76 protein-coding genes and 2 pseudogenes (1 of these 78 running past the window's edge) are annotated in these 53,021 nt (G+C 39.8%); 19 read left to right on the plus strand and 59 right to left on the minus strand.

Translation table 11 applies throughout. From position 1 onward, the window contains the following. The 46 genes and pseudogenes from KNQ97_RS02490 to KNQ97_RS02715 form a co-directional block, all read right to left on the minus strand. Positions 1–684 (minus strand): annotated as a pseudogene (locus KNQ97_RS02490) (phage tail protein); the annotation flags it as partial. A gap of 56 nt (positions 685–740) precedes the next feature. Next, entirely contained in the window at positions 741–1,406 is a 666-nt protein-coding gene (locus tag KNQ97_RS02495) for a tail assembly protein (protein WP_253611766.1), read from the minus strand. Continuing rightward, complete coding sequence (locus tag KNQ97_RS02500) at positions 1,390–2,145, minus strand: C40 family peptidase (protein ID WP_253611767.1); 756 nt, start codon at positions 2,143–2,145, stop codon at positions 1,390–1,392. Before KNQ97_RS02500 ends, KNQ97_RS02495 begins: the two co-directional genes overlap by 17 nt. Before the next feature lie 6 nt (positions 2,146–2,151). Further along, entirely contained in the window at positions 2,152–2,958 is an 807-nt protein-coding gene (locus KNQ97_RS02505) for a phage minor tail protein L (protein ID WP_253611768.1), read from the minus strand. Further along, positions 2,945–3,769 (minus strand): hypothetical protein, encoded by an 825-nt coding sequence (locus KNQ97_RS02510; protein ID WP_253611769.1) that lies wholly within the window; start codon positions 3,767–3,769, stop codon positions 2,945–2,947. Before KNQ97_RS02510 ends, KNQ97_RS02505 begins: the two co-directional genes overlap by 14 nt. 52 nt (positions 3,770–3,821) lie before the next feature. After that, the gene (locus KNQ97_RS02515; protein WP_000071080.1) at positions 3,822–4,163 is read right to left on the minus strand and encodes a phage tail protein; all 342 of its coding nucleotides are present in this window, start codon (positions 4,161–4,163) and stop codon (positions 3,822–3,824) included. Continuing rightward, positions 4,160–4,486, minus strand: a complete 327-nt coding sequence (locus KNQ97_RS02520; protein WP_253611770.1) for a hypothetical protein — start codon at positions 4,484–4,486, stop codon at positions 4,160–4,162. Before KNQ97_RS02520 ends, KNQ97_RS02515 begins: the two co-directional genes overlap by 4 nt. Positions 4,487–4,563: 77 nt before the next feature. Continuing rightward, positions 4,564–8,238 (minus strand): transglycosylase SLT domain-containing protein, encoded by a 3,675-nt coding sequence (locus KNQ97_RS02525; protein ID WP_253611771.1) that lies wholly within the window; start codon positions 8,236–8,238, stop codon positions 4,564–4,566. A gap of 62 nt (positions 8,239–8,300) precedes the next feature. Next, on the minus strand, positions 8,301–8,633 hold the full coding sequence (locus KNQ97_RS02530; protein ID WP_114259669.1) for a hypothetical protein: 333 nt from the start codon (positions 8,631–8,633) through the stop codon (positions 8,301–8,303). 76 nt (positions 8,634–8,709) lie between these two features. Beyond that, positions 8,710–8,925, minus strand: coding sequence for a hypothetical protein (locus KNQ97_RS02535; RefSeq protein WP_114259657.1), 216 nt, complete (start codon positions 8,923–8,925; stop codon positions 8,710–8,712). A gap of 35 nt (positions 8,926–8,960) precedes the next feature. Further along, positions 8,961–9,476: a phage tail assembly chaperone family protein, TAC gene (locus KNQ97_RS02540; protein WP_253611772.1), complete on the minus strand. Its 516-nt coding sequence runs from the start codon at positions 9,474–9,476 to the stop codon at positions 8,961–8,963. Then, positions 9,476–9,949 carry a phage tail tube protein gene (locus tag KNQ97_RS02545; protein WP_253611773.1) on the minus strand — a complete coding sequence of 158 codons (474 nt, stop codon included), beginning with the start codon at positions 9,947–9,949 and terminating at the stop codon, positions 9,476–9,478. Before KNQ97_RS02545 ends, KNQ97_RS02540 begins: the two co-directional genes overlap by 1 nt. Before the next feature lie 71 nt (positions 9,950–10,020). Then, the gene (locus tag KNQ97_RS02550; RefSeq protein WP_000568017.1) at positions 10,021–10,392 is read right to left on the minus strand and encodes a DUF3168 domain-containing protein; all 372 of its coding nucleotides are present in this window, start codon (positions 10,390–10,392) and stop codon (positions 10,021–10,023) included. Continuing rightward, positions 10,392–10,877, minus strand: coding sequence for an HK97-gp10 family putative phage morphogenesis protein (locus KNQ97_RS02555; protein ID WP_253611774.1), 486 nt, complete (start codon positions 10,875–10,877; stop codon positions 10,392–10,394). Before KNQ97_RS02555 ends, KNQ97_RS02550 begins: the two co-directional genes overlap by 1 nt. A gap of 3 nt (positions 10,878–10,880) precedes the next feature. After that, positions 10,881–11,237 (minus strand): phage head closure protein, encoded by a 357-nt coding sequence (locus KNQ97_RS02560; protein WP_163073134.1) that lies wholly within the window; start codon positions 11,235–11,237, stop codon positions 10,881–10,883. 1 nt (position 11,238) lies between these two features. Next, positions 11,239–11,526, minus strand: coding sequence for a head-tail connector protein (locus KNQ97_RS02565; protein ID WP_000631203.1), 288 nt, complete (start codon positions 11,524–11,526; stop codon positions 11,239–11,241). Beyond that, a complete protein-coding gene (locus KNQ97_RS02570) occupies positions 11,523–11,699 on the minus strand; it encodes a hypothetical protein (protein ID WP_000666093.1) in 177 nt (58 codons plus the stop codon). The genes KNQ97_RS02565 and KNQ97_RS02570 overlap by 4 nt, the downstream gene beginning before the upstream one ends. 47 nt (positions 11,700–11,746) lie before the next feature. Next, entirely contained in the window at positions 11,747–12,919 is a 1,173-nt protein-coding gene (locus KNQ97_RS02575; protein ID WP_253611775.1) for a phage major capsid protein, read from the minus strand. After that, positions 12,912–13,574, minus strand: a complete 663-nt coding sequence (locus KNQ97_RS02580) for an HK97 family phage prohead protease (RefSeq protein WP_000375470.1) — start codon at positions 13,572–13,574, stop codon at positions 12,912–12,914. The genes KNQ97_RS02575 and KNQ97_RS02580 overlap by 8 nt, the downstream gene beginning before the upstream one ends. Further along, complete coding sequence (locus KNQ97_RS02585) at positions 13,567–14,793, minus strand: phage portal protein (RefSeq protein WP_094327773.1); 1,227 nt, start codon at positions 14,791–14,793, stop codon at positions 13,567–13,569. Before KNQ97_RS02585 ends, KNQ97_RS02580 begins: the two co-directional genes overlap by 8 nt. Beyond that, complete coding sequence (locus KNQ97_RS02590) at positions 14,790–16,490, minus strand: terminase large subunit (protein WP_046023939.1); 1,701 nt, start codon at positions 16,488–16,490, stop codon at positions 14,790–14,792. The genes KNQ97_RS02585 and KNQ97_RS02590 overlap by 4 nt, the downstream gene beginning before the upstream one ends. A 225-nt stretch (positions 16,491–16,715) precedes the next feature. Continuing rightward, positions 16,716–16,904, minus strand: coding sequence for a hypothetical protein (locus KNQ97_RS02595; RefSeq protein ID WP_253611776.1), 189 nt, complete (start codon positions 16,902–16,904; stop codon positions 16,716–16,718). A 46-nt stretch (positions 16,905–16,950) separates the two neighbouring features. Next, positions 16,951–17,433, minus strand: a complete 483-nt coding sequence (locus tag KNQ97_RS02600; protein WP_069597353.1) for a terminase small subunit — start codon at positions 17,431–17,433, stop codon at positions 16,951–16,953. A 168-nt stretch (positions 17,434–17,601) separates the two neighbouring features. After that, the gene (locus KNQ97_RS02605; protein ID WP_046023937.1) at positions 17,602–17,784 is read right to left on the minus strand and encodes a hypothetical protein; all 183 of its coding nucleotides are present in this window, start codon (positions 17,782–17,784) and stop codon (positions 17,602–17,604) included. Next, on the minus strand, positions 17,781–18,080 hold the full coding sequence (locus tag KNQ97_RS02610; RefSeq protein ID WP_041172108.1) for an HNH endonuclease: 300 nt from the start codon (positions 18,078–18,080) through the stop codon (positions 17,781–17,783). The genes KNQ97_RS02605 and KNQ97_RS02610 overlap by 4 nt, the downstream gene beginning before the upstream one ends. Next, positions 18,010–18,243 carry a hypothetical protein gene (locus KNQ97_RS02615; RefSeq protein WP_253611777.1) on the minus strand — a complete coding sequence of 78 codons (234 nt, stop codon included), beginning with the start codon at positions 18,241–18,243 and terminating at the stop codon, positions 18,010–18,012. The genes KNQ97_RS02610 and KNQ97_RS02615 overlap by 71 nt, the downstream gene beginning before the upstream one ends. A 5-nt stretch (positions 18,244–18,248) precedes the next feature. Then, the gene (locus tag KNQ97_RS02620) at positions 18,249–18,473 is read right to left on the minus strand and encodes a hypothetical protein (protein ID WP_253611778.1); all 225 of its coding nucleotides are present in this window, start codon (positions 18,471–18,473) and stop codon (positions 18,249–18,251) included. After that, a complete protein-coding gene (locus KNQ97_RS02625) occupies positions 18,463–18,993 on the minus strand; it encodes a hypothetical protein (protein ID WP_086262145.1) in 531 nt (176 codons plus the stop codon). The genes KNQ97_RS02620 and KNQ97_RS02625 overlap by 11 nt, the downstream gene beginning before the upstream one ends. 15 nt (positions 18,994–19,008) lie before the next feature. Beyond that, a complete protein-coding gene (locus tag KNQ97_RS02630) occupies positions 19,009–19,407 on the minus strand; it encodes a hypothetical protein (RefSeq protein ID WP_086321591.1) in 399 nt (132 codons plus the stop codon). A 103-nt stretch (positions 19,408–19,510) separates the two neighbouring features. Further along, positions 19,511–19,786 carry a hypothetical protein gene (locus tag KNQ97_RS02635; protein ID WP_253611779.1) on the minus strand — a complete coding sequence of 92 codons (276 nt, stop codon included), beginning with the start codon at positions 19,784–19,786 and terminating at the stop codon, positions 19,511–19,513. A gap of 143 nt (positions 19,787–19,929) precedes the next feature. Continuing rightward, on the minus strand, positions 19,930–20,160 hold the full coding sequence (locus KNQ97_RS02640; RefSeq protein ID WP_017724764.1) for a hypothetical protein: 231 nt from the start codon (positions 20,158–20,160) through the stop codon (positions 19,930–19,932). A gap of 287 nt (positions 20,161–20,447) precedes the next feature. Continuing rightward, positions 20,448–20,963, minus strand: a complete 516-nt coding sequence (locus KNQ97_RS02645) for a hypothetical protein (RefSeq protein WP_253611780.1) — start codon at positions 20,961–20,963, stop codon at positions 20,448–20,450. A 10-nt stretch (positions 20,964–20,973) separates the two neighbouring features. Then, positions 20,974–21,240: a hypothetical protein gene (locus tag KNQ97_RS02650; protein WP_000356599.1), complete on the minus strand. Its 267-nt coding sequence runs from the start codon at positions 21,238–21,240 to the stop codon at positions 20,974–20,976. Beyond that, positions 21,240–21,677 carry a hypothetical protein gene (locus KNQ97_RS02655; RefSeq protein WP_253611781.1) on the minus strand — a complete coding sequence of 146 codons (438 nt, stop codon included), beginning with the start codon at positions 21,675–21,677 and terminating at the stop codon, positions 21,240–21,242. Before KNQ97_RS02655 ends, KNQ97_RS02650 begins: the two co-directional genes overlap by 1 nt. After that, entirely contained in the window at positions 21,674–21,877 is a 204-nt protein-coding gene (locus tag KNQ97_RS02660; RefSeq protein ID WP_000651148.1) for a hypothetical protein, read from the minus strand. Before KNQ97_RS02660 ends, KNQ97_RS02655 begins: the two co-directional genes overlap by 4 nt. Beyond that, entirely contained in the window at positions 21,874–22,131 is a 258-nt protein-coding gene (locus KNQ97_RS02665) for a hypothetical protein (protein WP_238826440.1), read from the minus strand. The genes KNQ97_RS02660 and KNQ97_RS02665 overlap by 4 nt, the downstream gene beginning before the upstream one ends. A 1-nt stretch (position 22,132) precedes the next feature. Further along, positions 22,133–22,372: a hypothetical protein gene (locus KNQ97_RS02670; protein WP_253611782.1), complete on the minus strand. Its 240-nt coding sequence runs from the start codon at positions 22,370–22,372 to the stop codon at positions 22,133–22,135. Further along, the gene (locus KNQ97_RS02675; RefSeq protein ID WP_225453681.1) at positions 22,369–22,560 is read right to left on the minus strand and encodes a hypothetical protein; all 192 of its coding nucleotides are present in this window, start codon (positions 22,558–22,560) and stop codon (positions 22,369–22,371) included. The genes KNQ97_RS02670 and KNQ97_RS02675 overlap by 4 nt, the downstream gene beginning before the upstream one ends. Beyond that, entirely contained in the window at positions 22,553–22,921 is a 369-nt protein-coding gene (locus KNQ97_RS02680; RefSeq protein WP_253611783.1) for a hypothetical protein, read from the minus strand. Before KNQ97_RS02680 ends, KNQ97_RS02675 begins: the two co-directional genes overlap by 8 nt. Beyond that, on the minus strand, positions 22,918–23,130 hold the full coding sequence (locus KNQ97_RS02685; protein ID WP_253611784.1) for a hypothetical protein: 213 nt from the start codon (positions 23,128–23,130) through the stop codon (positions 22,918–22,920). The genes KNQ97_RS02680 and KNQ97_RS02685 overlap by 4 nt, the downstream gene beginning before the upstream one ends. Continuing rightward, a complete protein-coding gene (locus KNQ97_RS02690; protein ID WP_045899635.1) occupies positions 23,127–24,236 on the minus strand; it encodes a DNA cytosine methyltransferase in 1,110 nt (369 codons plus the stop codon). The genes KNQ97_RS02685 and KNQ97_RS02690 overlap by 4 nt, the downstream gene beginning before the upstream one ends. Then, complete coding sequence (locus tag KNQ97_RS02695; RefSeq protein WP_032008034.1) at positions 24,233–25,558, minus strand: DnaB-like helicase C-terminal domain-containing protein; 1,326 nt, start codon at positions 25,556–25,558, stop codon at positions 24,233–24,235. Before KNQ97_RS02695 ends, KNQ97_RS02690 begins: the two co-directional genes overlap by 4 nt. Beyond that, positions 25,558–26,451: a GntR family transcriptional regulator gene (locus KNQ97_RS02700; protein ID WP_114189893.1), complete on the minus strand. Its 894-nt coding sequence runs from the start codon at positions 26,449–26,451 to the stop codon at positions 25,558–25,560. Before KNQ97_RS02700 ends, KNQ97_RS02695 begins: the two co-directional genes overlap by 1 nt. Beyond that, positions 26,448–26,615: a hypothetical protein gene (locus KNQ97_RS02705; RefSeq protein WP_000047870.1), complete on the minus strand. Its 168-nt coding sequence runs from the start codon at positions 26,613–26,615 to the stop codon at positions 26,448–26,450. The genes KNQ97_RS02700 and KNQ97_RS02705 overlap by 4 nt, the downstream gene beginning before the upstream one ends. 95 nt (positions 26,616–26,710) lie before the next feature. Then, positions 26,711–27,031 (minus strand): hypothetical protein, encoded by a 321-nt coding sequence (locus tag KNQ97_RS02710; RefSeq protein ID WP_025467661.1) that lies wholly within the window; start codon positions 27,029–27,031, stop codon positions 26,711–26,713. 10 nt (positions 27,032–27,041) lie between these two features. After that, positions 27,042–27,230: a Cro/CI family transcriptional regulator gene (locus KNQ97_RS02715; protein ID WP_002046494.1), complete on the minus strand. Its 189-nt coding sequence runs from the start codon at positions 27,228–27,230 to the stop codon at positions 27,042–27,044. A 102-nt stretch (positions 27,231–27,332) separates the two neighbouring features. Here KNQ97_RS02715 and KNQ97_RS02720 point away from each other — a divergent pair, with 102 nt between their 5' ends. The 7 genes from KNQ97_RS02720 (at position 27,333) to KNQ97_RS02750 (ending at position 30,094) form a co-directional block, all read left to right on the plus strand. Beyond that, positions 27,333–28,076: an XRE family transcriptional regulator gene (locus KNQ97_RS02720; protein ID WP_253611785.1), complete on the plus strand. Its 744-nt coding sequence runs from the start codon at positions 27,333–27,335 to the stop codon at positions 28,074–28,076. A gap of 237 nt (positions 28,077–28,313) precedes the next feature. Continuing rightward, entirely contained in the window at positions 28,314–28,661 is a 348-nt protein-coding gene (locus tag KNQ97_RS02725; protein ID WP_253611786.1) for a hypothetical protein, read from the plus strand. 7 nt (positions 28,662–28,668) lie between these two features. Further along, positions 28,669–28,944, plus strand: a complete 276-nt coding sequence (locus tag KNQ97_RS02730; protein WP_253611787.1) for a hypothetical protein — start codon at positions 28,669–28,671, stop codon at positions 28,942–28,944. Positions 28,945–28,947: 3 nt separating this feature from the next. Beyond that, entirely contained in the window at positions 28,948–29,313 is a 366-nt protein-coding gene (locus KNQ97_RS02735; protein WP_253611788.1) for a DUF551 domain-containing protein, read from the plus strand. Beyond that, the gene (locus tag KNQ97_RS02740) at positions 29,310–29,519 is read left to right on the plus strand and encodes a hypothetical protein (RefSeq protein ID WP_000028947.1); all 210 of its coding nucleotides are present in this window, start codon (positions 29,310–29,312) and stop codon (positions 29,517–29,519) included. The genes KNQ97_RS02735 and KNQ97_RS02740 overlap by 4 nt, the downstream gene beginning before the upstream one ends. After that, the gene (locus KNQ97_RS02745) at positions 29,516–29,803 is read left to right on the plus strand and encodes a hypothetical protein (RefSeq protein WP_253611789.1); all 288 of its coding nucleotides are present in this window, start codon (positions 29,516–29,518) and stop codon (positions 29,801–29,803) included. The genes KNQ97_RS02740 and KNQ97_RS02745 overlap by 4 nt, the downstream gene beginning before the upstream one ends. Beyond that, a complete protein-coding gene (locus tag KNQ97_RS02750; RefSeq protein WP_000512308.1) occupies positions 29,804–30,094 on the plus strand; it encodes a hypothetical protein in 291 nt (96 codons plus the stop codon). It begins immediately after the preceding gene. Here the strand turns inward: KNQ97_RS02750 and KNQ97_RS02755 are convergent. The 4 genes from KNQ97_RS02755 to KNQ97_RS02770 all read right to left on the minus strand — a co-directional run bounded on the left by KNQ97_RS02755 (position 30,091) and on the right by KNQ97_RS02770 (position 33,532). Beyond that, a complete protein-coding gene (locus KNQ97_RS02755; RefSeq protein WP_253611790.1) occupies positions 30,091–31,110 on the minus strand; it encodes a site-specific integrase in 1,020 nt (339 codons plus the stop codon). The two genes, KNQ97_RS02750 and KNQ97_RS02755, sit on opposite strands and share 4 nt — an antisense overlap. Positions 31,111–31,337: 227 nt before the next feature. Beyond that, positions 31,338–31,793 (minus strand): histidine phosphatase family protein, encoded by a 456-nt coding sequence (locus tag KNQ97_RS02760; protein ID WP_001177595.1) that lies wholly within the window; start codon positions 31,791–31,793, stop codon positions 31,338–31,340. A gap of 56 nt (positions 31,794–31,849) precedes the next feature. Beyond that, complete coding sequence (locus tag KNQ97_RS02765) at positions 31,850–32,923, minus strand: NAD(P)H-dependent glycerol-3-phosphate dehydrogenase (protein WP_000807316.1); 1,074 nt, start codon at positions 32,921–32,923, stop codon at positions 31,850–31,852. Between the two features lie 33 nt (positions 32,924–32,956). Continuing rightward, the gene (locus KNQ97_RS02770) at positions 32,957–33,532 is read right to left on the minus strand and encodes a nitroreductase (RefSeq protein ID WP_000132180.1); all 576 of its coding nucleotides are present in this window, start codon (positions 33,530–33,532) and stop codon (positions 32,957–32,959) included. A gap of 203 nt (positions 33,533–33,735) precedes the next feature. On the opposite strand from KNQ97_RS02770, the gene KNQ97_RS02775 reads away from it, so the two are divergent. Beyond that, the gene (locus KNQ97_RS02775; RefSeq protein WP_000720499.1) at positions 33,736–34,116 is read left to right on the plus strand and encodes a hypothetical protein; all 381 of its coding nucleotides are present in this window, start codon (positions 33,736–33,738) and stop codon (positions 34,114–34,116) included. Positions 34,117–34,153: 37 nt separating this feature from the next. Here KNQ97_RS02775 and rhlB read toward each other — a convergent pair whose 3' ends face one another. Both rhlB and KNQ97_RS02785 read right to left on the minus strand, forming a co-directional pair. Beyond that, positions 34,154–35,305, minus strand: a complete 1,152-nt coding sequence (gene rhlB / locus KNQ97_RS02780) for an ATP-dependent RNA helicase RhlB (protein ID WP_000200418.1) — start codon at positions 35,303–35,305, stop codon at positions 34,154–34,156. 103 nt (positions 35,306–35,408) lie between these two features. Then, entirely contained in the window at positions 35,409–35,621 is a 213-nt protein-coding gene (locus KNQ97_RS02785) for a cold-shock protein (protein ID WP_000126912.1), read from the minus strand. A gap of 374 nt (positions 35,622–35,995) precedes the next feature. On the opposite strand from KNQ97_RS02785, the gene KNQ97_RS02795 reads away from it, so the two are divergent. From KNQ97_RS02795 to KNQ97_RS02815, 5 genes are all read left to right on the plus strand, one after another. Next, entirely contained in the window at positions 35,996–36,241 is a 246-nt protein-coding gene (locus KNQ97_RS02795; protein ID WP_000108398.1) for a sulfurtransferase TusA family protein, read from the plus strand. Positions 36,242–36,374: 133 nt separating this feature from the next. Then, positions 36,375–37,241, plus strand: coding sequence for an RNA polymerase sigma factor RpoH (gene rpoH, locus KNQ97_RS02800; protein ID WP_001285359.1), 867 nt, complete (start codon positions 36,375–36,377; stop codon positions 37,239–37,241). Between the two features lie 110 nt (positions 37,242–37,351). Next, positions 37,352–37,717: a DUF423 domain-containing protein gene (locus tag KNQ97_RS02805; RefSeq protein ID WP_000264715.1), complete on the plus strand. Its 366-nt coding sequence runs from the start codon at positions 37,352–37,354 to the stop codon at positions 37,715–37,717. Positions 37,718–37,730: 13 nt separating this feature from the next. Continuing rightward, the gene (gene thiS / locus KNQ97_RS02810; RefSeq protein ID WP_001167820.1) at positions 37,731–37,928 is read left to right on the plus strand and encodes a sulfur carrier protein ThiS; all 198 of its coding nucleotides are present in this window, start codon (positions 37,731–37,733) and stop codon (positions 37,926–37,928) included. Between the two features lie 13 nt (positions 37,929–37,941). Beyond that, positions 37,942–38,727 (plus strand): thiazole synthase, encoded by a 786-nt coding sequence (locus KNQ97_RS02815; protein WP_001154366.1) that lies wholly within the window; start codon positions 37,942–37,944, stop codon positions 38,725–38,727. 136 nt (positions 38,728–38,863) lie between these two features. On the opposite strand, the gene KNQ97_RS02820 is transcribed toward KNQ97_RS02815, so the two are convergent. After that, positions 38,864–39,487 (minus strand): hypothetical protein, encoded by a 624-nt coding sequence (locus KNQ97_RS02820; protein WP_000908222.1) that lies wholly within the window; start codon positions 39,485–39,487, stop codon positions 38,864–38,866. 19 nt (positions 39,488–39,506) lie between these two features. Then, positions 39,507–40,280: a peroxide stress protein YaaA gene (gene yaaA / locus KNQ97_RS02825; RefSeq protein WP_032045729.1), complete on the minus strand. Its 774-nt coding sequence runs from the start codon at positions 40,278–40,280 to the stop codon at positions 39,507–39,509. A 126-nt stretch (positions 40,281–40,406) separates the two neighbouring features. Here yaaA and KNQ97_RS02830 point away from each other — a divergent pair, with 126 nt between their 5' ends. Beyond that, positions 40,407–41,039, plus strand: coding sequence for an alpha/beta hydrolase (locus tag KNQ97_RS02830; RefSeq protein ID WP_000003115.1), 633 nt, complete (start codon positions 40,407–40,409; stop codon positions 41,037–41,039). A 57-nt stretch (positions 41,040–41,096) separates the two neighbouring features. On the opposite strand, the gene rtcR is transcribed toward KNQ97_RS02830, so the two are convergent. Beyond that, positions 41,097–42,698: an RNA repair transcriptional activator RtcR gene (gene rtcR, locus KNQ97_RS02835; RefSeq protein ID WP_000752591.1), complete on the minus strand. Its 1,602-nt coding sequence runs from the start codon at positions 42,696–42,698 to the stop codon at positions 41,097–41,099. A 67-nt stretch (positions 42,699–42,765) separates the two neighbouring features. Here rtcR and KNQ97_RS02840 point away from each other — a divergent pair, with 67 nt between their 5' ends. The 5 genes and pseudogenes from KNQ97_RS02840 to rtcA all read left to right on the plus strand — a co-directional run bounded on the left by KNQ97_RS02840 (position 42,766) and on the right by rtcA (position 47,428). Further along, positions 42,766–43,740, plus strand: coding sequence for a ribonuclease Z (locus KNQ97_RS02840; RefSeq protein WP_002058965.1), 975 nt, complete (start codon positions 42,766–42,768; stop codon positions 43,738–43,740). Between the two features lie 255 nt (positions 43,741–43,995). After that, positions 43,996–45,264, plus strand: a complete 1,269-nt coding sequence (locus KNQ97_RS02845; RefSeq protein ID WP_000110891.1) for an RtcB family protein — start codon at positions 43,996–43,998, stop codon at positions 45,262–45,264. 24 nt (positions 45,265–45,288) lie between these two features. Further along, positions 45,289–45,651 (plus strand): annotated as a pseudogene (locus tag KNQ97_RS02850) (hypothetical protein). A gap of 12 nt (positions 45,652–45,663) precedes the next feature. Continuing rightward, positions 45,664–46,122 carry a DIP1984 family protein gene (locus tag KNQ97_RS02855; RefSeq protein ID WP_000761351.1) on the plus strand — a complete coding sequence of 153 codons (459 nt, stop codon included), beginning with the start codon at positions 45,664–45,666 and terminating at the stop codon, positions 46,120–46,122. A 259-nt stretch (positions 46,123–46,381) separates the two neighbouring features. Continuing rightward, entirely contained in the window at positions 46,382–47,428 is a 1,047-nt protein-coding gene (gene rtcA / locus KNQ97_RS02860; protein ID WP_057694348.1) for an RNA 3'-terminal phosphate cyclase, read from the plus strand. 35 nt (positions 47,429–47,463) lie between these two features. Here rtcA and KNQ97_RS02865 read toward each other — a convergent pair whose 3' ends face one another. The 4 genes from KNQ97_RS02865 to pheA form a co-directional block, all read right to left on the minus strand. Then, positions 47,464–48,924 (minus strand): aminoacyl-histidine dipeptidase, encoded by a 1,461-nt coding sequence (locus tag KNQ97_RS02865; RefSeq protein ID WP_253611791.1) that lies wholly within the window; start codon positions 48,922–48,924, stop codon positions 47,464–47,466. 170 nt (positions 48,925–49,094) lie between these two features. Further along, a complete protein-coding gene (locus KNQ97_RS02870; RefSeq protein ID WP_000735997.1) occupies positions 49,095–49,478 on the minus strand; it encodes a hypothetical protein in 384 nt (127 codons plus the stop codon). Between the two features lie 127 nt (positions 49,479–49,605). Further along, positions 49,606–51,852, minus strand: a complete 2,247-nt coding sequence (locus KNQ97_RS02875) for a bifunctional prephenate dehydrogenase/3-phosphoshikimate 1-carboxyvinyltransferase (RefSeq protein WP_000082052.1) — start codon at positions 51,850–51,852, stop codon at positions 49,606–49,608. A 108-nt stretch (positions 51,853–51,960) separates the two neighbouring features. Continuing rightward, positions 51,961–53,021, minus strand: partial view of a prephenate dehydratase gene (pheA, locus tag KNQ97_RS02880; RefSeq protein WP_000606364.1) — the 3' portion only. The gene runs 49 nt beyond the window's last position; the window shows 1,061 of its 1,110 coding nt (coding positions 50–1,110); its start codon lies off the right edge, out of view; its stop codon occupies positions 51,961–51,963.

Here is a 53,021-nt window from a genome sequence, read left to right on the forward strand (position 1 = left end):
GCCCAATAATGCTGTGTTTGGGTAACGTAATTTCGCATCGATCACTTCTGTAACAGCTGCAATATACATCTTGTCGCTGATATATTCAGAAGATGAGTTCGGAGTCAGACGGCGTACACGTACAAGCCAACCAGAATCAGCTCGAGGCAAATCAATGCGATGTGCTCGCTCGTAATTTGCAGAAGTCTTATCTGAAATCTTGGTTTTTAGTACTTCAGTCCAGACACCTCCATCAGTCTGTAAATCTATTGCGTATTCGATTGTTACGCCTGATACGTCACCATTTGTAGCATTCTGAGTACGCAAAGGACCCCACTTTAAGCGCAGGCGTACTGCATCGAGATCAAGATTACTAAAAGCTCGAACCCACGGCGTTTCAGACTTCAGCTCTAAATCGATGGCAGTTTCACTTTCTACTGCTGGGAAGCCCTCAATGTATTCCTGATCATTAGTACCATTTCTAAAATCAACTTTTACATTTTCAAAGTTAAGACTTCCGTCTGCGTTCTGAAGTTGAGTTTCTTCTAAATAAATTGACTGAAGCCCATTAGCTAAACCTTCAATCTCGCCTTCAGCTAAACCATATAGAACCTTGATAAAGGTTTTCGATTGAGCAGAATCTGGTGAAATGACAGGTTGCCGTTGTTTATTGCTGCCTTTTTTTGCGCCTACTACTGCATTCATAAGAAATCTCACGCAATAAAAAAGGCGCTAGAAAGCGCCTGTTAAATAATTAAAAATTACATCTGATCTTCAGGATATTGACCAGCACTGATAATGAAGCCACCAATTTCTCGTTGACCATATAAAATAGGTACCGGATTGCCTTGAGCGACTGTAGTTACTGCACCGCCAAAGCCTTTGTTGGCGCGGTTGCCATCTTGGTTTTGATCTTGAGTTGTATCAACCTTCGGCATAAGCATCATAGCCACACCACCAAGCATCATTCCAATACCCGACCCAATCAATGCAGCACCTAATGGTGCTCCACCTCCCAATGTACCAACAGTTACTAAAACCCCCACCACGACCATCACAGCACCCAATACAGTCTGTAATATTCCATTACCGCCTGCACCAACTACACGTGGAACAATATGAATAACCTCAGCTTCAGTATTCATATCAAGCTGTTCTTCACCAATATTGTCACCAGTGATAAGACGCTTAGTTTCATGATCGTAAATTGCTGGGCGTTTCTTGCCTCGCTTATTACTTGAGTTCTTTGATTTTAAAAATACGGCAAAGCGTAGGCCCTGCTCATGTGCATGCAACATAAAATGCTCAAAGCCAGCGATCTGAACAGATAATGCACGCATGGCTTCACGTGTATTTGCGACATCGAGCTTAAATTCACGACCGAACTTTTGCCCCAAAACGCCGTACAGCTTAATTGTTTTTAACATCTCTATGCCTCAAGATTTTTACCGTTCTGGTTGACCATTGCGGTCCATAGATTTCACGTATAGATTTACGGCCGTGAAGCTGATGCAAAATTAATGTATTGCCAATACAAGGTTCAGTATCTTCGGACTTCAGCATTGCTTTATCACCAAGCCAAATGATGCAATGATTTGGGTGTTCTGTTCGTGGTACTCGACAAATCAACATATCTCCATATTGCGGAGTGTCCACTTCATAGAAACCGGCTTTCGGAAAGTTATCAATCAATATTGACGGATGATCTTTGTCTTCCCACCAGCCATCTTTTCGTTCAAAGTCTGGCAATTTAATACCAAGTTCGCGGTCATAAAAATCACGAACCAATGCATAACAATCCTGATAATGGTGAATATAGTTTCTTCCGACCAATGGAGCACGATAACCACAAGGTTCATAAACTTGAAAGTCCAGATCCGGATAGGAGCAAATGACCCAAGGTTTTTGATGTAACTCAATCTGAATTAAGTCTAGTTCTGAGGCTCTTGTAGTTCCGTCAGGGTGTGAATGCACAAACGCTAATATCTCGCCCTGGTCTTCTGCTATAGCTAAATCTTCTGGATGGATTTCGAATTGATCAGAGTTTTTAGAAATATTGCGACAATGAATATATTCTTTACTAACTATCACGCCGCAGCATTCTTGTGGATAGCATTCATCCGCATGGGCCATGATTGCTTTTTTAAGTTTTGCTGTAAGTTTCATAAGACCTCACAATAAACTTGAAGCTGGGAAACCGCCGAAAGGCAATGGTTTATTTTCACCGAAGCGCAAGCGACAAGAACGTAAACGTCCACCGCATCGATCAAGTGCCGGATTATCTGTTGGCTCATCTTTATCAGTGAACATTGCTACACCTGTGTAACCACATTCCTCGCCCCGGTACTTCCCGACCATGCACCAATGACAAAGTGAAGTAATTTGTCGAACTGGGATTTTCAAACCCTCAAAATCGATTGGATTGGACAGCTCGAAAGTCACTTGCTGTGCATTTTCAGATGTCTTTTGCTCGATGTACCAGATTTGCTCTTTTGATTCATTCGATGCAGTTGGATTGCCTGCTGTGAAGTTTTCAGCATCTAAGTATTTAGCAAGAGTGGTAATAACTTTAAGTTTTGCACCAGCAAAGTCTTTAAACTGCAAACAGTAAGCAGACACAGCATTTTGAATGCCGTTGATATTGTTGGCCATGCTTAAAGTTGGCGCTGAAGCTTTACCGTCCGAACGCATTTCAAGGCCAGAGACCTCAAGCGCCATTGGCTCAAATACTTGACCTTGCCAGATAATATTTCGGTTCCATACCTTCTGGTCACCAACATCGAATATCTTTCCAATGCTGCCAGAGTCGGCACCGATCAGACCACTTGAACCAATTGATGAGTAAATTTTTTCCCAGTCTTCATAAGAAATATGACCATGAAAACGTAAAATGCCAGCTCCAAGTGAGCTGGCATCTAGTTCAAATAGATGAATAAGACCATCTACATATAATTTTTGAAAATCACTATTCAGGGTCATTTTCTGTCACCACTGGCATTTCGGGTACTGGTTTAGGAATTTCTTGCAAGCGAATATCGATCCAGCGGCCCGTTGAAATATCAACTGGATTATCCAAATCAGCAATAATTGAAGCAGACTCAACATCAAACTTCTTTTTAAAAGTTTTGATTTCAATATCTTTATTTTCTAACTGCTGATAAATCACAGCAAAAAGAATGTTCCCGTTAGCATCTTTTGGCGTTTCGATATACCAACCTTCCGTTGCAAAACCTGACGTTCCTTTTAGCAAGTAGTGCCCTACATCGCGTTTTTCAAAAGTAATGTTCTGCTCAGCAGCTTCGTCATTGAGTTCAATTTTATCTGCAAATAGTTTTACGATCGGTGAAGCAGCTTTGATAAAACCGTTCGAGTCTGTTGTTGTATTAAGCCCACTTATCAAAAGTGGATACAATTGGAAAGCTGTTGAATCATAACTACCGTGTAGAAATTGAGGTGCTCCACTCACAGGGAACACAATACCTTTCACCCAGTACCCACGATTTAAAAATACAAGTTGTCCATCGGGTACACCCGATGATACTGACGTGTCATAGAAACCCGTATTAAAGGTTTTTTGAGAATTGAAATCTGTGGGGAAAGCTGGCAGAGCTTTTGAACCAAGACCAAATGCGCCGACTTCCATTAGATTTCCAGCAGCAGTACCAACATAACGACTTGCAGCATGGCTCGGGTCAGTAAAGTTTTCATTCATTTTTGCGCCAGTTGAACGGAATGTATCACCACCTGCGCCAGTCGGTGCCGTACCTAGATTTACTGTTTGAATTGTCATTTTCTTACTCGCATAAAAAAGCCCCTAAAAAGGGGCTTTAAAGGGGTTTAAATTAAGGGTAAAAAACTTGGGTGAATGTTGTTGAGATTTGCCAAACATCACCGCCCAAACAGCGGGGTTGATATTCACCTGTTTTAACTCGGACTTCACCATCTAAAGGCGAATCCCAAAGAAACGAGTCAGCTCCTTTATGGTCATCAAAGAAAGCTTTAATCTGCATAATTTCAGCTTTATAAGCCGTTCTTTGATAAGTCCATTCACCAGATCGGTTATTGATACCTACAGCAATGTTTTGCTCATACCCATCACCAAACTTAGATGACAAAGTATTAAAGCTCTGCGAACCTGAGTTACCTTCTAAGTCTTGGCACCAAGTGAATTTACGGTTGCTCATTTAGAAAGTAAGCCTCCTTGACGCTGTTGTTGATTTAAGTACTCATTGACATGCCGACTAATTGCCTCACCCAATCCTATAGGTTTATAAGCCACTGACTTAAGCGCTTGATATTGCTTCTCGCTCAAAACAAGAATCACACCTTCAATATCTACAAGCCAATCATCGAATTGGATAGGAAAAGTTTCACCATCTCGTTCATAAGTCTTGTTTGCCTCTCCTCCACGCTGACCAGCATAGGTTACTGTGCCGCCCAGTAAACGTGTTACTTCATCACAATTACCAGTGTATTGGCCTGTTTTCTTAAATTGAATTGCCTTCATATTCTCACTTCCTGAAAAGCAATAAACCCACTCAGTAAAGTGGGTTTATCTGGGTTTAAGTGGTTAAGCTTGGGTAATTAACGTCTCACAAGATTAAACAAGACACCGCCTTGACGGCTTTCTCGTCTAGCCCAAGCATCCATTGCATTATTCAGAGATTCAGCAATTTGCTTTTGCCCTTGTGTATTGACGCTTGCGGATCCATCAGCGAACGTAATCTGTTGACTGATTTGCACATTGCCCTCACTAGACCCGTTTTGACGATTATTTAAATAATTCGTCAAATCTTTGTTTTGTTGAGGGTTAAGTACACGTTCACCACCATCTAAAAGCCATGTACCTTCACGCGGGATATTATCTATACCGTTATGAGCCATACCTTGGATTGTTTGAGCTGCCATGATACCAACTGAAGCATAACCTGTTGCCCTAACAACTCCAGCCAATACACTTCCATAAGCACCACCTTGTGCCAGTGCTTTTGTAGCCCCCTCTTCCGTGTTAACAATTGCTTGAGCTATTGAAGCAGCCTTAGAGGCAAAGAACATAGTTTTGTAAAGTGCATTTGACTTCCCAACACTTTGCTCTAATAGTGCGGTCATGTCTGAAAAGACCTGCCCAGTCATTCCAGCAATTTGCGAATAAACTTGCATCTTGGTTTCAAAATTCTGTTGATCCAAATCACGCTCTTTTTGTGCGTAATCTGCATCAAGTGCGGCTTTCGATTGCAAATACTGCTCATGAGCATCTAAAAGCATAGAATTGCGAAGATTCTCATCTGATATTGCTCTTATTCCGGCAACTTCATCGTTGTAGGATGTCTTGAGCATACCGTAATCCGAAGAATATTGATTTTGCAAATTAAACTTTGAAAACTCTTCAGGATTAAGTCTATTAAATAGAGATTGAGCAGAGTTCTGACCAACTTGCAAGACACTGTCAGAGGCTTGGTTTAAAGTTTCAAAAATTGCATAGTCCTTAGATTTAGCAATCTCTTCGCGCACACGTTTACTTAAACTATAAGTTTGAAGTATTTCTTCACGTTCACGCTGGTAACGCTTCACAACAATTTCAGTCTGGTTAAGATAACCCTCAAATGCCGACTGAATTTGTGCATCTTCTTCGCGTTTTACAGCTGCAATTTCAGCTTGTTTTTGACGCTCAAGTGCTGCTTTAACTTCTAAAGCTTTTTTCGATTTCCCGTACTCATATTCGGCATTAGAGTCGATTAACTCTTTTTGTCGATCAAAGTTTTGTTCAATCTGCTTGATTCGATCAGTTTCAAAAGCAAAGTACTGGTTGTACTCTTCCTTTTTATCGGACTCAAGTTTTGCGATTTGCGCAGCATATAATGCATCCTCTTGAGCAAGCTTTTCTTTTAACTGTGGTGTACCAGCGTACGCAAGTGTGATCTTATCAATATTATCTTGATGCTCCTTTGCAAGTCGTTGAGCTTCAGTGTAATACCGTGCGTTAACTTCTTTCCTTGCATCATCAATAGCCTGTTGAGACTCGGCAGCTTTGTTGATTAATTCAAGTTGATCTGCCTGTGTAGGCATTAAAATTGAATTATCTACTGTAGACTTGCCGTTTACGCCTGCAAACCATTTCTGAAAACCCGGCACATAGCCAGCCACTTCTTTACGCTTACTAGCTGACAACCCGCCTTTCAAATAGGTCCTTAAGCCACCTGCACCTGCATTGTAAGCCATAAGTGCTTTTGCGCGATCACCAAATTCTTGATAATGCTTTTGCAAGTCTTTGGCTGCTGCTGTTGCAATTTCTTCAGTAGAGCTTTTAGCATTAAGTCCATACTGCTTTCTAAAAACACTCGTTGTTTGGAAAAGACCTATTGCCCCAGTATGACTTTTTGCCCCTGCATTAGCTCCAGACTCTTTAAGAATCAAGGCGGCAAGTGTTCCAGCAGGCAAGCCATACAAACTTTCGATTTGAGCAAAATTATTTGCCTTAGCAATACCTTGTGCACGAGCAATTGCCACCAACTCATCTTTACTAAAAGTATAGTTTTTGCGATTAAAGCTATTAAGTGCTGCATCAGCAACCGCTTTTGGCAATTTAATTTTATATGCATTTTCTCCGTTGGTATTAGCTTGAACATCAGCAAACAATTCAGCCTTCTCTCTAGTCCAACCGCCTACACGCATATTTTCCTGAATATATTTCTCACGCAAAGCATCCTTGTTGGCCTGATTAATATATTCTCGCTGTTTTTGGGTTAAAGACATCCAAGCTCTTGCTGAGTCATTAACTGCTTTCGCTTGATCTTGTTGAGCCTTAGTTGTGTCATTAGTGGCGTTTTTAACTAAATTTTGGATCTCTTTTTGACGATCAATAGAATTATTTGCCTCATTGATTTTTGTATCTAATTCAGCAATAAATTTAAGAGTAGTTTCGCTAACCAATCCCTGTTTTTGAAGTTCAGAAAAAGCTGTTTTCGCTTTATCTCCACCTTCTTTCAAACTCTTTAGATAAGTTTGAATACCTGTTAATTGTTTAGTGTCACCTTGAACCCTTAAGTCGTTCTCAAATTGTTCCAAAGCAATAAACAAACTTTTTAACTGTTTAGTTTGTTTATCAATTTCCTCTCCAGCTTCGATACTTTTAAGAGCTAGTTGTGAAGCTGTTAATTTTTTATATTTTTCCCTTAGCTCATCAACAACAAGACCTTGATCTTCAAGTGCATCAGTAGCATCTTGCGTCTGTTTAGACATCAAATAATAGGCGCCACCAGCTACAGCCAATTGCGTAAGAAGCATGCCAATCCCAGCAGGACCGCCCAATAGGGCCATTACACTTGTTGTTGCGCCTGCTGTTCTAGCAAAACTTGCCAAGCCCACGCCCGCACGAACTGCAAAAATAGCTGTTTGCCCAAGTTGATATGTTGCAACAACTAAGGCTGGTACAAAGCGAGTAGCAATACCAGCAGATACAGCAATCGCAACCGCCTTAATATCGTCCCAGTTCTCTATCACTGTTTCGATAGCAGGAACAACACTATTTACAAGTCTTGCTTCAACGCCCTGCCATTGCAAGTCCATTAATTGAAGGTTTTCTCTTGCTTGAGCTAGGCTTTTAACTAAGTCATCAGACATAATTGCGCCAGCCTTTTCAGCGGCATCACCCCACTTTTTGAAACCTTGACCATTTTTTTCAAGCAATGGAATTAATAAAGAAGAATCAGAAATGATTGCTTCCATATAGAACTTCATGTCATTTGTTGACGCGCCTGCTTTCTCTAAAGAGTTGTAAAACAATTGTAGCGCTTGAGGTCCTGATAATTTCTGAAACTGCTGGATAGTCACCCCAACTTTAGGGGCGATATTGGTGAAAAAGTCAGCTAAAGGACCGCCACCCGTTTGCTGAAAATCGCCTATACGATCCTGCATGTCTTTCATTTTATCTGCAAAAGATTCCAATGAAATTCCAGCAGTTTCTGCCCCTTTGGCGTAATACTGAAATTCACGCACTGAAGCATTCGCAAGTTTTGAAAACTTTTGAATATCATTTCCAGTCTGAATAACTTGATCACTAAAATTAACAAGCTGAGCCACTGAAAGACCAGCCACAGCTCCACTTAATGCACTCACAGCAATAGCTGCAATGTTTAAAGAATTAGCAATCCCTTGACTCGATGTTCGCGCCTGTCGCTCAGCTCTACTTAGTGGCTCTGAAAAACTAGCTGTCTGAACCACTAGATCCAGTGTTAATCTGCCAAGTGATGTTGTGGCCATTACTTTTCTCCGGGCAATAAAAAACCCCGCCGATAAGCGGGGTTTTTAAAATTAATATTTAATTACTGCTTGCAATCAACACTCCAAACTTGATTGAAGGCCGCTACAGAGGTTGGGTCAGAGTTATAATCATTTTCAAAATATATTTTTTCTTTAGTAACTATATAACGTTGAAAGCCGGTGTAAGCGCCAAAACTATTTTTAGCATTAACTTCACCACACAACCCCCATTGATTGCGAAACCTAGCCGTTTCGCCATCTTTTAATTTATCTTTAACCAATTTCTGTACTTGCAAATCAAGTTTTTTCCTTTCGTCATCAAGTTTTTCTTTTTCTGTTTTCCCACATCCGAGTGTTAAGCAACTCAAAATAGCAATAATTAAAAACTTATTCATATGCACACCGTTTTTCACTTTTTTTCAATTTAACAAAACGGTGTGTAAATGTCACATTCCCCACCTTGTGGCAGGGTCAGTTACTATGAAATTTCTCTAAATATTCCTCTAATGACAATGAATTGTCATCGTCTGGAGGCGTTTCATGAGGCATAAATATATAAGGGTCTACTTTTGTTCCCTCTTTAACTTTGAAGCCTGTGTAATGTGCCATCCAACTTCCAAAGCTTTGCTCTAAACGGCGACCAAAGAAAAGAGAGCCATATTTTTGACGATAGGCTCTCCAATACATTAACTCTCTATGTGAAAGTTTCTGTTCAGCTTCTTCTAAGGTGTTCCCGCCGATTCCATTGAGGACGAGTTCAATGAGGAGTTCTCTGTCTGCAAGCTCTTCTTCCGAGACTTTCCCAAAAAATTATTAATTTCATCAGCAGCAGCATACATAGCATTTATTAAACTAGGCTCTGCCTTATAGATGTCATTAACAGTTGAGAAAAAAGGTGTTCCCTTTTGATCTGAGCAAATTGAACCAAGTAATTGAGCAGCTTGCATGTGAGTTGAATCGATTTTCTTAACTTTTGAATCCTCAAGATTCTCATAATTAAGATCCCATTCAATTGCTTTGGATGCCTCGCGACTTTCCTTGAAGTTCATTTTTTTAACAAAAATATCAGCTTCAAGCTCAACAATATCACCAAGTTCTAATGAATTGTTTTTCGTCAATTTTTTAAGTGACCCAATATTGCTTTCAGTCGCTTCAACATTCCACTTGACGGCTTTTTTAACTGGAACGTTTAGAGTGGTTACACTCTGCTTTAAGTCTGTAATGCTGATCTTAGCCATTATGGAGCCACCGTGCGTTTAGTTGAAGTTACGCCAGAAGTACGAATTAATGTGAATGAATAACCAACTACAGAATCGACTTCAAATGCATTCGGTGCAGTAGGATTAATATAACCCTTGAATGACCACCACATACGATCCTTTGGCAGATCAATACCGGTAGTAGCATCATAAGTTGGTTCGGTGGAAGCATGACCCGAACCAACATGCCATTCTAAAATCTCTCCAGATTCGGCAATTTCAATTAATTTGTCATGACTGGTGTTCGTATCATCGTAATCGATTTCTACTGCACCTTCGCCGGGATCACGCATACCGCGAACATACTGTTTTGAGTCTGCATCAAGACAAGTCACATCAATTTTTTGAAATGAATCTTGCCCCAAGTCAATCCGTTTAGAGCAAACAAAACGAACCACTTGACCATTTAACACAGTAAATAACTGTGTTTTTTGAGTTTTAACATTAGCCATTAAGAGCGCTCCTTTTAGGCATAAAAAAAGCACCCGATTGGGTGCTAAGTGAAAATATGGTTTAAGTTTTATTAGCGGTTTACGATCCAACTAACATCAAAAGAATAGTGAGGCATGCCTGTTACGGGGTCCTTATCTGCCTCGCCATAACGAACCACATAACAATCAAGTTCAATTGCGAAGCGAATTGCTTTTGCAACCTGATCAACAACATCCTCATCAGTTGCGTATACATCAATTTGAATAATTGCATTATCTGAAACAGGACGTGAATCAAGGTTGCTATTTGAATCACCAGAAATTGTTTGCCATGTCACATATGGCGCTTGTGGCTCATCTGGAGCACTTCCAAACTTCCAGACTCGCAAAATTCCATCGCTTTCAAGTAGAGCCTTAACCGCTGGATCTGCTCTGGCTAATTTAAAAATTGGAACATCAATCATTAAGCTGCACCTAAAACCACACTGAGTTCAAAATTAAATACTTGAACAAACTTATCTGTTATCTGTTCAATGTTTTCGTAAAGCGCTGGTCTTAAAAATGGTGTTGCGGGCTGTCTACTTGTACCCAACTCAAGAAAACGCCAATAAAAAACACGTCCATCAGTTTGATAAGTTTGACCAACACGCCCAGCATGTCTATTTTGAGCATTGTTTGTATATGGGATACGTGCACCACCACGCACTCCCACGCGCATAACCAAAGTGTTTTTATTTCTACTTCGGCCATTTTGAACAACAATTTCTTTCCAGATTTTTTCAGGAGTGGTGGGATCATCTAGCCGTTTAACTTTTTGACGGGCTTCATCCCGAGCAATGTTCATTGCCTGCCGCATCGCTTTACGGGCAATACGTTTTACAGTCTTGTCACTACCAATTGCCCGCATTCGTCTTAATGCAGGTTCCAAGCCATGTATTTGAGTTGTCATAATTTACCCATTCCATGCTTTTTCGCCTGTAGATAAGTTGATGGTTAAATACTCACGGCGTGAGTCGGGATCTCGCATAGGGTTACCATCAATCTTGTAAAAATAGCCGTCAAAAAGTACCCGCATGGTGCTATCAATCTGCTTTGTAGTGCTGCTATATCGCACCTTAGCACGGGCTTGTATTGCGCTGTTTGCTGCTTTAGCCGCAATAACATCGCGTGTTGAAAGGTCAGTAACTTCCGCCCAAATTGTTGCAAAATTAGACCATGAGGTGATTAATTTTCCTGTGTTTTGGTCTTGGGTTTGAATTGCTTTCTGAATAGTGATGCGGTGCTTTAGTTTTGGAGTAATGCTGGGCATATTAGACCCCCATTTCTCTAATAGGCTGCAAAATATCCCAATATGCTTGAGGTTTTCCTTCTAGACTTCGGCTGTACTTATACTCAATAAATATCAACCGGGCATTATCTAACTTCTTGCAGTCCACAATGTCCGTTTCAGAAGTTCTTTCTGACTCATTTGAAATAATTTTTCGGTCGATGTCGATCGCTATTTCTTCATCGGCTTGAGCTATCCATTCAAGAAAAAGCACATCCTCATCATCGTGATCAACTCGACATTGCAACTTGGCTCTTTCAAGTGTGATCATTTTGAATTATTCCGTCTTGTAGCTGGCTTTGGTGGATCAACCTTTGTTTGGTATTCACGTAAAACTTTATTTTCTACCAAATGCCTTACCACGTTTGGATCTGCGGTTCGAATATCGCCCTCTTTGTAGTCTTTATCTCCAAAGTGTGGGCGTAAAACTTCATATTCTTTCATTTTGGCCTCTCTAAATGGGATGGTGACGAACACCACCCCAAAATGAATTAACCACCCGTAGCAGGAGTATAAGAGCCATATACAAGCGATTTAGGCTTATAAACAGCTAATGCTCCACGGGTTTCAGCAAGTAAGGTACGTTTATTTGATGTGAAATCATCGCCCTGCATACCGATTTGCACAGCAGCACCCCAGCGCTCAAAGTATTGAGCTGCAGTATTGAATGCACCTGTTAAGAATTTACCTGCATCCATTGCAGCGGTTTGAACTACAGGCAAGCCCCATAATGTTGGAACCGCTTGTGATTGCGGGTTCCCGATGATGTAGTTGCCGTTTGCATCTTTTTGCGTTTCCATCAACGCCCAGTCAATTGGGTTGAGTACATGGCCGTTTGCAAAGTCATCGGCCAATACAACTTGAAGCATTGCAAAACGCAATACATCAAACATATTTGGCGTTGCTGGAGCACCTGCAGGCGGAGCATAAGCAGTCGCTTGAGGGATTAAGCCAAGCATATTGCCATTGGTTCCATCACCAGCAAGAATTTGCTTTTCAAGCTTGATGTCAAGACCATGGCGCAAAATGTTGTCAATGAATGACTGCAATGCTGGTGCATCGCTTAACATTTGAGTAGTTACTTTTAACCAGTGAGCAATTACTACTGCTTTCGCGTCTTTATCAGTAAATGTAATTGCGGATTCTGGCTTTGGTGCACCTTCGGCAACAACTGCCGCATTATTGGTAAAGTCTTGCATTTGGACATATTCAAGAACATTGCCACTCATGCTGCCACCTGCCAAAATATCGCGGATTGTAAGACGCATTTGATTTGGTAATTGCAGGCCAAGATTGGTAGCTGGAATGATTTTTCCAACTTCTGTTGTACCAATTGTGTTTTTTAACTCAACACGTTGAATACCACGATACTGCGCCTCTGCAGCATTTTTGTATTCTGTAGTTTCAACAAACTCACCACCCATGGTTTGTTTTTTGGTTTCAACATCACCATTACCACGGCGAGCGGCTTTTTGCTCAATCTCAGCCACTTTATTTTTCATTTCATTCATGGTCGTTAAAGCTTCATCAGCCTTATCTTTGGCACTTTGAGAAAGTTGTTCATTTTTCTCATATTTGCCTTTGAACTCTTCGGCGATTTCTTTAACTGTATCAACGTGTTTTTGGAACTCTTGAGCGAGTTGTTCTAAAGTTTTTTCAGTCATTGCTGATTCCTCGTAAAATATTTAAGGCATTTGAAATTGATTTCGCTTTTTCGTTTTCACCCTCTGACTCGCTCAAAAGATGACGCAAACCCTTACTAGCGATGACAGTGGCTTGCGTTTTTGAAAATCCTGACTCTCTCAGGAACTTTTCAAATTCTGGTAGGGATGGCAGCTCGCCATCTTGTAATTTGGATTTGACGGAACTGATTAGGGTTTCTGGATTGGAAGGAAAGGCAACAATTGAACCCTCCACTAACTCCAATTCCAGCAGTTCGCGGATTAGTGAGTCTGGATCGCGTCTATAAGACTTGGTGATATAGCCAATGGACATGCCATCAATCGCGCCAACCTTCATCAGCGCATAAGTAGCTTTAGCGCGCGGCACATCGTCAATTAAGAGACGACCTTCTACGTACAACCCTTTTTCGTCTTCACGCATTTCGGTGAAAATTCCAATTGGTTCAGACGGGTTGTGGTCCCAAAAGATTGCTGGATACTTGCCTTTTGCTTTCCACTCTTGAAGGGTTTTGGCAAAAGCCCCCTTGCGGATGATGTCGCCATGTGAATCTAGGTTGTCAAAAGCAGCCAAGTAGCCAGAAAAAAAGCCACCCTCTTGGGTGGCTTTGATTTCTAAAGTTAGTTTAAGTCTATCCACTGGTTTTCCCCTGATCTTTCAAACCGACCATTTGCATTTGAACCATTAACTCATCGCCACCCGGTAAAGGCGCTAAATCTTCTAAATCCCGCACTTCATTACGGGTCATGACACCGTTTTGAATCATGTTTGTGTAGAACCCTGAGCGAGTAGCGCTATCGGCCCGCAATAAGCCTTCAACGGCAAATTTTGGTCTGTATTTGTATTTTTCACTTGGTAAAAACAATCTCTTTGTGATTGTCTGCTCATATCGAACTAATTGCGGATTAAGTGAATAGGTCAAAAAACCCCTATTAGTCTGCTCAAGACTTGAAGCCCATGAACTTGCTTTGTTTGTATGACCAATTAACTGAGGTGGAACACCAAAGGCACGGCATATTTCTTCAATACCGAAATACCGAGATTCAAGTAACTGAGCATCAACTGGGTTGATTCGAATGCTATTTGAGCCAGAAAGTTTCATTCCAGCTTCAAGCACCATGTACTTGCCTGCATTCTCCGGCTTACTAAATTCGCTTAAGTGATTTCTTAGCCGTTCACGTTGCTCTTTAGTTAAGGTTTGCTCTCCAGTCTCCAAAAAGCCGCCAACCTTTAAGCCATTTTTAAACCAGTCCTGTGCTTGATTATTTGCATCAAACTGCATGCCTATAGTTTGAGCAAAAAACTGAATAGCAGATAAACCAACAAGTCCATCAAGAGTAAAACCTTTAAAATGCAAGATTTGGTCTTCTGAATAGACTGTTGTTTTCCCATTTTCAGTGTAATGAAAATCGATCGCTCCATAATCATTACGTTTTACAACCATACCACTCGGGAAAAGTGGCTCTAAAGCAATAACTTTCCCACTTGAATCGGTAGAAATTAGGTTGTATGCATTCCCCCACAGATCAACACAAGCAACTTGAACTTGCCAAAACTCACTAGCACACATATCTGCGTTAGGTGAATCATGTAAAATTCGATATAAATAATGTTCTGTTGCTAAGCGTTTATTGCTGTCATATAGCTGTAAAGGAAGAGTAGAAATTGTTTCTGCTCGAAGTTTTACGCATGCCCAAACTGCAGAAAGTTTTAATGCAGTTTCTGGAGTAACAACCGCCCCACCCGGTGATAAATAACTATCAAACGGATAAGATGAGTCACCTTTCTGTAATTGTGTGTTTCCAGTCAATCGTGACCAGAAGCGGGACCAAAAGCCCGGCTCTTGTGTGGTACTCATGCTATCACGACATCCTCTAAGTATTCGTCAATATCAACGCGATTGGCAGGTTCAGGATTACTTGACATCAAAGCAGCGGCGTTAAACATTGCAATCACAGGGTCGATTTTCCCCTTGCCCGATTCTTGCTTTGTTATCATCAGTGCATTACCTGAAATTTTGCCTTTTGCATTACCTACCGCCCACTTAACTAACTCTTGCTTAGCTGGAATAAAGGTTCCTGCTGCTAGTTTTCGCTCTAAAGTCATCCCATAACCTGACAACTCAAAACCTTGTTTAACGGCGATTAATGCAGTCTCGGGGATTCCAGAATCTAGCAATCCGTCAACAAGAGATGGCATCCCCAAGCGGTCAAGTCCAAAACCCTGTTTAGGCATCTTGCCAGTGTCAAAGATTTGCTTTGCTATTAATCCTGCTTGAGCAACGTCATCACCAATGCTTTCAACAATCACAAGCTCACCAGCAGCTATAAAGTCATCCATACGCTGCTTATTTTCTTTTCTTCGCTCTAAGGCAATTGGATGAAGCCAAGACTTTGACCAACCACGCCATAAAGTGTGATATTTTTTGTCTCGCCCAATGGCATACATTGAAAACAGGTCATCAAGGCCACCACCATCAAAACCCACAGTGATGCATTCTGATTGTTCAATTAGATAATCAAGGTCAAAAACAACCTCTTTTTTCTCCCAAAAGTCTGCACCTGCCCAGCGATTAGCACGTAAATTCATGCCGATCTGCACATTAAGGCGCTTAGCATAGAAGTCTTTTAGGTCATCTTCGCCTGCATATTTTGCCTTTTCGAAATCATCTAATAGCTGCTCAGGGTCAACACTTGTCCCAAAATTTGGATTAGGTATATGGAAATTTGCCGGGTCTTTATATTCTTCTGATTCAATCATTTCATCTGGAAATTCATAAATCAGTGGAAGGAATTTCTTATTAATTATCTTCCCATCACGAACATCGCGGGCATAATCAAGCTTGCTTTTGAATACTCCACAAGGCGGCTCTTTTGATTGTGTTGACAACCAAATCAAACAACCCTCGTGACGAGATGCCAAGCCACCAGTTGCTTCACGAAACATCGAACCAGCATTGGACATGGTTTGAAATAAATGCAGCTCATCAACTAAGATCCAAGAGGCTTTTTTACCACCTGTTGACTTGTCATCAGCAGCAACAACTTTTAAAGTTGCCTGTGTTCCTTGATGTGTAATTGTTTTTGTGTGCTCAGAAATAGTCATCATTTCATCTAATTCTGGATCCGCTTTAATTGCATCGCGAATAGGATTAAAGGAGTTGTCAGCAACTTCTTTTGTTGGTGCCAAAATGATGAGTTCTGCAGATAACCGGCTATTCAAAATAAAAGCCGTGAGCATAATGAATGCAGCAATTGTTGATTTTGTATTTTTCTTAGGAATTAAAAGAAAAAATTCGTTAATCAAACGGCGTTTTGACTTTTTGTCATAGGCTCCAAAAATTGCAGCAACAAACTCGGTTACCCACTCCCGAACAATTTCCCCCATTTCTGGAGAATCCAGAACATCTACAACTTTTAAGGAATTGAATGTTCTTAAAGCCACGTCTGCCACATCTTGAAATAGTGGCTTGCATGGCATCAAAGATTGACCTTTAACGATGCGATCTGCCCAATCTGGGCAAGCAGTTGTCCAGTCTGGTAGTTTTGCAGTCATTTAATTGGTCCATTGAGATTTGGATGGCAAGTTGCGAACTCTTGCTTGTATGGCCGAGATAAGCCGATGTTTATTGGTACATTCGAAAACCTTGCTACGCATCCCCATACTGGTTCAGGACATTGCTTTCTCTCTCACCGTATCGCCTACGGATTCATCCAAAAACTGTGCAATAAAAAACCGCCAAAGAGGCGGTTAAGTTTTTCAAAATACTGTAGGTTAAATTTAGATTTTGTTTAATTCTCGATAAATTGTCCAAGCACCATTTATCCAATGCATATCAGCAACTTGATCAGCATTACTCCAATCATTGGCTTCATAAAGACAGCAATAAGAATCCCATCTAAGGTTTTCAACTTTGTCTTTTACATATTCTATTGTCTCGAACTTTTCCTTTAGTTTTTCAATATACATTTTTACCTCTGCAAAAGTTCCAAAATCCTTATTTTAATTATACTAGCTAACTAGGCAATTGATTGTCCAATGTGGCGTATTTACCAGTTTTTGTGGCTTCTTTTGCCTTATCTTGTTTGGTTTCCTTCTTGCCTTTTTCAGCAACCTTCCCATGTTTATAAGGCAATGCTGCAATTGCTGCTTGCATTCTTAGTGGCAGCTTGTTGCCATTGAAGTTCATGACCTTAATTAAAAAATCTAAAGGGTCATCACCTTCAAATTGAAATTCCTCAATAGGGTTTTCATCTTCACCACTATTTTCGGGTGTATCTTTAGGTTTAACTTTTGGTGAATCAGATGTTAAAGAGCGCCCTTCTTTTTGGGCCTTTAACATCTCAATATAGACAATAATTTCAGGATCTTTTGCTAACCTAGCACCTGCAGCGGATGCAGTTTTTTCCGCATAACCTGCTGAAATTGCTGCTTCTTTATTTGTCTTGCCGTCAACAATGGCAAGAGCAAATTTTTCCATTTTCTCTGTTAATGCCATTGCTCTACCTTTAACTTGATTTTAACTTTTTGCTTTAACTTTTTCTGAAAGGGAATTTTTTTGTGCGTGCGATGGGGGGCGGTGTCCAACGGCGAAGGGCTTGGAACTTTTGGCCTCCCCCCTGCCTGCTGGATTTTTGTGCGTCATTTTGGTGCACCCCAAATATATTTAATAAAGCTTACAACCCGCTTCTATCTCTTCAGGTTCTGCATGCCGTACCTTGCTTAAATCTGCATAATCGCCTGACGTAAAGTAAACCTTCCCATACTCTACCTTTTCAACTGTCATAAGGTCAGTCCAAGCACCTAGCAAGGCAACCACTTCACCTTTAATAAAATCTTGGGTAATCATAGTCGGCTCTCCTGTTGGGTTTTCTTTTTATGGCATGGAACACAAAGAGACTGGAGGTTGGATTCATCATCCGTTCCACCTCTTGCCACATTCACAATATGGTCAAGCTCTAAGTCTTTAGTGACGATTCCACAACATTGACAAGTCCACTCATCACGTAAATGGATCTTAGCTTTAAGACGGCGCCACGGACGGCCACCACGACCAGAACCCCAATTGTTTTGTTTAGAGTTCTTCTGGCTTTGTGCGGGTGCCTGTAGCGTCTGCAACTTGTTCTTGAATGTTTGGAGTTTCATTTAAGGTTACTCGCGCATCAACACCATTAAGTAAATCAATGTTGATGTATTTCATGTCTAAGCCTTTACGTTGATACTCTTGGATCAACTTAACTAAATTGAGTTCCAATTGTTTACGCTGGACTTCTGGGGTTTCAAGTTCAAGTACTATGTTCGGAATCATCTTGCTCACCCATCCAATGATTTAGATTTACGTGTTGGTTCGCCGTCTTCAAACATCATTAGAACTTCATTCAATTGGGCAGATTGTTCTGCATTGATTTGGACGATCAAGCTATTCTGTTCAATCAGTCTGTTGTTATGGTCAGTCAGTTTGTTGTTTTGGTCGATAAGCTTGTTTGTTTGCTCTATCAGCTTAAGCACCACATCTTGCAAATTTGAATCATTGCTCATTTTGATAACACCACTTAAGGTCATCCGGGATAATCAGCATCACGCCCAAGTCTCTATGTGCATAGATGTTGATCTTGTCCAGATATTTAGTGAATTCTTTAATGGTTGCCTTCTTGCTTTGAAGATGATCTCTAACAAATGTGTGAACTAAAACTTGGTAATCCTTTTCAAGTTGACGGCGCTTAGGTCCATCGAATGCTTGAATAACATCTTTAAAGTTCTGCAAGGCCATATACTTTTCAGCAGTTTCTTGCCGACTCTCAACATAGATCCGAGCAAGAAACTTTTTCTTAAAAAGTAAATGAAGATCATCCTTTGAGTTACCGGTCTTTTGCTTGATCTGCTCAAGCCAAGCCCAGTAAAGCCGGTTTTGTGCGGCACTCCTGTCGTCTTCCTTCTGATTGATTCTAACGACTAAAGGTTTGCCTTCTGCGGCTGCTTTGGAGTGGTTATTGTTCAGATAGTTAATTACCTGAACAATTCCTGAATAACTATTGATTGGGAATGTTGCTGGTTCCATATTCCCACCTATACCTTATTCATCCACAACGGGACGTTTACCAGCTTCTAAAACTGGAATGTTTGCCTCGGTTGGGACATATACAATTTGTTGAATCTTGCCATCACGTAAAGCATCACCAAATGCGCCGATAAACTCTTGTTTACGGTACTCCGGGTAATCTTTTGCAGCCTGACCAATAGTTTTGATCGCTTCTGCTCGCAACTTGGCACTTTCAAGCTCAGCCCGCGCCGTTTGAACCTGAATCATTTTTGATTGTTCAGCTTCTGCCAATAGTGCTTGACCATTCATACCCTGCTTCCACACCTTGTAATGAGGCCATGCAAACATGAGCAGAATAATCACTATTAGAATTGCTACAAAAGCAAGGGTGGCTAGCACTACATCGGCTTGGCCTTTTTGGTTGGTTTTCATTTCTCGCTTCCTTTTTATGGACACAAAAAAAGAGCCTCTCGGCTCAGGATTAAACCCAATAAAACCCACCGCTTTTAATGGGTTTATTTGGGTTATTTATAATTCAAAATAAATCTTGTTCTGACTCAAGCATCGCGTTGGTTCGCTTAAGCCATTTATTAAATAGCTCTTCGCTTTCCTGTCTGTTGCCTAGTTGGTAGGTATCAAATAAATGATGGCAGGAAAAACACATAGAAACAGTTTTAGAGTCGCAAGCCTTAATGGATCTGCCCTTACCGTCTTTACTAGAATTAGAATGCGCGGCTTGGCTTGGTGCTGGTGCACCACATCTCATGCATGGCAGCTTGCGTACTTCGGCTAATCGTTTGGAGTCACGCATTCAACATAGACCGTAAATTATTAATCTTGTTTTTCAATCGCATTATGATGCGGTCTATAACAAGCATTTCTTCGATACTCAATCCAGTACGAGATAAGTTCTGGTAACGGCTTAATTCATCCGAATATTTGTTTAAATTTTTCTTAGCTTCGCTTGTATCCATGTTCGCCACCCAATGCCTGTTTTAATTCTGACAATTTGTAGTGTGAATGCGGATTGTGAACACCGACAATACACTTATCTGTGTAAAACCCATGTACCTTAAAATGCTCATTCCATTCATCTACAAAATAAACAGCTTCTTGGTGTGCACTCTCAAGAATCTTTTTTATTCCCTTAGCACCAAGCTTCTCTAAAAGTTTTTTAGCTTTCATATATCCCCCGAAAAAATAAAAGCCCCGCCAATAACTAGTATTCAGCGGGGCCATATATGCCGTAATCCGTTCGGCAAAATTGAGAGGCGCCCCAACATGGCACCTCTCGCGAGATAAGATTTTTATCATTCCAGAAACGCAAAAAGCCCATCAACTTAATGACAGGCTTTAATCTAGTTTCGCCTTCTTGCTTATGATGCAAGGGTTACTTACTAATTTAGTTGCACCTTATTTACACTTCGCACAACTTTAACACAAATATGCCATATCCCTTGTACAAGGTCAAGTTACTTATATTTGATAAAGCTATAACGGCTATGCAATGCAGCCAAACCACATTTAACATCTGCTCTAGCATCATTTTGAGAATAGACAACAACCATATCTCCAACTGGATTCATTTGAGTTACAACCATTTCTGACCAAGAGTTGTTATAGAAGTATCTTTTGATTACAGCATCAAGCCAACCGTCTAGAACTTCCGACTGCCCTTGCATGTCGAGAATAAGACGTTGAACTGCACGCGCTTCATTGTCTGTGATTTCACATGTTATACGCCCACGACCTTTAGGAATGATTAAATCATCTGAGCATAACCAATCAGCCATGATCTGCTCTTTACCTTTCACCTCCTGCTTGCGCTTCTTAGCAGCCTGATCCATAGCGACAGCAATCGGGTTTATGCTCTTTCCACAAGTTCCAGAATTTGAGTACATCCAAGCCCCAAATTGATAAAGCCATTCTTCTAGACTGTATTTAGTCCAGTCCGTTGTTTGCATAATGTGATTTACTGCCGCATTCATTATTTTCCCCTTACTTCTTCTCTGATCTTTCGATATGTTTTCTTACTCGCTCACGACTCTCTTGATCATAAGTTTTCAATTGCTTGTAATAGGTTCTTAAGTCAAACATTAAGACAATCATCCAAAGCAATGGAGATAACAACAACCTTAGAACTATCCACATTAGTTTTAATAATTCTTCAAGAGCATCTAGGAAGTCATACCATTGGTCTGAGTACCAATTTTTGAGTTTTTGAATGTGCCAGCGATAAGTTAAATTCCAAGCTTCTTTATCCATCACCTCATCCCCCATACAAGCATACCTGCATCACGCTGCTCTTGATTTGTACGACCTTGCCAACCTGTAATCTTGTTAAACTGCTCTGCATTGAGTTTTGATTTAGTAGGCTTCACCAGTAAGACTGCTAAGCCTAAAGCCTGCGCTATTTCTGCTAACAAGATGCCTGTCGCGTGATTCATCCCGACACGTCTAGCAATCTGCTCATTCACTTGTCTTGAGTGACCACCACCTACTCTGAAGTTAGCCTTCTTATTTTCCCAACCTGCTTCGATCACAACCTTTTTGATGCTGTCCTGTTCATTTCTGAATAGCTCAACAGTTTCAGGAAAAGTCAGATTTTTGAGTTGAAGATCATTCCCTAGAATGGCAACTCCCGACTTTTCCAAGTCAGGATCGATGCCAATGATGATTTGAGCCTCTTTGAATGTGGTCATTTGACATACTCCGTAATTAAGCGGATAACCAAAACCATAGTTAAAGTCGCTGCTATTACTCCCCAAGCAAAAAAGAAACCTCTGCCAAACCACTCCATAATTGCAGGAGTTGAAAGCTCTCCGTTATACCAACGCCATGCGTACTTGATAGATACAAATAAAGCTGCACCGTAGATGATTGCTATCGCAAAGTCTTTCATCCTTCCCCCTTGAGCGCTTGCTCTAACTTCTTGCCAATCTCAAACATTGACCAGCTCTTTTGAAGGTCTGATGCAATAGACATAGCCTTTGCAATGATTAGTCCCTGTTGATCCACCCGCTTTTGCAGCTCCTCCACCTTCGCTTGCTGTGACTGCTGACCAGCTTCATAGGCAATACGGCAGCAATTGGCATGAACCAAAGCTAAATTCCCTTGCTTGCCCATCCATTTGTTAAATGTCATTGGCTTATCCATCTCAAACATCCTTTGATTTACACAGCGGGCTAATGTGGTTTTCTATGTGTGAGTCGTCGCCTAAATCTGGTTCATGAACTAACTTCAAATTGCTAAAATGCTCACAGATTTGGCATTTTGATACTGGCGTATCCTTCTCATAAGAAATTAAATATTCTTCGTCTCCAACTCTGTGATTCACGAAGTAAACTTTTTTATTGAAGTGTCTAAGAACACGATCTCCCGCTTTAAACTCACTCATGGCTGGCTCCTTTTTTCACTCAAATAATCAGGCTTTTGGTTTGACGCTAATGCCTTAACTTCTGCAATTAATCGAACCACTTGCCCAATTACCTCATTGGGCACATTGTTTTCTTCCAGTAGATCCACAATTTCATATTTGATTAGGCTTAGGCGATCTGGTCTAAAGCCATTAATTTGATTACTCATCCCCGCCTCCGTATATTGATTCGTGGTCTTTGATGCATCCCTTCAAGTAACCCATCCCGTCTTTGGTTTTCGCAACTAGCTTTGCTTTTTCTATTCCACCGAACTGATCCACGATGCGGATGCTTTCCAACATCATTTTCAGGTCATTGATTTTTACTGGTTCAAAGCCACGCTTCTTGAAGTACTCGCCATCGTTATCAGTTAAGTTCCAAGCCTCATGAATGCCATTGTGAAATTCAAACTGTGGTTTTGTTCTGAAGTAGTAGCCATCTTGGAAGCTCTCAGCATTGCTAGGCGCCCCATCAACCACCTCTCTCGCCTTCTCCAATCCTTGCTCACGAATAAACTGTTCTGGTTTCATTGGCTGCGCTCCTTGTCATGTTTAGTAATGACTTGACGCTCCTTCAAACGCTTCAACCAGCCGCGTCTTTGTAGTTTTTGGTACAGAGAATTAGCTTGTCGTGTTTCAGCATCCTTAATCCCTAAGTTGTAAGCTGGTCTTAACTGCATGATCTGTGTGTAAGTCATAGAGCCGAATAGCAATGGTTCTTTTTGGTTTTCTGTATTCATACCGCTTCTCCAAAAACTTGTAGCAAACGCTCACCAATCCAGCGCATTACTGGAACAGCCATAGAGTTTCCTAGCGCTGCGTAACGCGGACTGTCTTTCGCATTTGGGATGTTTGTATATTGGTCGGGGAATCCTTGGAGGCGTTCGCACTCTACTGGTGTAAGTCTTCTCACCCCTTTAAATTGAATAGCGCAATTACCATTAGTGATTTGATCAGCATCAATTCCTCGATCGCCAAATCCTCGAGTAAGTGTCGCAGCGGTTTTATTTACTGTGAGTACTGCGTTTTCTTGGCCTCTATTTCTACCTAGACAATGAGCCGTCTCTTCATTGACAAGTGGGTCTTGAGTACCATGAATTACGAATGTTGCTGTTTCAGCATCTAGGTTCTGTCCACCTGCGCCACGTCTTGTAAGGCACTTTGCAACAGCTTCGGTATTATTTTTTTTCGCTTCTCTGATCTCATTAGGATTCCCAAGCATGCCTGTTTGCTCAAAAAGTACTTTGGTGACACTTCCTTCTCTAGCACTTGCGACAACAAAGACTCTTTTGCGTCGTTGGGCAACTCCGAAATATTGAGCATCAAGGACTCTCCAAGCGACTTGTCGAGATGGTCCAAACACACAACCAGCGTTTGTCCACTTTTTCCCTGCCGGTTGTAATTCACACCCCGAACCTGACAATGCTCCCAAAAAGCAACCGAATGCATTGTCTTTTGTGTTGAGCACTCCTGGAACGTTTTCCCAAACAATGATGGCTGGCTTAAGTCCGCAAATAGTTCTTGCTGAATCAATTTCATCTGCTAGTCTCACAAACTCAAGTGTCAACTGACCTCGATCATCATTAAGGGAATTTTTTAAACCTGCTATTGAGAATGCCTGGCATGGCGTACCACCAACTAAAATATCTGGCGCTTCAACTTCACCTGATTTCACTTTGTCGCGAATAAGCGTCATATCACCCAAATTCAAGATATCTGGATAATGGTGTTGCAATACTTGGCTCGGGAATTTCTCTATCTCAGAAAACCATGAAGCACTTAACCCAAGGTCATGCCATGCAACAGTTGCAGCTTCAATTCCTGAACATACTGATCCGTATTTCACGCTGCACCTCTCTCTTCCACCGGGAATGACATGCCCACGAAGCGACAAATATCTAAACGGTCTTGAACATTTACAGATCCACGCTTCCCATGACGGTTTTTAGCAATGATTAATTCAGTTACACCTGTAGGTGCATTTGTCTCTTTTTCGAGAATTGGATGAACCATAATGATCTGGTCAGCATCTTGCTCGATTTGACCTGAGTCTTTGAGGTCACTTGCAACAGGCTTGTGTCCTTCTGCAGCTCGGTTAAGTTGAGCTAATGCAATTACTGGACAATCAAACTCTTTAGCCATGGCTTTTAAATCACGGCTAATTGATGCAACTTCCTGAACACGGTCTTTTTTAGATGGGTCACGAATTAAGCCCAAGTAGTCCACAATGATGCAGCCTAGAGCCTTGTATTTGCGTTTTGCTTTACGCGCATAGCTTTGGATTTCAGAAATTGTTGGCTTCTGCTTCTCTTCAATAAAAATTGGAAGGTTGCGGAACTGAGCTATCGTGCCAGTAAGCTTTTCAAACATTCCGTCATAAATTTCCCCATTGTGCAGATTGTTATATGGGATATGCCCTAATGCTGAGATCATGCGGTTGGTTAGGGTTGGCGTATCCATCTCAGCAGAGATAAATAAAACAGGCATGTTGTAGCGCTTAGCAGTTTGCATTGCACACATCTGCGCGAGTGTTGACTTGCCACTACCTGGACGACCACCAATAACACAAAAATGTCCTTTCTCGATTGTGCCAAGAAGGTTATCTAAGTGAGGAATATTAAATTGAACTCCAATAAACCCTTTTTCTTCCTTCTGGGCGATTTTCTTCTCGAAACGTTCTAAAGTTTTTTCTAAGGCTTGATTGAAATCAAAACCAGTTTGCTTCTGTTCGATAGTGCTACTTGATGTGCTGAATAGGTTCTCAGCTTCAAGGTAAATATCACTTACTGTTAAGTCTTTTGCCCGTCCAGCAATGGCAAGTCCAATGCCTTCAACTTCACGGTGATTTTTTAACTTTGTTAATTCAGCAACAAAGTATTCAAGGTGATGCACACTACCTATAGCGCTGTTTAGTTGAATTAAATATTCTTCACCGCCGATATCGTTTAGCAGATTTCTTTCTTGAAGATGCTTGCCAACGAATACAGCGTCATATGGCATATCAGCATTTGATAACTCAACAATGGCGCGATAAATGATTTTGTGCCGTCCAGCGAAGAAATGTTCCTCAGTCAAATCGTTTGCAACTACTTCAAGTGAGTTGCTTGTTGTCATGAGTGCAACAAGAACACTCTGCTCAATAGAAATATTTTGGATATCAGAACTCATTACCAATCCCCATAATTAAGATCAGCATTTTTCATATCTGCTGGTGTTTGTTGTTGTGCAGAACCATTCAAAGTTTCAAATGCTGGCTTCCAGTTGTAACGACTAGCAAACCCAATCCACGATTCACTCAAAACAATACGAGCTGCATCATTAGTTGAAATCCCTGCATTGCAGCTTTCGTGGTAATGCTTGATCACAGCATCAAGAGTTAATGGTTTTTTAAGGGTCTTACGGTATTCATTGAATCGTTTAGCAACCTCAAGATCTAAACCGATAGCGACAAGAGCTTCACATGGTTTCTTCCCTTTCAAGATTTTTTCAAGCTCAGCCGTGCTTAACTTACTATCTGTAGTAATCTCTGTAGTATTCTCTGTATATGTGTCACCCTCCAGGTGGGGAGGGTCTTCCCTGTAGGGTGGGAGGTCATGACTTTCAAGTGAGGAGGGTCCTACCGTAGAAGTTAGGAGGGTGGTCACTTCAAAGAGAACATGGGCAACTAATTCAATGAACAAGACATTGCTAAGTTTTTGACCATTTACATCTACAGAGCGGAAGTGACGCTTGATCACGCCGAACTTTTCAAGACGATCTAATGCTTCTTTAACTTGCTTCCTTGAGAACCCAAATTGATCTGCTAGACTCTGATATGAGCGTTGCAATAAATCAGCTTTGAATTTTTTCTTTACCGAAACGATATGCCCAGAATCTTCATCACGGACAATAGTTGGACGATGCCAATAAACAATTTCTGAAAGCAAAATGACCGCATTTGTATCGGGCTTTCCATTTTCCAATTTGAAAGTATTAAACCAATTAGCAGGAATGACATTGCCTTCAATATTGAGGCTGGCAATTTTGTCTACAACCGGATGACCTGTGGTGTATAAGCTCATACAACACCACCTTGCTTAAATTCCTTATACAGCTCATCAATTTCTTCAATGAAGAAACTATCTAAATCAGAGTCATATAAGCGTTTTAAAGCTCCATATCGATTTACAAACTCAGGGTACTTAGATTCGTACCACTGAATAAAATTAAAAGTGGTTTTACTCATCTAGTTCCCCTTCTCTGTTGTTTCTGCTAATATTGAATGGTTCATTTAATCCACCTTGTTTGAACACGAAGCCTGATCTCATCCATCAGGCTTTTTTATTTGAATAAAATCCGCATGTACTCTGGTGAAGTAAATGCTTGTGCCAACATCACACGTGTTGCTTCAGCAATTTGAGGAGAGCAATACACATCACTTTCTGGTACAACCTTCAAACCAACGGCTGTCAACAAAAAGCTAATAAACTCAATCTCAGTCCATCCATTTGATTTCTTTTCAGTTTTCATCCGTGAAAGGATGCTTGCATCCACATTTATCATTTCTGCCACGTGTCTTTGGTTGCTTGCATTCAGTGCTTGCAATATGAGCGATTCGTTATTGCTAGCGCTTGCAGGCAATTCATTTGATACTTTGCTCATGGTTTAGTTCCTAAGCGGTTAATGCTTGTAAATCGGCTTTAAGTTTGCCTTTGGTTAAGATTTGAATTCGGGCTTGTGTATCACGTGGAATACCTTTAGAGCGCCACTTGCTCACAGTTCCACGAGTAACATTCAGCTTTGCAGTTAATTCAATGTCTTTAGCAACCTTAAAGTGAGTTACTAAATCATCTACTGTCATGTTTACCTCGATAAACTTTTAGTTTCCCTAAGTAAACCATAAGTTTCTCTTGATAGCAATACATTTGTTTACTATTGGAAACATCTGAATAGGATTTTTTATATGAGCGAGATCAACGACCGCATAATTGAAAGAATGCGAGAGCTCAAATTGAGACAGGTAGACTTGATTGATGCTACAGGCGCTAAGAAAGGTACTGTTTCTAAGTGGATATCTGGTATTAACACGCCTAGTGTTGAATACATGCCAGCTCTCGCTCAGGTGCTTAAGACAACTGAAAGCTGGTTGTTAACAGGTAAAGAACCAAGCAGATTTAGTAATTTAAATGTTCAAGAGTTCATGGATAAGCATGGGCTTAATAAAAAAGAAGACGCATCATTTGATACCGACGACATCATGGAGGCCGATGTTGTTGAGTATGAAGTGGCTAACGGTTATGTATGGATTGATGTCGTGGAAGCTAGTTTTTCATGTGGTACCGGGGAATCTATTGAGTTCCATTTTGATGTAATTAATGGGAAATACCCTTTCCCGCCTTCATTCTTTCAACGCAAGATGGTTGATCCTAAATGCCTAAAACTTATAAAGGCTAAAGGCGATAGCATGGAGGAGTATATTTATCATGATGATTTGGTGGGGATTGATATTTCCCAAACTGAAATCATTGATGGTGAAATCTATGCCGTTTACTTTGAGGGCGAAGGCATGATCAAGAAGATCTTCAAAGAAGAAGGAGGCACTTTGATCCTTCATAGCCTGAATGAAAAATATAGAGACCGAAAAGTTACTGAACAAAATGGCCTTAATTTTAAAGTGATGGGGCGCCAGGTGTGGCGAGCTGGATAATAAATCAAATATTTCAATACCCGCTTAGGCGGGTTTTTTATTGCCTTTAAGAAACATTAGTTTCCAAAGAATAAAAATAAGTTTCCTAAAATAAACTTTTCTGTTGACAAAAAAGTTTCCTTAAGTAAACTATGAAACATACACAAACAAAAAAGCACACCCCCCTCCCCAGGTCCGATGTGCTTTTACTCAATGAGTGAGATAAGTATGAATATAAAAGCCAACATAGTCAAATCCATGGGATTCGTAGGAGTAGTTAGTGCTCTAACTGCTGCTTATGCTTTCACCCCTGCTAGCAATGAACCTGTAACCGTTGTGGCTCCTTTCAAAGTTGAATCAATCGACCCTGAGAATGAACAAGCTGTACTTCAAACAGCTAATGAAAAGTTCACTTTAGAAGTTGATTTTGATGCTCAGTATTCAATTGATGGCAACGGCTATCAATCATGGCGCGATGTTGAAATTAACGAGATTAAAGACATCCGTGTTTATGACGAAGATGGCGAAGTCTTAGCTTATGTAGATCGTTTAGACGTAGTTGAGATTAAAGACCTTATCGAATCAGGAATTAGAGAGCGCATTTAAGCGCTCCATGGTGAATGTTATGAATGCACATCCTGAAATTATCGAAGTATCAAGACTTCAAGGTCTTATTAAAGACTCAGTTAAAGCGTTGCTTCCCCTATCAAACGAACAAGACACAGTTGTTACTGATGGTGGCAATTGGATTCACTTGCGTTATGTGGGTCGTGGCACTGAGCAAATTCAATTAGAGCTAGGTGATCAGTTTTGTATTAAGACAAAGATTGCTTATCTAAGCGAGACTTTGAAACGGTTGGCTGAAATTAGAAATGAGTTGAGAGGTTAAGCCATGACAGATTTGAATAATGAAAGAGAGGCAGACACATTGCCAGAGGTTGCCCATCTACTTGAGCAATGTAAACACAGAGACTTAACTCTTATTGAGCGTGCTTTTGTGAAAGGTGCTCGTTATGCATGGCTAGAAAAAGCCAAAGCTCAGGCGGTGCCAACTTGGATCAGTGTTAAAGATGAAGAGCCACCAACAGACACTATGGTTTTAATTTGTTGGTCAGACTCACCGGATGTTCAACCAGAAATTGACTATATGACCTGTGATGAAGACTTAAATCATATTTGGGCAAATTTTTACAAGGATCCACCAACACATTGGATGCATTTTCATAAAGTGCCAAGCGAATCGGGAGCTGAACAATGAGCATAACTCTTAACGGACACCAATTAAAAAGCCTTCTCGAATTTGTAAATCCAGATGGTGAAAATGATTTAGATCAACTTGAAACTGAATTAACTATTAAATTTTTTGAAGATGGGCACAGTGGCAAAGGCTATTACTTTTGGATGACCGAATATCCAGAGGAAGGCAGCATGTTGTTGGATGTTGAATCGGGAGCTGAGGGATGAGTGAATCAATTTTTTATAACATTCCAAAAGAATGCCCAAATTCTAGATATGAGCTGGAATTCAAAGATATCGAAACATGGCTGGAGCAAGATTTAGAGTTTGTTGGGAATGAATGCGCCCAAGACTATTTTGACAATCATGATGGGTGGGAATCTTCATGGCCTTTAGAAATTCGTGTCTTTAAAGATGAGCACTCTATTGAGCCAATAGCTTCACTTATTGTTGAGATGGAACTGGAACCACATTTTAGTTCAAGTGTTAAAGCGGAAAGTATGGAGGGGTGAATGGGGATTATGCAGTTTTCAATCACTTTGGAGGGTGATACCCCTCCTCAGATTTTACTTGGTCAAAACCTTGGTGGCGCTATTGTCACCAAGCTTGAGCAGGTTAAACAAGAGTTAGTAAGTGCGGCTGAATTGGCGAAGTTATATAACTTGAGTGTTACTACCATCCGAGAAAAGCTTATCTCAATCAACCAAGGCACGGGCGGGAAACACATGTATGATCCTGAGCGAGCACGACAAATACTAACTAAAAAAGATGCAAACAAACGTGGTAGAAAGAGAGCTAACTAGCTCTCACTACTATTAAACATTTCTACAAGGTCTTGGGCGTTAGGGTTGTAGTAAGTGTTAATTAAAATACCAATAGTCTTATGCCCTGTTATTTTTGCTAGTACTTCAACTGGTAGCTTTCTTTCCCTCACCATTCTTGTAATTGCTTCATGTCGTGTGTCATGAAAGTTAATATGCTTTAAATCAGCAGCATCACGAATTTTTATCCATGTCCGTTTAAAAGTCTCAGCTTTAACCGGCAGTAAAATATCAGTGTTTGACGGCAGTATTGATAAAAGTCTTTTAGCTTCTTTGGACAATGGCACATTCCTTGAGTCACCATTCTTCGTCATAGGAAGGTGGACAAATCCGTCCTTAATGTCCTCTCTCCGCATACCAAGAATTTCACCTTGTCTCATTGCTGTTTCAAGTGCAAATAGCATTGCCCAACATACATAATGTTTCACAAACCTTGGAGGGTTGTTTTTATCCCACTTGGCTTGCTGTAGAATTTTTTCTTGATCGTCAAAAGTAATACGCTGGCTTCTGCTCTTCCCCTTTTCAGGTTTAATTACGTTTTGCCAAACATTAGATTCAATTAAAAATAATTCTTTTTGAGCATAGGTAAATATTGATGAAAAAATAGAGAACTCATATAAGACGGTTCCATTTTTTACTTCAAGTACCCTTTTATTTCTCCACCTAGCTATATCGCTTGGCTTGAAGTCATATATTGATTTAGATGCCAATTCACCAACAATACGTTCCAGATTGTCTAACTTATTTCTAATGACATGCTTTGATCTTAATTTAATACCCTTTTCTGCATAGTATTTTTCGCAAAGCATCTTAAAAGGATAAGGTGTCTTTATCCCCTTTTCTTCTTGTACTTTTCCAGATTTCAACTCAAGCAACTTCATAGCTGCCCATTGTTCACATTCTTTTTCTGTGTCTCTGGTGCATGAATATCTTTTGTTTTCGTAGGTCACAGTAATACGGTACGTTTGCCCACGCTTGATAGGTTTAGGTAATTTCATTCTTGGTGTAGATTTGGTGCAGATTACTTTTTATTTTACTCATTTTATAAAAAAAATAGTCAAAATAATCACTATATGGTGCGAATATAGGTGACTAAAACAGGTTAATTTAACCCACAAAAACAATATAAGTTATTGATATTTAACAAGTCAGAAATTATAAGAATAATTTTTAACTCAACTTTATCAACAATATATACAGCATGTGGGCTAAATAACCTTTTTAATTATATTGTGGGTATAAAACTATTTTTTTGTGTTGATAAACCATTTGCAATAACAGCTTGATCATAAATTCTAGCTTCAGCAAGTGCAAATGGATTGAAATTTTCATGAGTAAGTAACTCTGCAATATGCCCTACCACGTTCATATGGCAAACAACCACAATCGACTCATAAGGAATTTGAGATAGCCATTCAATCGCTTCTTTTGCATCATCGTCAGGCTTAATTTTGTCGCATAACAACACTGGCACATCTTTAAAATAGGTCTGGATATGCGCCAATGTTTCCTGAGCACGCAGCAAAGGACTAACAACAAAAATATCTGGTTTTACAATATCTTTTAAAAACGTTGCCGTTTGCTCGGCCTGTGCATGTCCACGCGCAGTCAGCGGACGTTTAATATCATTACCATTTACTGGTGGAGCAGCTTCCCCATGACGAACTAATGTCAGTTGCATAAAATTTCCTTGTAAACAATTCCTGCATTATAACCACAATTTATGACATTTATTCGTCAGACTTCATGATGAGGTAAAACAAACTCGACATCACTACGGTGTCCATTTTTCATAAGAGAAAGTGCAATATTTAATGGTGGAGCGCCTTCAAAAATGACCTCATATAAAGCATTGGTAATTGGCATATATACGTCTAGTTCTTGTGCCTTGCCACGCACCTGAACAATCGTGTTAATACCTTCTGCAGTTTGACCTAATTCTTTACTCGCTTGTTCAAGCGTTTTACCAGAACCTAGCGCATAACCAATTTGATAATTACGGCTTAATGGACTATTACAAGTCGCAAATAAATCACCTACTCCAGATAAACCTAAGAACGTAAGTGGGTTTGCACCTTGTTTTACCGCGAAACGGCTCATTTCAGCCAAAGCACGCGTTAAAATCATACTCTTGGTATTTTCACCAATTTTATATGCTGCCCCAATTCCCATAGCAACGGCATAAATATTCTTAAGGGCACCGCCTAACTCAACTCCATGTACATCATCGCTACCAAAAACACGGAATAACGCACTATGAAGTGCATGCTGTACGGCATAACGGACGAGTTCAGAATCACTTGCAATTACAGTACCAGAAGGCATACCTGCCATAATTTCTTTAGCAAGATTTGGTCCTGACAATACGCCATACGGCACTTCTGGTAATTCTTCACGAATAATATCACTCATGAAGCTAAATGTTTTAGCTTCAACACCTTTGGTTAAAGACACCACAGCTTGTGCAGTAATATAAGGCGCTATTTGTTTTAAAACGTCACGGAATGAGTGGCTTGGAATTGCAACTAAAATAATATCTCGATCACATACCGCTTGCTCAAGATCAGAAACTGCACGTAATGAAGATTCTAAAGTGAAGTCTGGTAAATAACGTTTATTAATATGGGTTTTATTAATTTCTTCTGCTGTTTCGGCATCACGAATCCAGATCATGGTATCGCAGCCATTACGAGCAGCTAAATTTGCCATGGCCGTACCAAAGCTACCGCCCCCTAAAACGGTAATACGTAATGCCGTTTTTTTATCGACCGCAACAGGTTCCACCAAATCTGTAAACTTAAATTCAGCCATGCTTTATTATCCTATTTCTTACTTTTACAGACGTTAAGCCTGCCAAACTTTTACGAATTCTTTACTATCAATATCTGCACGTGGAGCAATTGCTTTAGCTGCTGTGCCGACATAAATAATACCTGAAATCAAATCATGCGGTTGCAGACCTAAATGCTGTTTTAACCAGTTTGATTCGACAACGGCACCACTACGCCACATGGTCGAGAACCCTTGAGCTTGTAAAGATAACAAAAGATTTTGTACTGCTGCGCCTGTACTCAAAATTTGTTCGAAGTGTGGGACTTTCGGATGATCTTGTAACTGCGTAAGAGCTAAAATAAGTAAAGGAGCTCGAAAAGGATGTTGCTTCACACGTTCAAGCTGTGCAGGATCAGACTCACCCAAATCGACCAATGCTTTTGCCAGAACTTCACCAAAAGCAGCACGTTGGTCACCTGACACAATTACAAAACGCGTTGGCTTAAGTCTATGATGATCTGGAGCTGTTAAAGCTGCCTGAAAAGCTAACTCTAACTGGTCTGTATTTGGGGCTGGCTCAACTAATTGGCCAATAGACTGACGCTGATGAATATTTTGGTGAATTATTTGTATTGCTGAATCCGTCATTAATATTAATCTAACTCAAAAATTCGAAATAGATTAGCATAATCTACCGTTAATCCACCATTGAATCTAGCTTATAAACTTAGTGAATTCATAGTTTGACATTTTTTAATACAAAACATCAAAACTCATACAACGTCTTCAAAATCAATTAGAAAACTTATGTTCAAATAACCCTATCTTTTGGTGATTAACTTAGGTGCATTATGAAAAAAATAATTTTAGCGACCGCAATGAGCGGTGTTGTTTTATTACTAGGTGCTTGTGCAACCACGCCTAAAAACACTTTAGCAATTCAAAAAGAAAATAATCAGTTTGAAGTGACTGGAATTGGCAAAACCAATTTAATTGCAAAGAATAATGCGGTTACTGCGGCACAAAAAACATGCTCTAAGAGCACAACACCAGTTATTGTTGATGAAAAAACGTCTTATCACGGGGTTTTAAAAGATGTGGTAAGTGAAAAGACTGGTCAAATGGTAGAAGCTGCTGCGGGTGTGATCGGTACTTTAACGGGTAAAAATGCATCTTTAGCAAAAGATGATGACTATCAAACAACACTTACCTTCTATTGTAAAATAAATTAATCAAAAAAAATCCCAATCATTTGATTGGGATTTTTTATTAGCAATAACCATCTAGTCGGGTTAGAGGCAATTTCTTACCAATTGCTTTTTCAATTTCGGGTAAATAGAAAGCATCATCTTCAGATAAGAAACTAATACTTACCCCTTGTGCCCCTGCACGACCTGTACGACCAATACGATGGACATAATCATCAGACTGCTCAGGCAATGTAAAATTCACTACATGTGATACGCCGTCTACATGAATACCACGACCAGCAACATCGGTTGCGATCATGATGTTATGCTTGCCTTGCTTAAACTGCTCCAACATTTTTAAACGTTTATCTTGAGCAATTTCACCAGATAGCATCCCCACTTTGTATCCATCTTTTTTCAAATGGTCGTAAAGACGACGTACCTGATCACGGCGATTGGCAAAGATCATAACTTTATCAATTGGCTCTTCACGTAAAATATCTTGTAAAAGACGATATTTATCCTGTTTAGCCACAACGTAAACACGTTGTTCGACATCATTATTGGTCTTTTGTTCAGGTTCAATTTCAACAGTTACTGGTTCAAATAACCACTGTCTTGCCAAGTTCAAGACATCATAACTAAATGTTGCAGAGAACATTAAGGTTTGTCGTTGTTCCTTACGTGGTGAATAACGCACAATACGTTTTACCGAAGGAATAAAGCCCATATCCAATAAACGGTCAGCTTCATCAATCACTAAAAATTCAATTTGATCGAGCCAAACTTCTTTTTGTTCTACAAAATCAATTAAACGCCCTGGTGTGGCAACCATGATATCGACAAAATTAGCATCAAGTTGCTTCTTCTGCTTATCGAAATCAACGCCACCTAATAGGGTCACTAGGTGTAAATTAGAAAATTTTGTGAGAGATTTTGCATCACTTTCAATCTGCAATGCCAACTCACGAGTAGGTGCTAAGATTAAAGCACGAGGCTCACCACGGAAGCGTTGCTCCTGAACCGGATTATTGAGCAAATCATTAATTACACTAATCAGAAAGGCAGCAGTCTTACCTGTTCCTGTCTGTGCTCGCCCAATTGCATCATGCCCGGCTAATGTATATTTTAAAACCTTTTGCTGAATTGGGGTCATTTGAGTAAACCCTAAAGCATCAATCGCCTTTTTAAGTTGCGGATGTAAATTCAAGGTTTCAAAACCAGATGTCATAAATACGCGCTCTAACAAACAATCTCTCGAATGAGAAGATCATTATAAACAAAAACGCCCCAATTCAAAAATTGGAGCGTCCATGATTCATCAAAAAGATGAATTAGTCTAAAGGCTGAACGTTTTCAGCTTGAAAACCTTTTTGACCTTGTACAACGCTAAATTCTACACGTTGACCGTCACGTAGAGAACGGTGACCGTCACCTACGATTGCACGGAAGTGAACGAATACATCGTCGCCGCCGTTACGTTGAATAAAACCAAAGCCTTTAGTGTCATTAAACCACTTTACTACGCCTTGTTCACGAGCTGTCATAAGTCAATCCTCAGATGATGAAAAAAGGACCTTCCGGTGTTGCAAACAGCAGAGCAAACAAGGTTTTAAAATTTTTATAATCTTAAAGCTTGTAATCATTCTGTAAAACTATCAACAATTTCCGGTTACATCCATTTGTTATAGGGTTATTAAAACAATTTAACTGTGTGGTAATTCCTAAAACGGTTCGAGCTTAACACGGGTTTATGACAATTAATAGAATTTTTTTCATTTATTTCCCCTATTTTTAGCTGTTTTTTTAAACAGCTTATTACAATAATTTTTATCAGTATTGATTAGTTGTTCTTTATATAAAGTTATGTAGTGTTTACAAAAATTTGTTAAAATAATTTTTTTAGTTGTTTTGATGATGAATGAGCACTACTTCTTCCGCTACGACGCCTATTGAAATTAATGCCCTTGGCCAACCTTGTCCAATGCCATTATTAATGTTGAAACGTGAACTTAAAAAATTATCGGGAAAACAACTATTCTTATTAAAATCATCTGACCCGCATAGTGAAATTGATGTAACACGTTATTGCCAATTACATCATTTTACGTGTCAAACCATGCAGATTTCAGAAAGAGAATTTCACTATTTAATTGAAACTCAATAATTCTTTGCTAAACTAAAAGATTAGAAACTGCATAAAATTTTACATTTCTATACCCAATTTTCCTTAATTATGAAGCCGATTCAAATTAAGATGAACTTATTGGTTAATCCATCCTATCCTATAAGGAGAACTCATGAGTGACAGCAGCAATCAATTGATGCCCCTGTCATTGTCTGCGCCCGGTGTAAACCTTGGTGCATATATCAGTACTGTCAATCAGATTCCTATTTTAACGGCTGAGCAAGAAAAAGAGCTTGCTGAGCGTTATTATTATGACCAAGATCTTGATGCCGCAAAAATGCTGGTAATGTCGCATTTACGCTTCGTCGTTCACATTGCGCGCAGCTATGCAGGTTATGGCCTACCTCAAGGTGACCTTATTCAAGAAGGTAACTTAGGCTTAATGAAAGCCGTAAAACGTTTTGACCCAAATATGGGCGTACGTCTTGTATCTTTTGCCGTCCACTGGATTAAGGCAGAAATCCACGAATATGTTATTCGTAACTGGCGTATTGTAAAAATTGCAACAACCAAAGCTCAGCGTAAACTTTTCTTCAATTTACGCAGCTTAAAAAAATCGAGTAAAAAGCTCACATTAGAAGAAGCACAATCTATTGCAAACGACTTAAATGTTACTCCAGAACAAGTTTTGGAAATGGAAGGGCGTTTAACAGCATATGATGCTGCTTTTGAAGCTCAAGGCGATGACGATGATGACACCCCGCACACTGCGCCAGTGTTATATCTTGAAGATAATCGTTATGACCCTGCTCGTTTAGTAGAAAATGAGGATTGGGAAGAACAAAGTACATCTGCTTTGCATGACGCAATGAACCAGCTAGATGACCGTTCACGTAATATTTTGCAGCGCCGTTGGTTAGATGACGATAAATCTACCCTCCATGAGCTTGCTGCCGAATATAATGTTTCTGCCGAACGTATTCGTCAGCTTGAAAAGAATGCGATGGAAAAAATTAAAGTCGCAATGTCTGCAAGCTAAAGAAAATGAAAAAATAAAAGGGCGATAAGCCCTTTTGTTTTATCTGGCTATGTTTAGCCAACCTATTCTATGGTAACGTTGCCTTTCATTATTCAGTTGCGTTTTTTGTTATGTGGATTGCCATTTCAGCCCTTAATCTTGCTTTCGCAGTCATGTTGGGTGCTTTTGGAGCACATGGTCTTAAAGCTCACGCGAGCCCTGAACAACTTGCTTGGTGGCAGACTGCAACCGACTACTTTTTTTATCATGCGCTTGGATTGTTAGCGCTTGGTATTTTAAGCAAGGTTCTTCCTCATTTCCCAATCAAGTTATCTTTCTTGCTTATTCAGATTGGCATTCTGTTCTTTTGTGGTTCGCTTTATATCATGGCATTGGGTTTACCGCGGATATTAGGCGCAATTACGCCAATAGGTGGAGCTTTAATGATTGCTGGATGGCTAATCTTGGCTTGGAATGCTTTCAAATACGCAAAATAATCGGAATGTGATCATGCAAATTTATTTAAATGGCGAATTAACGGACACGCCTAGCCAAAACCTGTTGCAACTCATTCAGGAACTGGCACTTGAAGGGAAACGTTTTGCTGTTGAACACAATCAGCAAATCGTGCCTAAAAGCAAATTAGAGCAAATTACGATTGCTCAACATGACCGTATCGAAATTATTCACGCTGTTGGCGGCGGCTAAGTCGGAGTTATCCATGCAAGACACCCCTCTCATTATTGGTTCACGTTCTTTTCAATCTCGTTTATTGGTAGGAACAGGGAAATATAAAGACTTAAATGAAACGGATTTAGCCATTCAGGCTAGTGGTGCAGAAATCGTAACTGTCGCAATCCGCCGTGTGAATATTGGACAAAATCCAGATCAACCGAATTTACTTTCTGTCATTCCACCAGAAAAATATACAATCTTGCCAAATACTGCAGGTTGTTTTGACGCTGACAGCGCAGTACGCACGTGTATGCTAGCGCGCGAGCTACTTGATGGTCACAACCTAGTAAAACTTGAAGTGTTGGGTGATGAAAAAACTTTATATCCAAATGTAACCGAGACTTTAAAAGCCGCTCGCACTTTGATTGATGACGGTTTTGAGATTATGGTCTATACCTCTGACGACCCAATCATTGCTCAAGAACTTGAAAGTATGGGCTGTGTTGCAATTATGCCTTTAGGTAGTTTGATTGGTTCAGGCCTAGGTATTTTAAACCCGCATACCATTTCAATTATTAAAGAAAATGCCAAAGTACCGGTTTTAGTAGATGCAGGTGTTGGTACAGCAAGTGACGCTGCGATTGCGATGGAGCTTGGTTGTGATGGCGTATTGATGAACACCGCGATTGCAGCTGCTCAAAATCCTATTTTGATGGCTTCTGCAATGAAGAAAGCTGTTGAAGCAGGACGTGAAGCATTTTTAGCTGGGCGTATGCCACGCAAACGCATGGCAAATGCAAGTTCACCAGAAACAGGTTATTTCTTTAAATAATTTATTTCTAAGGAATCACTGTTTTTTTCAGTGGTTCCTCTCTCCTCTCATGTAACCATTTTCACTTTTCAAAAAAGATTAAAAATCTATATCACTTTATTCAATCAACAGATCTAAATTTTATATTTAGCTTAGGCTATTCCAATATTTTCTTTAAATTTTGCTTGGCGTTTAACTCAAAATTCTTTTGGAAATATGCAGTTTGATAAAGCGGCTCAGACTGATAAAAATGCTTTAAAACTTCTTTTCGCTTAATCGCATATACTTCTGGATCAACCCAAGCATATTCTTGCTGAATTTGCTGTTCATACTGGATAAAACGTTCAGGTGTTGCTGCCAAAATAGCTAAATCGATATCTAACAAAAATTGCAAATCTGTTTCACCGGTTGGTGCATGCTTTTGAGTCGCAAGAATCCAACGCTTTATTTTCTGCATTGTATCGAGCTGTAAATCTTGAGCCATTAATTGCTCAAATAACTCGGCACTTTTAAGTTCATTATCTAGCGCTTGAGGTTCGTAGACTACATCATGGAACCAGAGAGCCAATGCAACAGCATACGGATCATTTAATTCGGACTGAATCGTCTCAATTAAACTCAAACATTCATATAAATGTTGTACGGTGTGGTAGGCTCGCTGCTTTTCACTATAAGCAGCAATAAGTTCATTTAAAATTTTCTGCGGTTCAGAAAAATGATAATGCTGATGCAGCTCAAACCAAAAAAGTTCCAGTTTTAATAAGTAAAGCTGTATCAGCATCTATTAACCACGCTTAGGATTATTGTTCATCACGCTTAAACACCAACTCTTTTGCCGATGAGTTATCAGCATCAAAGTAGTAACCCTCGGTATTAAACGCTTTGATGTCTTCAGCTTTATTTAATTGGTTTTCAATAATAAAACGAGCCATTAAACCACGTGCTTTTTTCGCATAGAAACTAATGACTTTATATTTGCCATTTTTCTGGTCAAGGAAAACAGGCTTTACAATTTCAGCCTTAATTTTCTTTTCATTAACAGACTTGTAATATTCATCTGAAGCCAGATTTACCAGCAATTCAGATTTAATTGCCGCTAGATCTTCATTAATCTGATTGGTGATAATATCATCCCAAAATTCATACAAATTATGACCGCGCGTATTTTTTAATTTAGTGCCCATCTCTAAACGATAAGGCATCATTAAATCTAAAGGACGCAATAAACCATATAAACCAGAGAGCATACGCAAATGCTGCTGAGCAAAATCAATATCTTTATCTTTTAAGTGATAAGCATCTAAACCAGTATAAACATCCCCTTTAAATGCATAAATTGCCTGACGAGCATTTGAAAAATCAAATTCTGGCTTCCAGTCTCTAAAACGATCAGCATTAAGTGTGGCAATTTTTTCACTGACACTCATTAGACTCGCAATTTCCGAAGCAGAAAGTTTGCGACAAACATCAATTAATTGTGCGGAGTTTTCTAACAAGCGCGGCTGAGTGAACTCATCTGTAGGTAACGCTGTTTCATAATCTAAAGTTTTTGCAGGAGAAATTAAAGCAAGCATAGACAACCTGAAAAAATTATTATTAATGCCAACTATAACAGTAGATATTTTTTAATGCTAACTCGTGTTTTCAATGACGACTATCGGTAAAATAGCACTTACGTATTGTTATTTAGCGGTTCTTCTATGTCTGAGCAAATTTTCATCCAGGGTCCAGTAGGTAAAATTGAACTTTTCGTTGACCGCCCTGAAGGTGAAATCAAAGGCTTTGCAGTTGTTTGTCACCCCCACCCATTACAAGGTGGAACCCCTCAACATAAAGTCCCTGCTCTTTTAACCCAAATCTTTAATGAATATGGCTGTATTGTTTACCGTCCTAGTTTCCGTGGTTTAGGCGGCAGTGAAGGTGTTCATGATGAAGGTCATGGAGAAACTGAAGATATTTTAGCTGTGATTGAGCATGTTCGTAAGCTTCATGCAGGTTTGCCATTTTATGCTGGTGGCTTTAGCTTTGGCTCACATGTTTTGGCAAAATGTCATGCGCAGCTTAGCCCTGAATTACAGCCGGTACAGTTAATTTTATGTGGTTTACCAACAGCTACTGTTGTGGGATTACGTCACTATAAAACACCTGAAATTCAAGGTGATATTCTACTCATTCATGGTGAGCAAGATGACATTACCTTACTTTCAGATGCAATTGAGTGGGCAAAACCACAAAAGCATCCAATTACGATTTTGCCGGGCGCTAACCACTTCTTTACAGGTTATTTAAAACAGCTTCGCCAAATCATTACACGTTTTATTATCATGAAATAAACGGTAACATGATGGGCATAGATTGAGTCTATGCCCATCATGTTATATACCGTGTCATTATTGAAAATTATTCCAACTTAATCCAAAACGCGCTAAATATTTTTTCACTCGGTCGCTATCATTTGTTGTATTACGTTGTTGGCGTGATACTGAAAAGAGTTGTCTTCCTGCCTCTGCCATTGATTTTGAATTTTCGCAGACTTTGAGTACACCTCGTAATTGAATCTGATCAAATTCATCTATTTGTTCCAGCTGCTCAGGACTTAAATACCTCAACAGAATATCTGCATCTTTATCATTGTAAGATTCATCCTGAATAAGCCAAAGCTGCTTTAGACGTTGAATTTCTTTTTCTACAGCATCACGACGAATTAACTCACCTTGAGATAAAGTTGCCAACCGAGTTACGCTCGCTGCTAAATCTCTAAAATTCCCTTGCCACGATGCATCTGCTGATTTAGCAAATTTTAAATATATTTCTAAGGCATCACGTTGAAAACGTAATTGTCTTTGATGAATTGCAGCAAAACGCTGTAGCTCAAAATCAATATTGGGCGCAATATCTTCTACACGGTCTTTTAAATTTGGCAAGAAGAATGTCCATGTATTCAAACGGGCCCATAAATCTTCACGGAATCGACCAGCTTGAACTTCATTACGTAAATCACGGTTAGTACCTGCAATTAGCTGAAAGTCGGCCTGGATTTCTTTATCACTTCCAACAGGAAAAAAGCTTTTGTCTTCTAAAGCTTTTAGCAGCATGGCTTGTTCATCAAGTCCTAATTCACCAATTTCATCTAAAAATAAAATACCTTGGTCAGCACTTTTTAATAAACCAGCACGAGAGGCAGCGGCTCCCGTAAATGCACCTTTTATATGACCAAATAAGGTCGACATGGCACTATCTCCACGTAAGGTTGCACAGTTAACATCGATAAAACGGCCACTTAATTGAAATTTATCTTTCTTTAACTGAAAAATTTGTTTTGCCAAATGAGACTTACCAACCCCTGTCGCACCCATGATTAAAATAGGCGCGCTAGATCGGGTTGCGACTAACTCAACCTCCTCAATAAGCTGATTAAATGCTTTATTATGAGTAGAGATATTTGCTTTAAGTTGCTGCCAATTTTGTTTTTGTTCATCATCGAAGCGCTGTTTTAAAACATCGTATCGAGACAAATCCAAATCAATAATTCTATATTCACCTTCTGATGTCTTTTGTTGATTAGGTGAACTTTGAATGAGTTGAGCTGGTAAGTAATGTGCATCTACCAATAAATACCAACAAATTTGAGCAACATGCGTTCCCGTTGTGATATGCAGTAAATAGTTATTTTTTTCAACATCAAACGGATAGGTTTTTACAAAATCATAAAGTGCTCCATAAACTTCAGCAAAATCCCAAGGATCTTTAATACTGATCCTATGTCCAGAAACCTGTGTTTGTGGAGAAATTTCTTTCGCGTCTGCTGCTATAGATTTAACTAAATTATGATGTTGTCGATCGTGTAAAAGTACCAATTCATCTACAAGCAAATCTTCATGCATTAACAGGCTAATCGTAGGACGCCAACGCTGCCAACGATCTGGCTTTCTCCCCTGATCAAGTGTAGAACCGACAAAACCAATAACGACTGTTTTCTTTGCATCCGCCATAATTTCTATAAAATTTTATAAGTGTCTATAATATACAATACGCATTTGCCCCAAAAATTCCAAGAATATGCTTCATTTTACTTTTTTAGGCACATCTTCAGGTGTACCCACCCTGACACGTAATGTTTCAGGATTAGCAGTTCGTAACAGTAAAAATAAGGACTGGATTTTAATTGATGCTGGCGAAGGGACACAGCACCGCATTCAACAAGCCAAACTTTCACTACAAAACCTAGTTGCCATTTGTATTACACATGTTCACGGCGACCATTGTTATGGTCTAGTTGGTTTATTGGCAAGTGCAGGCATGAATGCCCGTAGCAAACCCTTAATCGTGATTGCACCGAAAGAAATTCAGCAATGGTTTGAAATCACTGCCCAGCTTACAGATTTATATTTGCCCTATTCCCTTCAATTTATTGATGTAAATGAAGCAACGCAGCCACAACAGATCATTGACGAATTCATTGTTCAGGCACACCCTCTAAGCCATCGTGTTCCAAGTTTTGCTTTTAGCATTTATATCAAATCTATTCAGAAGAAGTTAGATACCCAAGCTTTAACTCAGCTTGGCGTACCTAAAGGCGATATGTGGGGCCATTTAAAACGAGGCTATGATGTTGAGTTTGAAGGGCGAATTTTAAAATCTCAAGACTTTATCAAAATTCAAAATCAGCAGATTCATGCAATTATAGGTGGTGATAATGATCGGCCAGAATTATTAGCCGATGCTTGTAAGGATGCTCAATTACTTATTCATGAAGCAACTTATTTGCAAACAGTCTTAGATAAAGTAGGTAAAGGACCAATGCACAGCTCAGCAAAAATGGTGGCTGAATTTGCTGAGCAGCAATCTCTAGACAATTTAATTCTGACGCATTTTAGCCCCCGACATCAGGATAAAGCTGGGCAGCAAGCTATTACTGAAGAAGTTCGTCAGTTTTATAAAGGTCATTTTTATTTAGCAAATGATTTTGATGAATTTACTTTAAGTGAAGCTGGACAGCTTTTAAAAGTTGATAAAAACGAGAAGACCCATTAAATAAATATATCCAAAAAGATATTTAAATATATTTTTAGATATCTTTTAAATATTAAAATTTCCAACAGAAATTAGTTACACAGAAAGAATAATTATTTTTATATATAATTTTCAATAACTTATATTTTAAATTAAGTGTATTTTTAAAAGTTGGCACACTCAGTGCAATCGTACAAAGCACACAACATCATTGGGATATTGTGAATAACACCTGCCTGCAAACGCTTGGCAGGCAGGCTTTGAAAGGAAAAGAAAATGTCTGTCATTGAAGAAATTAACCAACAAGCTCAGTTTGAACAAAAGCAGCAACAACGATCTTATGAAGTTCTGCAAAATGAAAAAAGTATGCCAGTCAAAATGTGGACTAAAGGCGTGCTTGTTGATGACAACTCAAAACAACAATTATTACAAACAGCTCAAATGCCTTTTATTTATAAATGGATGGCTGTTATGCCAGATGTACACTTCGGTTTAGGAGCAACTATTGGTAGCGTAATTCCAACTAAAGGGGCAATTATTCCTGCTGCTGTGGGTGTAGATATTGGTTGTGGAATGATGGCAACCCGTACAAGCTTAACTGCTTCAGATTTACCAGATAACTTACATGCTCTACGTAGTGAACTTGAACGATTAATTCCCCATGGAATGACTAAGCGCGGACGTGATCGTGGTTCATGGGAAACTCCACCAGAAATGGTAGATCAAGCTTGGGCTGATCTGGTTGCAGATTTTGAATATATTTGCGCAAAACACCCACGTTTAAAAAACACCAACAACCACAAACATTTGGGAACTTTAGGTACTGGAAACCACTTTGTAGAAATCTGTTTAGATGAGCATGATCATGTCTGGATTATGTTGCACTCAGGTTCTCGTGGTGTAGGAAATGCTATCGGTAATCATTTTATTGAACTTGCACGTAAAGACATGCAGAAACATTTCATTAATTTGCCAAATAAAGATTTAGCATACCTAGTGGAAGGAACTGAACATTTTGATGATTACTGGTTTGCGGTAGGTTGGGCTCAACGCTTTGCGATGAAGAACCGAGAAATCATGATGCAATCTGCAATTAAAGCCTTGGCTACGATTGTACCAAAGCCTTTTCAAGCACGTTTGGAAGCAGTGAACTGTCACCATAACTATGTGGAAAAGGAAGAACACTACGGTGAAGAAGTGATGGTCACCCGTAAAGGTGCGGTCCGTGCGCGCTTAGGTGAATATGGAATTATTCCAGGTTCAATGGGTGCGAAATCATTTATTGTTCGGGGGCTTGGAAATCAGGAGGCTTTCTGCTCATGTTCGCATGGTGCAGGCCGTGTTATGAGCCGTACTGAAGCCAAACGACGCTTTACTGTTGAAGATCAGATTGCACAAACTGAAGGTGTGGAATGCCGTAAAGATGCTGCTGTTATTGATGAGATTCCATCAGCATATAAACCAATTGAGGATGTAATGAAAGCTCAAAGCGATTTGGTTGAAGTGGTATATACCTTACGACAAGTGGTGTGTGTTAAGGGTTAATCATGGAAAAAAGATTGTTCAGATATTCGAAGTTATAGAATCAGGGCAAATGAAGAAAAGCATCTGATTCTACCTGAGCAGCCCTATTACATCATCTTAGTAGTGGAAAGTACTCAAATTCTGCCTGAATGGCGTAATTGAATGTGTGAGCAGATTGTCTATTCCAAACATTGTATTCAAGCGATGGTTACAGAATATGAGTGTTCTATTTGGGATGATGTCCTAGATGAAAACTATCTAGTTCTTTATAACTATCAACCACCAGTCGATCATTGCTTTATGACAACTTGGTATGAAGATGAAACGTTAGAAGACATTACTGAATGTGCAAAAATTACTATGCAATTAAAAGATATTTCGAACTTAGTAATTGTACATATTGAATAAAAGGTAAATAAAATGAAACTCGCAGAAGCACTTTTACTTCGAAGCGATCAACAAAAAAAGCTTGCTTCGTTAAAACAACGAATTAATGCCAATGTATTGGTACAAGAAGGTGATGAACCTAGTGAAGATCCAAATGAGCTCATCAAACAAGTATTCGCTTTAACTCAGGAAAGCAATCAATTGATTTGTCGTATTCATTTGACCAATGCAAAAGCAAAACTGGAAGATGGCAAAGTATTGTTGTCCCTATTAAGCTTACGCGATAGTTATGCTGAACAGCATAAGATTTTAATCGATGCGATTGCCAATACACATCGAGAACCTGATCGTTATAGCTCACGTGAAATTAAGTGGAAGAAAGTCATTCCTGTTTCTAGCTTACAAAAGCAGGCGGATGATATCAGTGCGAAACTCCGTGACTTAAACGTTAAAATTCAGGCTGCTAATTGGCAAATTGATCTAATCGATTAAACAATAGATTTTGTGAAATCATTTTCACAATCAAAGTTTGGACATACTGGGCGAGTACAAGATCCTGCATTACTCCGATCTGAGGGATTGAAAATAATTCAGGCGGCTATGGCAGCATGTGAGCCGTGCATCGATATTCACTTATCAGGCTCAGCACTATGCACCTACTAAACCTTTGTCAAAAGCAAAGTCACGCGTTACTTCGCATTACCATGTACTGACAGTATGTTCATTAAATTAGAAAATAAGGAAAATATAAGTGAATACAGTTTTGGCAAATATGCCAAAAGCCATTCAAATTGATGGCTCGCAAGGTGAAGGTGGTGGACAGATTTTAAGAACCGCCCTTGCCCTTTCAATGATTACAGGTCAGCCGTTTGAATTAATTAATATACGTGCTGGGCGTAAAAAACCAGGTTTAATGCGTCAACATTTGGTTTGTGTACAAGCATCTCAACAAATTAGCCAAGCTTATGTAGAGGGTGCTGAATTACATAGCCAACGTTTATATTTCGCACCTCAGCATGTTCAAAGTGGTAAATATCAATTTCAAATCGGTTCAGCGGGTAGTACAACACTGGTTTTACAAACGCTTCTACCTGTTTTGTTATTACAAAATGAAGCTACCGAACTCACCATTTCAGGGGGTACACATAACCCACTTGCACCAACGGCAGATTTTATTGAACACTGCTTTTTACCTGCTCTAACAAAGATTGGAATTAACGTCGATTTTAGATTAAATAAAGCTGGCTTTTTTCCAATTGGTGCGGGTGAAATTCAAGTTACCATTCAGCCATGGCAACATCGAAACAGCTTAAAGTTATTAGATCGTGGTGCTTTGCAATGCAATGAAGCTTTTGCAGCAGTATTAAATCTTTCAGAAGAAGCACAGATAGCACAACGTGAATTAATCACATTAAGTAAAAAACTAAACTTAAGCTCTCAGCAACAATTTCATTTAAATGGAATTAGCCAAGGCAATACAGTCTATGTGAAAGTTACTCATCAATATCACACTCAACTGTTTACAGCTTTAGGTGAGATGCGCAAAAGTGCAGAGCAAATCGCTGATCATTTAGCAAAAGATGTAAATCTATATTTATCTTCGCAGGCTGTTGTAGATGAGTATTTGGCAGATCAATTACTTCTACCTTTAGCTCTAGGTCAAGGTGGTGAATTCACCGCACAATGTATTAGCGAACACACTCGTACTCAAGCAGCCATGATTAAAAAATTTATTGATTGTGAAATCGAATTTGTCGAGTTAAATCCACATCATTTTCATGTAAAAGTTAAAGTTTAAGAAGCTCATAATTGAGCTTCTTATCTCTTAAAAAATTACTCTACAGATGCCAAAGCGGTTACTAGTAGCTTCCAGCATTTCTCTACAGTATCAACTTTAACTCGTTCGCCCGGTGCATGTGCACCTTGAATATCCGGTCCAAACGAAACCATCTGTAAATGTGGGTAATGTTCAGCAATAATCCCACATTCTAAGCCTGCATGAATTACTTTTAGATTTGGCTCAATATTAAATGCATTTTGATAGGCTTGTTGTAAGCACTTTAGAGCAGCCGAATCTGGATTTGGTGTCCAACCCGACACTAACGGCGTAAGTGTAGAGCCGATATTAAACTGGCTAAAATGTGCCTGAATTTTTTCTGCAAAATCTTGAGCTTCTTGGTTCACCATTGAACGAACCATTAAGACAGCTTTTCCACCTTCTCGATTTAGTCTCACCACCCCAATGTTATTTGAGGTTTCAACTACATCTGGTAGAACCTGACTCATACTTGCAACACCATAAGGACTTGTTGCCAAAGCTTGCAACCATTCATTTTGCTGTTGTTGAGTAATCACTTCAGTCACTTCAACACCAGTGGATTGAATACTTAATTGCAAGTTGTCATCAATACCCTTTAGCTGTTCTTTCCATGCCGTTTGATATTCAGCAAGTAACTTTTCTAGGCTTGATAACTGATTAGGCGAAATTGCAATAGTTGCCACTGCTTCTCGCGGTAAAGCATTACGGGCCGTACCACCTGTAAACTCAACAAGATGCCCACCTAGAGAGGCTAAATATTGATTTAAAAAACGGGACAGAATAACGTTGGCATTGCCACGTCCTAAATGAATATCTACGCCAGAGTGACCACCTTTAAGGCCAGCCACCTGAATATTCACTACCGTAAAATTTTCAGAAATTGGTTCATAATTAAGCGGTTGCTCAACTTCAACATCAATACTACCAGCACATCCGAGATACAACTCGCCCCACTCTTCTGTATCAATATTAAATAGCCACTTCCCTTTTAGTACACCTGCCTGTAAAAGTCGCGCACCACTCATCCCTGCTTCTTCATCAACTGTTAGAAGAACTTCTATTGGGCCATGAGCAATATCATTTGAATCTAAAACAGCTAAGGCCAAAGCTACCCCAATGCCATTATCAGCGCCTAAAGTAGTGTCTTTGGCAATTAACCAGCCATCCTCAAGAACTGGACGAATCGGGTCTTTAAAGAAGTCATGTACCGTACCAATATTGGCTTGTGTAACCATATCTAAATGGCCCTGAAGAATAACTCCAGACACATGTTCTTTACCCAGAGTCGCATTTTTGCGGATAATCAAATTACCAACTTCATCTACATAAGTTTCTAAATTCCGACTTTCGGCCCAGTTTTGTAAAAACTCACGAAGTTGCTGTTCATGCTTTGACGGACGAGGAATAGTACAAAGTGTTTGAAAATGCTGCCAAACGACTTGAGGAGATAATGCGGCAATATCAACTTGTGTCATGAAAACTACACTCTAATTATGTAAATATCTTAATAATTTCAATATACACAAAGCATTAAAGATAGGTAGCGATTTCGGGAAAGATTTTGTATTTTTATATTTAATTTAAAGAAATTGTACGACTTTTCTAAAAAGCCGTACTTCACAAATAAGTCTTAACAATAATATATTTAGCTTTTCCACTCAAATGCTGAAAAGCTATGATCGGCTTTCAAGCTATTTTCAACAGCCTGTGCAAGCTGACGAATAATACTTTGTGTTTCGATTTTCTCAAACCAGTCTTGTTCTTCATCAGGATTGGCAGAGATTTCACACATTAAATGCCCATCATGGTCTGTTTGCTGGCAAGTAATAGACAATGGTAAAAGGTGATTATCAATACTTACTTCCACCTTTTCATGTTCATGCACAATATGCTGTGCATCAAAACCATAATTCCCCAGTTGTTTAAACAGTAAAGCCGCTACATATTCTTGAGTGATATGGCATTCATTTGGTGGATGATCAAGCACCCCATGTTGTGGGCAACTGGCAATAAATTGTAATTTTTTCATCCTTTGTCCTAACACTTTTATCATTATCTGCACTTAGCATAAGCAATAAACAAACAGCAGCCAAGCCTTTAGCTCGCTGCTGCCGTTGCTATTGTGTTAGCAATTATAAAATGTGTTAGGTAAAAAGTTATTGGCTAACTTCAATCGTTAAGCCTGCACGATTCGCCAACTCAGTAAAAGTTGGGAAACTTGTAGCAACAGTCTCAGTACCGTGAATTGTAATCGGACCAGAAGTACGAAGACCTGCCATACTAAAACTCATGGCAATACGGTGGTCATGGTGTGATTCAATTTCACCACCAGCAAAGATTGGTGACCAATCACCAGATTTGCCTTTACCTTCGATAATGATGCCATCTTCAGTAGGTGTGCAATCAATGCCCATGATTTTTAAACCATCTGCCATAACTTGAATACGGTCAGATTCTTTCACGCGAAGCTCTGCTGCACCTGTTAATACTGTTTGGCCTTCAGCACAAGCCGCTGCAATAAATAAGGCTGGGAATTCATCAATTGCTAAAGGCACTTGGTCTTCAGGCATGTGAATGCCTTTAAGCGTGCGTGAACCTTTAATATGAATATCAGCAATAGGCTCTCCACCAGCGATACGCTCATTTTCAACAGTCAGGTCAGCACCCATCTGTTTTAAAATTTCAATTACGCCAGTACGTGTTGGATTAATACCTACCGCTTCCAAAACAACGTCTGCACCTTCAGTAATTGCAGCACCCACCATGAAGAAAGCAGCAGATGAAATATCAGATGGTACTTGAATATTAGTACCCACTAACTTACCGCCGCCCACAAGGGAAATTTTATTGCCTTCAGTTTTAACATCATAGCCAAATGCACGAAGCATACGCTCTGTATGATCACGTGTTGGTTCCGGCTCAGTTACCGAAGTTTCACCTTCAGCCCATAAACCAGCTAGTAAAATACCCGACTTCACCTGAGCAGATGCCATAGGTAAATCGTATTGAATACCTTTTAATTGCTGACCACCAGTAATGCTTACAGGTGGTGTACCTTTCTCACCTGTTGTTTGGATTTGCGCACCCATTAAACGTAATGGCTTAGCAATACGCTCCATTGGACGTTTAGAGAGCGAAGCATCACCTGTCATAACAGAATCAAACTTTTGTGCAGAAAGCATACCTGAAAGCAAACGCATGCTTGTTCCAGAATTACCCATATACAACGCACTTGCTGGTGCTTTTAAGCCATGCATGCCTACACCATGGATGGTTACTTCGCCATTCTTAGGGCCTTCAATGCTTACACCCATATCACGGAAAGCTTGTAAAGTTGCTAAAGCATCTTCACCTTCAAGGAAGCCAGTTACATGAGTCGTGCCTTCTGCAATAGCACCAAACATAATGGAGCGATGTGACACAGATTTGTCACCCGGTACGGTAAATTTACCTTTAAAAGCCTTATTTCCCGGTAAGATACTGAATTGCTGTGTCACCTTATTTTTCTCCATTAAAGGTTTTTTGGCTAACATATGATTGAAATGCTGACGTGCTGCCTGAGCATGGCCGAGTAAACCCATTAATGCATGAGAATCTTCGTTTTCAATCAATTTTCTAAGTACGGTAAGTTGTTTCTCGAAGCCATCTACAGCATTTAATATGGCTGTTTTATTGGCAAAGAAAATGTCATGCCACATTTGAGGATCACTGGCAGCAATTCGTGAAAAGTCACGAAAACCACCCGCTGCATAACGGAAAATATCAAGATTATCTTCACGGTTTGCAAGTTGCTCGACCAGATTAAATGCCATTAAGTGCGGTAAATGGCTGGTATGCGCCAAAACCTCATCATGTTTGGCAACATCCATACATATCACTTCAGCTTTAGCAGCTGACCAAAGTTGAATCAGTTTCTCAACTGCCCATTCTGCACTGGTTGGTAATGGCGTCAAAATCACTTTGTGATTTGCAAAGAGATCGACCTTACCTGCGTGGACACCCGTGTGTTCACTTCCCGCAATCGGATGCCCAGGAACAAACCCTGCTGGTAAATCTTCACCAAATACAGCTTTTGCTGCATCTACGACATTACCTTTTGTACTTCCCACGTCAGTTACAATTGTGGTTTCTGACAAATAAGGTTTAATTTGCTCAAGCACTTTTTGAGTGGCACGCACTGGCAAGGCTAAAACAACTAAATCCGCCCCTTTCACAGCTTCTACAGGATCGGAAAACCCTTCTTGTATTAAGCCAAGTGATTTTGCATCTTCTAAAGTTTTCTGCGAACGTGTAGATGCCACAATAGTTGTCGCCAACTTTTCTGCAACAATAACGCGAGCCAAACTCGACCCAATGAGTCCTAAACCAATAAATGCAACTTTTTTAAATAGGGGTTGTGACATAACTTCAACTTTGCTTTTGCTCAACGTTATTTAAAGCTTTGAGCAATTTGTTTTTTAAGCATAATGACATGTCCATCTTGATACATGTCATTATTCCAACATGAGTGATTAAAGAACAGCAGCAGGATAAGAACCTAAAATACGAAGTTCTTTTACCATTGGACGAATCTCATTAATTGCCGCAGCCACATTTTCCTGATCGATATGGCCTTCTAAGTCAATAAAGAATACATATGCCCATTTTTCAGGTAGTGCTGGGCGAGTTTCAATACTCGTTAAGCTGATATTATGTTTTGCAAACGGCGCTAAAATTTCTAATAAAGCACCTGCACGGTCATGCGCTGAAATTAATAACGATGTTTTGTCATTGCCACTTTGTGGAATTTTTTCACGGCCAATCACTAAGAAACGAGTAGTATTTTCCGGATTATCTTCAATATTGCTATGCAAGATTTCAAGGTTATACATGCCTGCTGCAATATCAGACGCGATCGCTGCTGAATGCCATTCATTGCGAATACGGCGTGCAGCTTCTGCGTTTGAGTTTAAGGCAACACGTTCAACACCCGGATAATGTGCGTCTAACCACTGACGACATTGAGCCAAAGTTTGCTGATGCGCATAAATCTGCTTAATACTATCTTTACGTGTATTTTCAGAAACAAGGAATTGATGATGAATACGTAATTCAACTTCACCAATCACATTTAAATTCGAAGTTTTAAAACAATCTAAAGTATGGTTTACGATACCTTCAGATGAGTTTTCAACCGGAACTACACCGTAATGCGCACTACCCGCTTCTACTTCACGGAATACTTCATCAATAGTGGGTAGCGGACGGACAACCGCATCTTTACCAAAATGTTTAAGTACGGCAGATTGAGTAAAAGTACCTTCTGGTCCTAAAAATGCAATACTTTGCGGAGCTTCTAGAGCAAGGCAAGCAGACATAATTTCACGGAACAAACGGGCCATAGTTACGTCAGATAAAGGCCCTTGATTGCGCTCCATAACTTTACGTAAAACTTGTGCTTCACGTTCAGGACGATAAAACAAAGGATTCTCTTCAGAAGCAAATTTAGCTTTCGCAACAGCTTCAGCAAGGCTTGCGCGGCGATTTAATAACTCTTGAATCTGTTGATCTACGCTATCAATATCTTCGCGAA

Origin of the sequence: Acinetobacter sp. UC24323, assembly GCF_024151445.1 — a bacterium.
GTDB classification, from domain to species: Bacteria; Pseudomonadota; Gammaproteobacteria; order Pseudomonadales; family Moraxellaceae; genus Acinetobacter; species Acinetobacter baumannii.

Bases quoted from the DNA above. Each gene is read 5' to 3' on its own strand.
- KNQ97_RS02570 (WP_000666093.1), bottom strand. From the start codon at position 11,699: ATGAAAGAATATGAAGTTTTACGCCCACACTTTGGAGATAAAGACTAC.
- KNQ97_RS02530 (WP_114259669.1), bottom strand. From the start codon at position 8,633: ATGAATAAGTTTTTAATTATTGCTATTTTGAGTTGCTTAACACTCGGA.
- KNQ97_RS02660 (WP_000651148.1), bottom strand. From the start codon at position 21,877: ATGAAAGACTTTGCGATAGCAATCATCTACGGTGCAGCTTTATTTGTA.
- KNQ97_RS02525 (WP_253611771.1), bottom strand. From the start codon at position 8,238: ATGGCCACAACATCACTTGGCAGATTAACACTGGATCTAGTGGTTCAG.
- KNQ97_RS02740 (WP_000028947.1), top strand. From the start codon at position 29,310: ATGAGCATAACTCTTAACGGACACCAATTAAAAAGCCTTCTCGAATTT.
- KNQ97_RS02495 (WP_253611766.1), bottom strand. From the start codon at position 1,406: ATGTTAAAAACAATTAAGCTGTACGGCGTTTTGGGGCAAAAGTTCGGT.
- KNQ97_RS02685 (WP_253611784.1), bottom strand. From the start codon at position 23,130: ATGAATACAGAAAACCAAAAAGAACCATTGCTATTCGGCTCTATGACT.
- KNQ97_RS02670 (WP_253611782.1), bottom strand. From the start codon at position 22,372: ATGAGTGAGTTTAAAGCGGGAGATCGTGTTCTTAGACACTTCAATAAA.
- KNQ97_RS02735 (WP_253611788.1), top strand. From the start codon at position 28,948: ATGACAGATTTGAATAATGAAAGAGAGGCAGACACATTGCCAGAGGTT.
- KNQ97_RS02845 (WP_000110891.1), top strand. From the start codon at position 43,996: ATGTCTGTCATTGAAGAAATTAACCAACAAGCTCAGTTTGAACAAAAG.
- KNQ97_RS02840 (WP_002058965.1), top strand. From the start codon at position 42,766: ATGCTTCATTTTACTTTTTTAGGCACATCTTCAGGTGTACCCACCCTG.
- KNQ97_RS02650 (WP_000356599.1), bottom strand. From the start codon at position 21,240: ATGGATAAAGAAGCTTGGAATTTAACTTATCGCTGGCACATTCAAAAA.
- KNQ97_RS02635 (WP_253611779.1), bottom strand. From the start codon at position 19,786: ATGCGTGACTCCAAACGATTAGCCGAAGTACGCAAGCTGCCATGCATG.
- KNQ97_RS02590 (WP_046023939.1), bottom strand. From the start codon at position 16,490: ATGACTGCAAAACTACCAGACTGGACAACTGCTTGCCCAGATTGGGCA.
- KNQ97_RS02515 (WP_000071080.1), bottom strand. From the start codon at position 4,163: ATGAGCAACCGTAAATTCACTTGGTGCCAAGACTTAGAAGGTAACTCA.
- KNQ97_RS02555 (WP_253611774.1), bottom strand. From the start codon at position 10,877: ATGACAACTCAAATACATGGCTTGGAACCTGCATTAAGACGAATGCGG.
- KNQ97_RS02785 (WP_000126912.1), bottom strand. From the start codon at position 35,621: ATGACAGCTCGTGAACAAGGCGTAGTAAAGTGGTTTAATGACACTAAA.
- KNQ97_RS02695 (WP_032008034.1), bottom strand. From the start codon at position 25,558: ATGAGTTCTGATATCCAAAATATTTCTATTGAGCAGAGTGTTCTTGTT.
- KNQ97_RS02585 (WP_094327773.1), bottom strand. From the start codon at position 14,793: ATGAGTACCACACAAGAGCCGGGCTTTTGGTCCCGCTTCTGGTCACGA.
- KNQ97_RS02500 (WP_253611767.1), bottom strand. From the start codon at position 2,145: ATGAAACTTACAGCAAAACTTAAAAAAGCAATCATGGCCCATGCGGAT.
- KNQ97_RS02645 (WP_253611780.1), bottom strand. From the start codon at position 20,963: ATGAATGCGGCAGTAAATCACATTATGCAAACAACGGACTGGACTAAA.
- KNQ97_RS02565 (WP_000631203.1), bottom strand. From the start codon at position 11,526: ATGATCACACTTGAAAGAGCCAAGTTGCAATGTCGAGTTGATCACGAT.
- KNQ97_RS02830 (WP_000003115.1), top strand. From the start codon at position 40,407: ATGTCTGAGCAAATTTTCATCCAGGGTCCAGTAGGTAAAATTGAACTT.
- KNQ97_RS02750 (WP_000512308.1), top strand. From the start codon at position 29,804: ATGGGGATTATGCAGTTTTCAATCACTTTGGAGGGTGATACCCCTCCT.
- KNQ97_RS02680 (WP_253611783.1), bottom strand. From the start codon at position 22,921: ATGAAACCAGAACAGTTTATTCGTGAGCAAGGATTGGAGAAGGCGAGA.
- KNQ97_RS02865 (WP_253611791.1), bottom strand. From the start codon at position 48,924: ATGACACAAGTTGATATTGCCGCATTATCTCCTCAAGTCGTTTGGCAG.
- KNQ97_RS02615 (WP_253611777.1), bottom strand. From the start codon at position 18,243: ATGATTCCGAACATAGTACTTGAACTTGAAACCCCAGAAGTCCAGCGT.
- KNQ97_RS02720 (WP_253611785.1), top strand. From the start codon at position 27,333: ATGAGCGAGATCAACGACCGCATAATTGAAAGAATGCGAGAGCTCAAA.
- KNQ97_RS02605 (WP_046023937.1), bottom strand. From the start codon at position 17,784: ATGATTACCCAAGATTTTATTAAAGGTGAAGTGGTTGCCTTGCTAGGT.
- KNQ97_RS02630 (WP_086321591.1), bottom strand. From the start codon at position 19,407: ATGAAAACCAACCAAAAAGGCCAAGCCGATGTAGTGCTAGCCACCCTT.
- KNQ97_RS02870 (WP_000735997.1), bottom strand. From the start codon at position 49,478: ATGAAAAAATTACAATTTATTGCCAGTTGCCCACAACATGGGGTGCTT.
- KNQ97_RS02745 (WP_253611789.1), top strand. From the start codon at position 29,516: ATGAGTGAATCAATTTTTTATAACATTCCAAAAGAATGCCCAAATTCT.
- KNQ97_RS02640 (WP_017724764.1), bottom strand. From the start codon at position 20,160: ATGAAAGCTAAAAAACTTTTAGAGAAGCTTGGTGCTAAGGGAATAAAA.
- KNQ97_RS02520 (WP_253611770.1), bottom strand. From the start codon at position 4,486: ATGAAGGCAATTCAATTTAAGAAAACAGGCCAATACACTGGTAATTGT.
- KNQ97_RS02540 (WP_253611772.1), bottom strand. From the start codon at position 9,476: ATGGCTAAGATCAGCATTACAGACTTAAAGCAGAGTGTAACCACTCTA.
- KNQ97_RS02795 (WP_000108398.1), top strand. From the start codon at position 35,996: ATGAGCACTACTTCTTCCGCTACGACGCCTATTGAAATTAATGCCCTT.
- KNQ97_RS02770 (WP_000132180.1), bottom strand. From the start codon at position 33,532: ATGACGGATTCAGCAATACAAATAATTCACCAAAATATTCATCAGCGT.
- KNQ97_RS02805 (WP_000264715.1), top strand. From the start codon at position 37,352: ATGTGGATTGCCATTTCAGCCCTTAATCTTGCTTTCGCAGTCATGTTG.
- KNQ97_RS02535 (WP_114259657.1), bottom strand. From the start codon at position 8,925: ATGTATTGGAGAGCCTATCGTCAAAAATATGGCTCTCTTTTCTTTGGT.
- rpoH (WP_001285359.1), top strand. From the start codon at position 36,375: ATGAGTGACAGCAGCAATCAATTGATGCCCCTGTCATTGTCTGCGCCC.
- KNQ97_RS02665 (WP_238826440.1), bottom strand. From the start codon at position 22,131: ATGGATAAGCCAATGACATTTAACAAATGGATGGGCAAGCAAGGGAAT.
- KNQ97_RS02550 (WP_000568017.1), bottom strand. From the start codon at position 10,392: ATGATTGATGTTCCAATTTTTAAATTAGCCAGAGCAGATCCAGCGGTT.
- KNQ97_RS02725 (WP_253611786.1), top strand. From the start codon at position 28,314: ATGGGATTCGTAGGAGTAGTTAGTGCTCTAACTGCTGCTTATGCTTTC.
- KNQ97_RS02595 (WP_253611776.1), bottom strand. From the start codon at position 16,904: ATGTATATTGAAAAACTAAAGGAAAAGTTCGAGACAATAGAATATGTA.
- KNQ97_RS02625 (WP_086262145.1), bottom strand. From the start codon at position 18,993: ATGGAACCAGCAACATTCCCAATCAATAGTTATTCAGGAATTGTTCAG.
- KNQ97_RS02705 (WP_000047870.1), bottom strand. From the start codon at position 26,615: ATGAGTAAAACCACTTTTAATTTTATTCAGTGGTACGAATCTAAGTAC.
- KNQ97_RS02775 (WP_000720499.1), top strand. From the start codon at position 33,736: ATGAAAAAAATAATTTTAGCGACCGCAATGAGCGGTGTTGTTTTATTA.
- thiS (WP_001167820.1), top strand. From the start codon at position 37,731: ATGCAAATTTATTTAAATGGCGAATTAACGGACACGCCTAGCCAAAAC.
- yaaA (WP_032045729.1), bottom strand. From the start codon at position 40,280: ATGCTTGCTTTAATTTCTCCTGCAAAAACTTTAGATTATGAAACAGCG.
- KNQ97_RS02610 (WP_041172108.1), bottom strand. From the start codon at position 18,080: ATGAAACTCCAAACATTCAAGAACAAGTTGCAGACGCTACAGGCACCC.
- rhlB (WP_000200418.1), bottom strand. From the start codon at position 35,305: ATGACATCTGGTTTTGAAACCTTGAATTTACATCCGCAACTTAAAAAG.
- KNQ97_RS02715 (WP_002046494.1), bottom strand. From the start codon at position 27,230: ATGACAGTAGATGATTTAGTAACTCACTTTAAGGTTGCTAAAGACATT.
- KNQ97_RS02655 (WP_253611781.1), bottom strand. From the start codon at position 21,677: ATGACCACATTCAAAGAGGCTCAAATCATCATTGGCATCGATCCTGAC.
- KNQ97_RS02755 (WP_253611790.1), bottom strand. From the start codon at position 31,110: ATGAAATTACCTAAACCTATCAAGCGTGGGCAAACGTACCGTATTACT.
- KNQ97_RS02545 (WP_253611773.1), bottom strand. From the start codon at position 9,949: ATGGCTAATGTTAAAACTCAAAAAACACAGTTATTTACTGTGTTAAAT.
- KNQ97_RS02875 (WP_000082052.1), bottom strand. From the start codon at position 51,852: ATGTCACAACCCCTATTTAAAAAAGTTGCATTTATTGGTTTAGGACTC.
- rtcR (WP_000752591.1), bottom strand. From the start codon at position 42,698: ATGGCGGATGCAAAGAAAACAGTCGTTATTGGTTTTGTCGGTTCTACA.
- KNQ97_RS02760 (WP_001177595.1), bottom strand. From the start codon at position 31,793: ATGCAACTGACATTAGTTCGTCATGGGGAAGCTGCTCCACCAGTAAAT.
- KNQ97_RS02575 (WP_253611775.1), bottom strand. From the start codon at position 12,919: ATGACTGAAAAAACTTTAGAACAACTCGCTCAAGAGTTCCAAAAACAC.
- KNQ97_RS02620 (WP_253611778.1), bottom strand. From the start codon at position 18,473: ATGAGCAATGATTCAAATTTGCAAGATGTGGTGCTTAAGCTGATAGAG.
- KNQ97_RS02560 (WP_163073134.1), bottom strand. From the start codon at position 11,237: ATGCCCAGCATTACTCCAAAACTAAAGCACCGCATCACTATTCAGAAA.
- KNQ97_RS02600 (WP_069597353.1), bottom strand. From the start codon at position 17,433: ATGGCATTAACAGAGAAAATGGAAAAATTTGCTCTTGCCATTGTTGAC.
- KNQ97_RS02765 (WP_000807316.1), bottom strand. From the start codon at position 32,923: ATGGCTGAATTTAAGTTTACAGATTTGGTGGAACCTGTTGCGGTCGAT.
- KNQ97_RS02505 (WP_253611768.1), bottom strand. From the start codon at position 2,958: ATGACCCTGAATAGTGATTTTCAAAAATTATATGTAGATGGTCTTATT.
- KNQ97_RS02710 (WP_025467661.1), bottom strand. From the start codon at position 27,031: ATGAGCAAAGTATCAAATGAATTGCCTGCAAGCGCTAGCAATAACGAA.
- KNQ97_RS02815 (WP_001154366.1), top strand. From the start codon at position 37,942: ATGCAAGACACCCCTCTCATTATTGGTTCACGTTCTTTTCAATCTCGT.
- KNQ97_RS02510 (WP_253611769.1), bottom strand. From the start codon at position 3,769: ATGACAATTCAAACAGTAAATCTAGGTACGGCACCGACTGGCGCAGGT.
- KNQ97_RS02730 (WP_253611787.1), top strand. From the start codon at position 28,669: ATGGTGAATGTTATGAATGCACATCCTGAAATTATCGAAGTATCAAGA.
- KNQ97_RS02700 (WP_114189893.1), bottom strand. From the start codon at position 26,451: ATGAGCTTATACACCACAGGTCATCCGGTTGTAGACAAAATTGCCAGC.
- KNQ97_RS02855 (WP_000761351.1), top strand. From the start codon at position 45,664: ATGAAACTCGCAGAAGCACTTTTACTTCGAAGCGATCAACAAAAAAAG.
- KNQ97_RS02820 (WP_000908222.1), bottom strand. From the start codon at position 39,487: ATGCTGATACAGCTTTACTTATTAAAACTGGAACTTTTTTGGTTTGAG.
- KNQ97_RS02675 (WP_225453681.1), bottom strand. From the start codon at position 22,560: ATGAGTAATCAAATTAATGGCTTTAGACCAGATCGCCTAAGCCTAATC.